At 63.4% G+C, this 50,989-nt stretch carries 65 protein-coding genes and 2 pseudogenes (1 of these 67 cut by a window edge); 33 read left to right on the forward strand and 34 right to left on the reverse strand.

Annotated features, from left to right (window positions below):
• The 3 genes from dnaA (at window position 1) to DVR09_RS00015 (ending at window position 2,794) form a co-directional block, all read left to right on the forward strand.
• Window positions 1–1,461 carry a chromosomal replication initiator protein DnaA gene (dnaA, locus tag DVR09_RS00005; RefSeq protein ID WP_115415119.1) on the forward strand — a complete coding sequence of 487 codons (1,461 nt, stop codon included), beginning with the start codon at window positions 1–3 and terminating at the stop codon, window positions 1,459–1,461.
• A 110-nt stretch (window positions 1,462–1,571) separates the two neighbouring features.
• Window positions 1,572–2,012 (forward strand): DUF983 domain-containing protein, encoded by a 441-nt coding sequence (locus tag DVR09_RS00010; protein WP_234041484.1) that lies wholly within the window; start codon window positions 1,572–1,574, stop codon window positions 2,010–2,012.
• The gene (locus DVR09_RS00015) at window positions 2,009–2,794 is read left to right on the forward strand and encodes a HesA/MoeB/ThiF family protein (protein ID WP_115415121.1); all 786 of its coding nucleotides are present in this window, start codon (window positions 2,009–2,011) and stop codon (window positions 2,792–2,794) included. The genes DVR09_RS00010 and DVR09_RS00015 overlap by 4 nt, the downstream gene beginning before the upstream one ends.
• Here the strand turns inward: DVR09_RS00015 and DVR09_RS00020 are convergent.
• Window positions 2,783–3,484 carry an NAD-dependent deacylase gene (locus DVR09_RS00020; RefSeq protein ID WP_115415122.1) on the reverse strand — a complete coding sequence of 234 codons (702 nt, stop codon included), beginning with the start codon at window positions 3,482–3,484 and terminating at the stop codon, window positions 2,783–2,785. The two genes, DVR09_RS00015 and DVR09_RS00020, sit on opposite strands and share 12 nt — an antisense overlap.
• A gap of 38 nt (window positions 3,485–3,522) precedes the next feature.
• Between DVR09_RS00020 and DVR09_RS00025 the strand changes: the two genes are divergently transcribed.
• The 5 genes and pseudogenes from DVR09_RS00025 (at window position 3,523) to nth (ending at window position 8,437) form a co-directional block, all read left to right on the forward strand.
• A complete protein-coding gene (locus tag DVR09_RS00025; protein ID WP_234041485.1) occupies window positions 3,523–5,421 on the forward strand; it encodes an acyltransferase family protein in 1,899 nt (632 codons plus the stop codon).
• Window positions 5,412–6,138 (forward strand): annotated as a pseudogene (gene dapB / locus DVR09_RS00030) (4-hydroxy-tetrahydrodipicolinate reductase). The gene DVR09_RS00025 and the pseudogene dapB overlap by 10 nt, the downstream one beginning before the upstream one ends.
• A 4-nt stretch (window positions 6,139–6,142) precedes the next feature.
• Window positions 6,143–6,940: an ion transporter gene (locus tag DVR09_RS00035; protein WP_115415123.1), complete on the forward strand. Its 798-nt coding sequence runs from the start codon at window positions 6,143–6,145 to the stop codon at window positions 6,938–6,940.
• 157 nt (window positions 6,941–7,097) lie between these two features.
• Entirely contained in the window at window positions 7,098–7,790 is a 693-nt protein-coding gene (locus tag DVR09_RS00040; RefSeq protein WP_115415124.1) for a hypothetical protein, read from the forward strand.
• Window positions 7,787–8,437, forward strand: coding sequence for an endonuclease III (gene nth, locus DVR09_RS00045; RefSeq protein WP_115415125.1), 651 nt, complete (start codon window positions 7,787–7,789; stop codon window positions 8,435–8,437). The genes DVR09_RS00040 and nth overlap by 4 nt, the downstream gene beginning before the upstream one ends.
• On the opposite strand, the gene DVR09_RS00050 is transcribed toward nth, so the two are convergent.
• The 3 genes and pseudogenes from DVR09_RS00050 to dapE form a co-directional block, all read right to left on the reverse strand.
• Window positions 8,434–8,841 (reverse strand): hypothetical protein, encoded by a 408-nt coding sequence (locus DVR09_RS00050; RefSeq protein ID WP_115415126.1) that lies wholly within the window; start codon window positions 8,839–8,841, stop codon window positions 8,434–8,436. The genes nth and DVR09_RS00050 overlap by 4 nt on opposite strands.
• Window positions 8,842–8,853: 12 nt before the next feature.
• Window positions 8,854–10,090, reverse strand: a pseudogene (locus DVR09_RS00055) (dicarboxylate/amino acid:cation symporter).
• Window positions 10,091–10,270: 180 nt separating this feature from the next.
• Window positions 10,271–11,407: a succinyl-diaminopimelate desuccinylase gene (dapE, locus tag DVR09_RS00060; RefSeq protein WP_115415127.1), complete on the reverse strand. Its 1,137-nt coding sequence runs from the start codon at window positions 11,405–11,407 to the stop codon at window positions 10,271–10,273.
• A 29-nt stretch (window positions 11,408–11,436) separates the two neighbouring features.
• On the opposite strand from dapE, the gene DVR09_RS00065 reads away from it, so the two are divergent.
• On the forward strand, window positions 11,437–11,904 hold the full coding sequence (locus tag DVR09_RS00065; protein WP_115415128.1) for a cupin domain-containing protein: 468 nt from the start codon (window positions 11,437–11,439) through the stop codon (window positions 11,902–11,904).
• A 5-nt stretch (window positions 11,905–11,909) separates the two neighbouring features.
• On the opposite strand, the gene DVR09_RS00070 is transcribed toward DVR09_RS00065, so the two are convergent.
• Both DVR09_RS00070 and DVR09_RS00075 read right to left on the reverse strand, forming a co-directional pair.
• The gene (locus tag DVR09_RS00070; protein ID WP_115415129.1) at window positions 11,910–12,836 is read right to left on the reverse strand and encodes a S1/P1 nuclease; all 927 of its coding nucleotides are present in this window, start codon (window positions 12,834–12,836) and stop codon (window positions 11,910–11,912) included.
• Entirely contained in the window at window positions 12,803–13,465 is a 663-nt protein-coding gene (locus DVR09_RS00075) for a glutathione S-transferase family protein (protein ID WP_115415130.1), read from the reverse strand. The genes DVR09_RS00070 and DVR09_RS00075 overlap by 34 nt, the downstream gene beginning before the upstream one ends.
• Before the next feature lie 386 nt (window positions 13,466–13,851).
• On the opposite strand from DVR09_RS00075, the gene DVR09_RS00080 reads away from it, so the two are divergent.
• Window positions 13,852–14,271 carry a VOC family protein gene (locus DVR09_RS00080; protein ID WP_115415131.1) on the forward strand — a complete coding sequence of 140 codons (420 nt, stop codon included), beginning with the start codon at window positions 13,852–13,854 and terminating at the stop codon, window positions 14,269–14,271.
• A gap of 154 nt (window positions 14,272–14,425) precedes the next feature.
• Here the strand turns inward: DVR09_RS00080 and yihA are convergent, their stop codons facing one another.
• The 6 genes from yihA to DVR09_RS00110 form a co-directional block, all read right to left on the reverse strand.
• Entirely contained in the window at window positions 14,426–15,079 is a 654-nt protein-coding gene (yihA, locus tag DVR09_RS00085) for a ribosome biogenesis GTP-binding protein YihA/YsxC (RefSeq protein WP_115415132.1), read from the reverse strand.
• A complete protein-coding gene (gene yidC, locus DVR09_RS00090; protein ID WP_115415133.1) occupies window positions 15,076–16,857 on the reverse strand; it encodes a membrane protein insertase YidC in 1,782 nt (593 codons plus the stop codon). The genes yihA and yidC overlap by 4 nt, the downstream gene beginning before the upstream one ends.
• Before the next feature lie 67 nt (window positions 16,858–16,924).
• Entirely contained in the window at window positions 16,925–17,134 is a 210-nt protein-coding gene (gene yidD, locus DVR09_RS00095) for a membrane protein insertion efficiency factor YidD (RefSeq protein WP_115415134.1), read from the reverse strand.
• Window positions 17,131–17,514, reverse strand: a complete 384-nt coding sequence (gene rnpA / locus DVR09_RS00100) for a ribonuclease P protein component (protein WP_115415135.1) — start codon at window positions 17,512–17,514, stop codon at window positions 17,131–17,133. Before rnpA ends, yidD begins: the two co-directional genes overlap by 4 nt.
• Window positions 17,515–17,601: 87 nt before the next feature.
• Complete coding sequence (rpmH, locus tag DVR09_RS00105) at window positions 17,602–17,736, reverse strand: 50S ribosomal protein L34 (protein ID WP_006833929.1); 135 nt, start codon at window positions 17,734–17,736, stop codon at window positions 17,602–17,604.
• Between the two features lie 140 nt (window positions 17,737–17,876).
• Window positions 17,877–18,767, reverse strand: a complete 891-nt coding sequence (locus tag DVR09_RS00110) for an alpha/beta hydrolase (protein WP_115415136.1) — start codon at window positions 18,765–18,767, stop codon at window positions 17,877–17,879.
• 159 nt (window positions 18,768–18,926) lie between these two features.
• Here DVR09_RS00110 and DVR09_RS00115 point away from each other — a divergent pair, with 159 nt between their 5' ends.
• Entirely contained in the window at window positions 18,927–20,435 is a 1,509-nt protein-coding gene (locus DVR09_RS00115) for a YifB family Mg chelatase-like AAA ATPase (protein ID WP_115417692.1), read from the forward strand.
• A 144-nt stretch (window positions 20,436–20,579) separates the two neighbouring features.
• On the opposite strand, the gene DVR09_RS00120 is transcribed toward DVR09_RS00115, so the two are convergent.
• Together DVR09_RS00120 and DVR09_RS17475 are read right to left on the reverse strand one after the other, a co-directional pair.
• Window positions 20,580–21,542, reverse strand: a complete 963-nt coding sequence (locus tag DVR09_RS00120; protein WP_115415137.1) for a restriction endonuclease — start codon at window positions 21,540–21,542, stop codon at window positions 20,580–20,582.
• Window positions 21,543–21,831: 289 nt separating this feature from the next.
• The gene (locus tag DVR09_RS17475) at window positions 21,832–22,182 is read right to left on the reverse strand and encodes a hypothetical protein (RefSeq protein WP_234041486.1); all 351 of its coding nucleotides are present in this window, start codon (window positions 22,180–22,182) and stop codon (window positions 21,832–21,834) included.
• A 223-nt stretch (window positions 22,183–22,405) separates the two neighbouring features.
• On the opposite strand from DVR09_RS17475, the gene DVR09_RS00130 reads away from it, so the two are divergent.
• On the forward strand, window positions 22,406–22,942 hold the full coding sequence (locus tag DVR09_RS00130) for a hypothetical protein (protein ID WP_162814789.1): 537 nt from the start codon (window positions 22,406–22,408) through the stop codon (window positions 22,940–22,942).
• Window positions 22,943–23,009: 67 nt separating this feature from the next.
• On the forward strand, window positions 23,010–23,219 hold the full coding sequence (locus DVR09_RS00135; RefSeq protein WP_162814790.1) for a hypothetical protein: 210 nt from the start codon (window positions 23,010–23,012) through the stop codon (window positions 23,217–23,219).
• Between the two features lie 7 nt (window positions 23,220–23,226).
• Here the strand turns inward: DVR09_RS00135 and DVR09_RS00140 are convergent, their stop codons facing one another.
• On the reverse strand, window positions 23,227–23,781 hold the full coding sequence (locus DVR09_RS00140) for a winged helix-turn-helix transcriptional regulator (RefSeq protein WP_115415140.1): 555 nt from the start codon (window positions 23,779–23,781) through the stop codon (window positions 23,227–23,229).
• Window positions 23,782–23,964: 183 nt separating this feature from the next.
• On the opposite strand from DVR09_RS00140, the gene DVR09_RS00145 reads away from it, so the two are divergent.
• Complete coding sequence (locus DVR09_RS00145; protein WP_115415141.1) at window positions 23,965–24,309, forward strand: DUF8200 family protein; 345 nt, start codon at window positions 23,965–23,967, stop codon at window positions 24,307–24,309.
• A gap of 72 nt (window positions 24,310–24,381) precedes the next feature.
• Here DVR09_RS00145 and DVR09_RS00150 read toward each other — a convergent pair whose 3' ends face one another.
• The 10 genes from DVR09_RS00150 to hisB all read right to left on the reverse strand — a co-directional run bounded on the left by DVR09_RS00150 (window position 24,382) and on the right by hisB (window position 29,420).
• Complete coding sequence (locus tag DVR09_RS00150; RefSeq protein WP_369692540.1) at window positions 24,382–24,987, reverse strand: HAD family hydrolase; 606 nt, start codon at window positions 24,985–24,987, stop codon at window positions 24,382–24,384.
• A 259-nt stretch (window positions 24,988–25,246) separates the two neighbouring features.
• Complete coding sequence (gene ykgO / locus DVR09_RS00155) at window positions 25,247–25,372, reverse strand: type B 50S ribosomal protein L36 (RefSeq protein ID WP_050599643.1); 126 nt, start codon at window positions 25,370–25,372, stop codon at window positions 25,247–25,249.
• A gap of 211 nt (window positions 25,373–25,583) precedes the next feature.
• Window positions 25,584–25,967, reverse strand: coding sequence for a histidine triad nucleotide-binding protein (locus tag DVR09_RS00160; RefSeq protein WP_115415143.1), 384 nt, complete (start codon window positions 25,965–25,967; stop codon window positions 25,584–25,586).
• Window positions 25,967–26,281: a phosphoribosyl-ATP diphosphatase gene (locus tag DVR09_RS00165; protein WP_115415144.1), complete on the reverse strand. Its 315-nt coding sequence runs from the start codon at window positions 26,279–26,281 to the stop codon at window positions 25,967–25,969. Before DVR09_RS00165 ends, DVR09_RS00160 begins: the two co-directional genes overlap by 1 nt.
• A 33-nt stretch (window positions 26,282–26,314) precedes the next feature.
• Complete coding sequence (locus DVR09_RS17040; protein WP_162814791.1) at window positions 26,315–26,476, reverse strand: hypothetical protein; 162 nt, start codon at window positions 26,474–26,476, stop codon at window positions 26,315–26,317.
• A gap of 77 nt (window positions 26,477–26,553) precedes the next feature.
• A complete protein-coding gene (gene hisF / locus DVR09_RS00170) occupies window positions 26,554–27,324 on the reverse strand; it encodes an imidazole glycerol phosphate synthase subunit HisF (protein ID WP_115415145.1) in 771 nt (256 codons plus the stop codon).
• Entirely contained in the window at window positions 27,321–28,049 is a 729-nt protein-coding gene (gene hisA / locus DVR09_RS00175; RefSeq protein WP_115415146.1) for a 1-(5-phosphoribosyl)-5-[(5-phosphoribosylamino)methylideneamino]imidazole-4-carboxamide isomerase, read from the reverse strand. Before hisA ends, hisF begins: the two co-directional genes overlap by 4 nt.
• A gap of 34 nt (window positions 28,050–28,083) precedes the next feature.
• Window positions 28,084–28,710: an imidazole glycerol phosphate synthase subunit HisH gene (gene hisH, locus DVR09_RS00180; RefSeq protein WP_115415147.1), complete on the reverse strand. Its 627-nt coding sequence runs from the start codon at window positions 28,708–28,710 to the stop codon at window positions 28,084–28,086.
• On the reverse strand, window positions 28,703–28,834 hold the full coding sequence (locus DVR09_RS17735; protein WP_255704423.1) for a hypothetical protein: 132 nt from the start codon (window positions 28,832–28,834) through the stop codon (window positions 28,703–28,705). Before DVR09_RS17735 ends, hisH begins: the two co-directional genes overlap by 8 nt.
• Entirely contained in the window at window positions 28,827–29,420 is a 594-nt protein-coding gene (gene hisB, locus DVR09_RS00185) for an imidazoleglycerol-phosphate dehydratase HisB (RefSeq protein ID WP_115415148.1), read from the reverse strand. The genes DVR09_RS17735 and hisB overlap by 8 nt, the downstream gene beginning before the upstream one ends.
• Before the next feature lie 113 nt (window positions 29,421–29,533).
• Between hisB and DVR09_RS00190 the strand changes: the two genes are divergently transcribed.
• The 4 genes from DVR09_RS00190 to DVR09_RS00205 all read left to right on the forward strand — a co-directional run bounded on the left by DVR09_RS00190 (window position 29,534) and on the right by DVR09_RS00205 (window position 32,318).
• A complete protein-coding gene (locus DVR09_RS00190; RefSeq protein ID WP_115415149.1) occupies window positions 29,534–30,037 on the forward strand; it encodes an SspB family protein in 504 nt (167 codons plus the stop codon).
• A 35-nt stretch (window positions 30,038–30,072) separates the two neighbouring features.
• The gene (locus DVR09_RS00195; protein WP_115415150.1) at window positions 30,073–30,522 is read left to right on the forward strand and encodes a hypothetical protein; all 450 of its coding nucleotides are present in this window, start codon (window positions 30,073–30,075) and stop codon (window positions 30,520–30,522) included.
• Window positions 30,523–30,577: 55 nt separating this feature from the next.
• On the forward strand, window positions 30,578–31,225 hold the full coding sequence (gene gmk, locus DVR09_RS00200) for a guanylate kinase (RefSeq protein ID WP_115415151.1): 648 nt from the start codon (window positions 30,578–30,580) through the stop codon (window positions 31,223–31,225).
• A 115-nt stretch (window positions 31,226–31,340) separates the two neighbouring features.
• Window positions 31,341–32,318: a GGDEF domain-containing protein gene (locus tag DVR09_RS00205; RefSeq protein WP_115415152.1), complete on the forward strand. Its 978-nt coding sequence runs from the start codon at window positions 31,341–31,343 to the stop codon at window positions 32,316–32,318.
• Window positions 32,319–32,339: 21 nt separating this feature from the next.
• Here the strand turns inward: DVR09_RS00205 and DVR09_RS00210 are convergent, their stop codons facing one another.
• The 3 genes from DVR09_RS00210 to DVR09_RS00220 form a co-directional block, all read right to left on the reverse strand.
• Entirely contained in the window at window positions 32,340–33,137 is a 798-nt protein-coding gene (locus DVR09_RS00210) for an SDR family NAD(P)-dependent oxidoreductase (protein WP_115415153.1), read from the reverse strand.
• A 117-nt stretch (window positions 33,138–33,254) separates the two neighbouring features.
• A complete protein-coding gene (locus DVR09_RS00215) occupies window positions 33,255–34,394 on the reverse strand; it encodes an acyl-CoA dehydrogenase family protein (RefSeq protein ID WP_115415154.1) in 1,140 nt (379 codons plus the stop codon).
• Window positions 34,395–34,397: 3 nt separating this feature from the next.
• Window positions 34,398–35,582 carry an acyl-CoA dehydrogenase family protein gene (locus DVR09_RS00220; protein WP_115415155.1) on the reverse strand — a complete coding sequence of 395 codons (1,185 nt, stop codon included), beginning with the start codon at window positions 35,580–35,582 and terminating at the stop codon, window positions 34,398–34,400.
• A 178-nt stretch (window positions 35,583–35,760) separates the two neighbouring features.
• Here DVR09_RS00220 and DVR09_RS00225 point away from each other — a divergent pair, with 178 nt between their 5' ends.
• The 10 genes from DVR09_RS00225 to DVR09_RS00270 all read left to right on the forward strand — a co-directional run bounded on the left by DVR09_RS00225 (window position 35,761) and on the right by DVR09_RS00270 (window position 43,972).
• Window positions 35,761–36,636, forward strand: coding sequence for an SDR family NAD(P)-dependent oxidoreductase (locus tag DVR09_RS00225; RefSeq protein WP_115415156.1), 876 nt, complete (start codon window positions 35,761–35,763; stop codon window positions 36,634–36,636).
• A complete protein-coding gene (locus DVR09_RS00230) occupies window positions 36,636–38,072 on the forward strand; it encodes an MFS transporter (RefSeq protein WP_115415157.1) in 1,437 nt (478 codons plus the stop codon). The genes DVR09_RS00225 and DVR09_RS00230 overlap by 1 nt, the downstream gene beginning before the upstream one ends.
• A gap of 74 nt (window positions 38,073–38,146) precedes the next feature.
• Window positions 38,147–39,481 (forward strand): acyl-CoA dehydrogenase family protein, encoded by a 1,335-nt coding sequence (locus DVR09_RS00235; protein WP_115415158.1) that lies wholly within the window; start codon window positions 38,147–38,149, stop codon window positions 39,479–39,481.
• Window positions 39,481–40,569, forward strand: a complete 1,089-nt coding sequence (locus DVR09_RS00240; RefSeq protein WP_115415159.1) for a Zn-dependent alcohol dehydrogenase — start codon at window positions 39,481–39,483, stop codon at window positions 40,567–40,569. Before DVR09_RS00235 ends, DVR09_RS00240 begins: the two co-directional genes overlap by 1 nt.
• Window positions 40,569–41,645: a phosphotransferase family protein gene (locus DVR09_RS00245; RefSeq protein ID WP_115415160.1), complete on the forward strand. Its 1,077-nt coding sequence runs from the start codon at window positions 40,569–40,571 to the stop codon at window positions 41,643–41,645. The genes DVR09_RS00240 and DVR09_RS00245 overlap by 1 nt, the downstream gene beginning before the upstream one ends.
• Window positions 41,646–41,694: 49 nt before the next feature.
• Complete coding sequence (gene dapD, locus DVR09_RS00250) at window positions 41,695–42,519, forward strand: 2,3,4,5-tetrahydropyridine-2,6-dicarboxylate N-succinyltransferase (RefSeq protein ID WP_115417693.1); 825 nt, start codon at window positions 41,695–41,697, stop codon at window positions 42,517–42,519.
• Window positions 42,520–42,599: 80 nt separating this feature from the next.
• A complete protein-coding gene (locus DVR09_RS00255; RefSeq protein WP_177822613.1) occupies window positions 42,600–42,929 on the forward strand; it encodes a hypothetical protein in 330 nt (109 codons plus the stop codon).
• A gap of 22 nt (window positions 42,930–42,951) precedes the next feature.
• Window positions 42,952–43,179, forward strand: a complete 228-nt coding sequence (locus DVR09_RS00260) for a hypervirulence associated TUDOR domain-containing protein (protein ID WP_115415161.1) — start codon at window positions 42,952–42,954, stop codon at window positions 43,177–43,179.
• A 3-nt stretch (window positions 43,180–43,182) separates the two neighbouring features.
• A complete protein-coding gene (locus DVR09_RS00265; RefSeq protein ID WP_115415162.1) occupies window positions 43,183–43,374 on the forward strand; it encodes a DUF3008 family protein in 192 nt (63 codons plus the stop codon).
• A gap of 112 nt (window positions 43,375–43,486) precedes the next feature.
• Window positions 43,487–43,972, forward strand: a complete 486-nt coding sequence (locus DVR09_RS00270; protein ID WP_115415163.1) for a potassium channel family protein — start codon at window positions 43,487–43,489, stop codon at window positions 43,970–43,972.
• 3 nt (window positions 43,973–43,975) lie between these two features.
• Here DVR09_RS00270 and DVR09_RS00275 read toward each other — a convergent pair whose 3' ends face one another.
• Window positions 43,976–45,253 carry a dipeptidase gene (locus DVR09_RS00275; protein WP_115415164.1) on the reverse strand — a complete coding sequence of 426 codons (1,278 nt, stop codon included), beginning with the start codon at window positions 45,251–45,253 and terminating at the stop codon, window positions 43,976–43,978.
• Between the two features lie 68 nt (window positions 45,254–45,321).
• Here DVR09_RS00275 and DVR09_RS00280 point away from each other — a divergent pair, with 68 nt between their 5' ends.
• The 3 genes from DVR09_RS00280 to DVR09_RS00290 are packed head-to-tail and all read left to right on the forward strand — an operon-like array spanning window position 45,322 to window position 46,441.
• Window positions 45,322–45,612, forward strand: a complete 291-nt coding sequence (locus DVR09_RS00280; protein ID WP_115415165.1) for a DUF427 domain-containing protein — start codon at window positions 45,322–45,324, stop codon at window positions 45,610–45,612.
• Window positions 45,609–46,046, forward strand: coding sequence for a cupin domain-containing protein (locus DVR09_RS00285; protein ID WP_115415166.1), 438 nt, complete (start codon window positions 45,609–45,611; stop codon window positions 46,044–46,046). Before DVR09_RS00280 ends, DVR09_RS00285 begins: the two co-directional genes overlap by 4 nt.
• Complete coding sequence (locus DVR09_RS00290; protein ID WP_115415167.1) at window positions 46,043–46,441, forward strand: DoxX family protein; 399 nt, start codon at window positions 46,043–46,045, stop codon at window positions 46,439–46,441. Before DVR09_RS00285 ends, DVR09_RS00290 begins: the two co-directional genes overlap by 4 nt.
• Before the next feature lie 7 nt (window positions 46,442–46,448).
• On the opposite strand, the gene DVR09_RS00295 is transcribed toward DVR09_RS00290, so the two are convergent.
• Both DVR09_RS00295 and DVR09_RS00300 read right to left on the reverse strand, forming a co-directional pair.
• A complete protein-coding gene (locus tag DVR09_RS00295) occupies window positions 46,449–46,700 on the reverse strand; it encodes an SWIB/MDM2 domain-containing protein (RefSeq protein WP_115415168.1) in 252 nt (83 codons plus the stop codon).
• A 25-nt stretch (window positions 46,701–46,725) separates the two neighbouring features.
• Entirely contained in the window at window positions 46,726–47,310 is a 585-nt protein-coding gene (locus DVR09_RS00300) for a YbhB/YbcL family Raf kinase inhibitor-like protein (protein ID WP_115415169.1), read from the reverse strand.
• Window positions 47,311–47,530: 220 nt separating this feature from the next.
• Between DVR09_RS00300 and DVR09_RS00305 the strand changes: the two genes are divergently transcribed.
• Together DVR09_RS00305 and DVR09_RS00310 are read left to right on the forward strand one after the other, a co-directional pair.
• Window positions 47,531–48,961, forward strand: coding sequence for a S41 family peptidase (locus DVR09_RS00305; protein ID WP_115415170.1), 1,431 nt, complete (start codon window positions 47,531–47,533; stop codon window positions 48,959–48,961).
• The gene (locus tag DVR09_RS00310) at window positions 48,958–49,296 is read left to right on the forward strand and encodes an Mpo1-like protein (RefSeq protein WP_115415171.1); all 339 of its coding nucleotides are present in this window, start codon (window positions 48,958–48,960) and stop codon (window positions 49,294–49,296) included. Before DVR09_RS00305 ends, DVR09_RS00310 begins: the two co-directional genes overlap by 4 nt.
• On the opposite strand, the gene DVR09_RS00315 is transcribed toward DVR09_RS00310, so the two are convergent.
• The 3 genes from DVR09_RS00315 to DVR09_RS00325 form a co-directional block, all read right to left on the reverse strand.
• Window positions 49,293–49,736, reverse strand: coding sequence for a DUF3429 domain-containing protein (locus DVR09_RS00315; RefSeq protein WP_115417694.1), 444 nt, complete (start codon window positions 49,734–49,736; stop codon window positions 49,293–49,295). The genes DVR09_RS00310 and DVR09_RS00315 overlap by 4 nt on opposite strands.
• A gap of 118 nt (window positions 49,737–49,854) precedes the next feature.
• Window positions 49,855–50,289 (reverse strand): COG3650 family protein, encoded by a 435-nt coding sequence (locus tag DVR09_RS00320; protein WP_115415172.1) that lies wholly within the window; start codon window positions 50,287–50,289, stop codon window positions 49,855–49,857.
• Window positions 50,286–50,989: the 3' portion of an alpha/beta hydrolase gene (locus DVR09_RS00325; protein WP_115415173.1), read on the reverse strand. The gene runs 214 nt beyond the window's last position; only the last 704 of its 918 coding nucleotides appear in the window; the start codon falls outside the window, past its right edge — the gene reads right to left on this strand; it ends in the stop codon at window positions 50,286–50,288. The genes DVR09_RS00320 and DVR09_RS00325 overlap by 4 nt, the downstream gene beginning before the upstream one ends.

Below are 50,989 nucleotides of genomic sequence, written 5' to 3' on the forward strand. Positions count from 1 at the left end.
ATGCGTAAGGCATCGAATAATGGCGCCCGGCAGTCACAGGACGATTTCATGGAAGATCAAGAAGCGGTAAACCTGGCTGCGGATTGGGCCGATATCAGCCAGGGGCTCCGCAAGGATCTTGGCCACCAATTGCACAGCCAGTGGATCAGGCCGATCCAGGTTGGCGGCATCGACAAGGACACGGGCACGCTCGACCTGTTCCTGCCCACCGAATTCAGCGCCAACTGGGTCAAGGATCGCTTTGCCGACCGGCTGAGCCTGGCATGGAAGATTGCCCGCAGCGAAGTGCGCGACGTGCGTATCCAGGTGCATCCGGGCCGCCGCCAGGTCGCCGATCTGCGGCTGCATGCCGATGGCCGCCGTCCGGCCAATGACGGGGCCGACACGTCGATGATGGCAATCGGTGCGGACACGCTGGGCGACACCGGTTTTACCAGCTCGGTCGGTCTCGACCCGAGCCTGACCTTCGCCGCCTTTATCACCGGCGAGGCCAATGTGCTCGCGTTCAACGCGGCGCAGCGCATGGGCGCAACGGAAAAGCCGCAATTCTCGCCGCTCTATCTCAAGGCCGCGACCGGCCAGGGCAAGACGCATCTGCTCCACGCGATCGGCCACAGCTTTTTGCAGGCCCATCCGCGCAGCCGCATTTTCTACTGCAGCGCCGAGCGGTTCATGGTCGAATTCGTCCAGGCGCTCAAAGCCAACCAGATGCTCGAATTCAAAGCCCGCCTGCGCAGCTTCGACCTGCTGCTGGTCGACGACATCCAGTTCATCATCGGCAAGGCTTCGGCGCAGGAAGAGCTGCTTTATACGATCGATGCGCTGCTGGCCGAAGGCAAGCGTCTGGTCTTCGCGGCAGACCGTGCACCGCAGGCACTCGATGGCGTCGAACCGCGCCTGCTGAGCCGTCTCTCGATGGGTCTGGTCGCCGATATCCAGGCGGCCGACATCGAACTCAGGAAGAAAATTCTCACCTCCAAGCTGACGCGTTTCGCGCCGCTCGAGGTGCCCGGCGACGTGCTCGATTTCCTCGCACGAACCATCACGCGCAATATCCGCGAGCTGGTGGGCGGGCTCAACAAGCTGATCGCCTATGCCCAGTTGACGGGTCAGGAAGTCTCGCTCCAACTGGCAGAGGAACAGCTGACCGACATCCTGTCGGCCAATCGCCGCCGGATTACGATCGACGAAATCCAGCGCACGGTCTGCCAGTTCTACCGGATCGACCGCTCAGAAATGAGCAGCAAACGCCGTGCACGCGCCGTGGTCCGCCCGCGCCAGGTAGCAATGTATCTCTCGAAGGTTCTCACGCCGCGCAGCTATCCCGAGATCGGGCGCAAGTTCGGCGGGCGCGACCATTCCACCGTTATCCACGCCGTGCGCCTGATCGAGGACCTGCGCCAGCGCGATGCCGATATGGATGGCGATGTGCGTAGCCTGTTGAGACAGCTCGAAAGCTGAGGGGATAAGTCGGCGGCACGCGCCTGCCGCTCCACACATCGTCCGCCGCCGATCGACAGTTTCTCAACAGAGCTGTCGACAGGCGCGGCGCGAGGCGTCAAGGAGCGCGCATGGTGCAAGACCCCCCTGTTGCGATGCGTCCCTACGTTTCGCTACCCCGTTCCTTTGGCGATGCGCTGTGGCGCGGGACACGCTGCCTGTGCCCGCGCTGCGGCGAGGCAAAGCTGTTTCGCAAATGGCTCAAGCCGCATGACAATTGCCCGGCCTGCGCGCTCGACATTTCGGGCCAGCGAGCGGACGATTTCCCGGCCTATGTTTCGATCTTCGTGACCGGGCATCTGCTCGCGCCGGTGCTGATCCTGCTGGCAGGCGATTATGCGCTGTCGACCGCCGCCGTCCTCGCGATCACTCTCCCGCTTGCCGTGATCTTCATGCTTGTGACGCTGCAACCGGCCAAGGGCGCGGTAATCGCGCTCCAGTGGTGGCACGGCATGCATGGTTTCCGTCAGGAACGCGCGTCGGAGGCTGCCGGGACGGAAGAGATGCCATGACCCTGCCCCCGCCCCTCGACAACGCCCGGCTCGACCGTTTCGCGCGCCATATCGTGCTGCCCGAGATCGGTGGCGCGGGCCAGGTCGCGCTGGCGGGCAGGCATTTGGTGCTGGTGGGACTCGGCGGGATTGGCAGCCCCGCGCTGCAATATCTGGCTGGCGCGGGAATCGGGAAATTGACGCTGGTCGATGACGACCGGGTCGATGTCAGCAACCTCCAGCGCCAGACCCTCTTCAACACCCGCGATATCGGACACGGCAAGGCTGTGGTGGCCAAGCGCTGGGTAACGGGGTTCGACCCCGAGCTGGAAGTGAGCATCAGCGATCGCCGGATCACGACCGACAATGCGCACGACCTGGTCGTCGGGGCGGACCTCGTGCTCGACGGGACCGATAATTTCGCCACCCGTCTCGCCGTCTCCGACGCCTGCGTCGCGGAACGTGTGCCGCTGCTTTCCGCCGCCGTGGGGCGTTTTCAGGGGCAGGTCGGCGCCTTTGTCGGCCATCTGGCAGGCGAGGCGTGCTATCGCTGCTTTGTCGGCGACGCCTTCGATGCGGAAGATTGCGACACCTGTGCCGAAGATGGGATGCTGGGCGCCATGGCCGGATGGGTCGCCACCTTCGCGGCGATGCAGGCGGTACGCATTCTGCTCGATGGGGTCAGCGCGCTTGGCGAAGGCGACTGGGGGCGCGTTCACCTCCTCGAAGGCCTTAAACCCGGCATGCGGAGTTTTACCATTGCGAAGGACCCAGCCTGTACGGGCTGCGGCTCAGCCGGCTAACAGCTCATCGACCCATTGCGGCACGATCCGGGTTGCCGGGCCATGGCGCGATTCGTGGAACCAGCGCGACCCCATGCTGGCTTCGAGATTGAGCTCGAGCGTCCGGACACGCATGGCGCGGGCATCCTGCACGAAGCCGGCCGCGGGATAAACCGCCCCGCTGGTGCCGATGCTCACGAACAGATCGGCCTGCCGCAAGGCGGCCTGGATGCGCCCCATTCCATAGGGCATTTCTCCGAACCAGACGACATCGGGGCGAAGGCTGCGCGCGCCGCAGGCAGGACAAGCAGGCCGATCGATCATCGGCCCGGTCCAGGGCAGGCGCCTGTCGCAGGCCGTACACCACGCCTGGAGATGCGTACCGTGCATATGCACCACCCGGCCGGCCCCGGCGCGTTCGTGCAGATCGTCGACATTCTGCGTGACGATCAGCAGTTCGCCATCCCATTCGGCATCGAGCCGTGCCAGCGCGTCATGCGCGGCGTTGGGTTGCTTGGTCTGGATCGCCTCGCGCCGCATGTCGTAAAAGCGCAGCACCAAGTCGGGATCGCGCGCAAAGCCTTCGGGCGTGGCCACATCCTCGACCTTGTGCTGTTCCCACAACCCGCCCGCATCGCGGAACGTGTCGATTCCGCTCTCTGCCGAGACACCGGCGCCGGTAAGGATGACGATATTGCGAATGTCTGTCATGGAACGCCCATCTGACGGACAGGGTGGCAAGGTCAACAGTGATACAACCTAAGGGCAAATCCGCCTACCGCGCCGACATCGACGGGTTGCGCGCGCTCGCCGTGCTCCCGGTAGTGCTCTATCACGCGGGTATTGCGGGTTTTTCGGGCGGTTTCGTCGGGGTCGACATCTTTTTCGTCATCTCCGGCTTCCTGATTGCGGGGATCATCGCGCGCGAGGTGGACGAAGGGCGGTTCTCGCTCTGGCACTTCTACGAGCGCCGGGCGCGCCGCATTCTCCCCGCGCTGTTCGCGCTCGTCCTGTTCGTGCTGGCGGCCGCCTCGGCCCTGTTCCTGCCGGGCGATTTCGAGGATGTGCCGAAATCGGCCCTCGCTGCGCTGTTCTTCCTCGGCAATCTCTGGTTCTTCAGCCAGACAGGCTATTTTCAGGGCGCGGCGGAGACCATGCCCTTGCTGCACACCTGGTCATTGGGCGTGGAAGAACAGTTCTACATCTTCTTCCCCCTGGGGCTGGTCCTGATCGCGGCGGTGGTTCCGCGGTGGCGCATTGCCATGGTGTGGTTGGCGGCGATGGCGAGTTTCGGATGGGCCTTGGTCACACAAGCCGATCCCGACGGCTTCGCCTTCTACATGCTGCCGCCGCGAGGCTGGGAGCTGCTTGCCGGTTCCCTGCTGGCACTCGGGGCCTTTCCGCCGGTCGCATCCCGGCCCTTGCGAGAGGGGCTCGCCTGGGCCGGGATCGCGCTCATCGTCTTTGCCGTCTTCACGTACGACAGCACCACTATCTTCCCTGGCCTCACCGCCGTCCCGCCGGTTCTGGGCGCTGCCCTGCTGATCCATTGCGCGCCGGGTACCAGCGCGGGGCGTGCGCTGGCCTGGAGGCCGGCAGTCTGGATCGGCCTGATGAGCTACTCGCTTTACCTGTGGCACTGGCCCCTGATCGTTTTCACCGAATATGCGCAGGGGTCGGCGCTTTCCCCCTGGCAATCGGTGCTCGTCATCGCGGTGTCGATCCTGGTGTCCTGGGCAAGCCTCAAATGGATCGAAACGCCCTGGCGCGATGGCCAGCGCCATTCGCGAAAAGGGATTTTCTCCATGAGCGCAGCCGGGTTTGCCGGTCTCGGCACCTTGTGCCTCGCCTTGATCGCCCAGGGGCCGTGGGCGTCGCGCTTTCCGGAAACGGTCGGCCGGATTGCCAGTGGAGCGAAGGATACCAGCCCTCTGCGCGACCAATGTCTCAAAAGCGAATACGCACCTCCCCAGGCCGCCTGCACATTGGGAGCCAATACCGCTCCGGATGCCGTGGTGTGGGGCGATAGTCACGGGGTGGAATTCGCGTGGGTACTGGGAGAACGCGCGGAGCGGGAAGATCGTGCGATCGAACAGCGTACGCTGGGCAGTTGCCCGCCGATCCCGGGCTTCGTCGACGGGAGAAACCGCGATTGCGGAACCTTCAACGATGCCGTCCTGGCCGAAATACTGACCCGCCCGGAAATCACGACCGTCTATTTCGCCGCCTTCTGGGCGGGGATCGAGAGCGGGAGAACGCAGGCCGTGGACCTGCTCGACGCCACGATATCCCGACTGCATGCCGCGGGAAAACAGGTGGTGCTGGTCGGTCCGGTTCCCGCGCAGCCATACGATGTGCCGCGCACCCTTGCCCGTTCGGCCGCCTATGGCACAGCCCTGCCCACCCCCCGCACGTTGGAAGACTATCGCAAGCGGACCGCATGGATCACACACCGCTATGATGAATGGCGGGCGCAAGGTGTCGCTATCGTCGATCCCGCCATCGCCTTGTTCGACGATGGAAACGGTCGTATCGCAATTGCGGACAGACCGCTCTATTTCGACAGCCACCATTTGACCCTTGCGGGCGCACGGCTAGTGCTCGACACAGAACCATTGCCGCACAAAGGGGGACCACATTGGCGCTGATCGGAATAGTCGGTAACGAGGGCGCGATGGGCCAGGCGCTCGCCGAGGTTATCGCGGAAAGCGGCCACACGGTGGCCGGCGGCATAGACAGGGGCGGGGACGTGGCCGGCCTTGCCGATCGAAGCAGCGCGCTGGTCGATTTTTCCGCACCCGCAGCGCTGGAGGCGAACCTTCACGCGGCGATTGGTGCGGGCATTCCCATTGTGATCGGCACGACCGGGCTGGAAGACAGGCATCACACAGCGATCGACGACGCTGCACGGGCGGTTCCGGTTTTGCAGACGGGCAATACGTCGCTTGGCGTGACCCTACTCGCCCATCTGGTGCGCGAGGCGGCATCGCGGCTGGGGCCTGACTGGGATATCGAGATCGTCGAAATGCACCATCGCCGCAAGGTCGACGCCCCAGCGGGACCGCCCTTTTGCTCGGCGAGGCAGCAGCCAAGGGGCGCGGGATCACCCTCGCCGACCATTCCGAGCGCGGGCGCGACGGGCATACCGGCGCGCGGCGGGAAGGCGCGATCGGCTTTGCCGCGCTGCGCGGGGAACGGTGGCGGGCGAACACAGCGTCGTTCTCGCCGGAGAAGAGGAGCGCATCACCCTGTCTCACAGTGCCGAGAACCGCAGCATTTTCGCGCGCGGGGCGGTGCGGGCTGCCGAGTGGCTGATCGGGCGCAGTGCCGGACGCTACACGATGGAAGAAGTCCTGGGCATCTGACACCATGACCCTGCGCGAGCGCCTTCACCAGCAATTGCATATCGGCTCGTGGCCGAACGGCAAGCTCACGGGGCTCAACATCGTGGTGGTCTGGACCATCCTTGCCGCAGTGGGCGTCAGTATCGCGGCGACCGAACCGCTAATCCGCGAGCCTTACAATCGCGAGGTGCTGATCGCCGAACTCATCTTCGGAACGATCTTCCTGCTCGAATATCTGGCGCGCATCTATGCCGCGCCGGAGCGCGAGGGGCCAGGGTCCGACTGGTCCAAGCGCTGGCGGTTCGTGATCTCGCCGATTGGGCTGGTCGATCTGCTGGTGGTAATCGTCAGCCTGGCCCCCTTCTTCATCGCCAATGCCGCTGTGCTGCGTGTGATTCGGCTGCTCAGGATCGTCTCGATCCTCAAATTCAGCCGCTTTTCCGCGGCCATGCGTGAGATTGCGGGCGCGCTGAAGGAACGCAGTTACGATTTGCTGGTCTGCGCGACCCTGGCCTTCGTGCTCGTTTTGCTGGGCGCGGCGGGGCTCTACTGGATCGAGGGGGCGATCCAGCCGCAGGCCTTCGGATCGATCCCCCGCGCCTTGTGGTGGGCGGTGATTACGCTGACCACGGTAGGCTATGGCGATGTCTACCCGATTACCCCCGCCGGACGCCTGATCGGCATGGTGGTGGCGGTGGGCGGCGTGCTGCTGGTAGCGCTGCCGACAGGGATCGTCGCGGCGGCGTTCAGCGACGCGATGCAGCGGCGCCGCGAGGCGATGCGCAAGGCCCTCGAAGAAATCGAAGGAAACAGCAATATCTAGCCCTCTTCCGTTCTTTCATATGCCAAATAGTGTGATAGGCTAGCTTTCATCATTTCCGGGGGGGGAAATACCAGTGAAGAGAGCGATTCTCATTCTATCGGCAATATCCGTGTCGGGCTGTTCGACACTCCAGGGGCGGCCGACGCCGGTTCTTGATATGAACAGCCTCCAATCTACGGCGCAAACCACCTATTCGCCCGACAAGGCGATTAAGAAATACGCCCTGCTGTCCAAGGATCGCAAGCGGTCGTTTCGCGACGAGGTGCTGTTCACCTATCTGGCGGCGATCGATGCGAAATATCGCAATTTCGTGATCGGGCTCACCAGCCAGAACAAGTCGGGCAATGCCCTCGCCTCGTTGTTCGGCCTGTATACCAGCGCCCTGGCTTCCGTGTCGTCGGGCAATCTGGCAACGGCATTCTCGACCAGTTCGACCTTTTTCCAGGGGGCGCAGGGCGCGTTGAACAAGGATCTCTTCTATGAGCAGACATTGCCCGCACTCATCAATCTGATGGAGGCGGAGCGCACACGGGTACGGACCGACATCCTGCGCAAGCTGACGGCCGACCGGACTGCCGACCATGCCATAACCTACGGACTTCCCGAAGCGTTCATGGATATCGGCCGGTATGAGGATGCGGCCTCGGTTGAAAAAGCCGTCGCGACCCTGGCAAAACAAGCCGCCCAGGATTTGGCGGCGGCCGAAAAAGAGGAAGAGGATGCAGAGCAACTCAGGAGCGGGCTAATCGATAAAGCCGAAAACTCCACAATCGATGACCCGGTTCCGCTGGATGGGACAGAGGTCGAGACCGATCCTACTCCCCCCGTGCCAGATCCCGAGGCGCAGTGACCAAAGACCAGATTTTCGAGTTTTTCCGGCGGCTGGCGGAGGACAATCCCTCGCCCGAGACCGAGCTGGAATATGGCAATTGCTACCAGCTCGTGGTGGCCGTGGCGCTCTCGGCGCAGGCGACCGATGTCGGCGTGAACAAGGCCACGCGCGCGCTGTTCCGCGAGGTCGAGACGCCGCAAGGAATGCTGGAATTGGGTGAAGAGGGGCTCAAGAAGCACATCAAGACGATCGGCCTGTTCAACTCCAAGGCCAAGAACGTGATCGCGCTGAGCCAGTTGCTGGTCGACGAATATGGCGGCGAAGTTCCCGACACGCGCGAGGATCTGGTCCGCCTGCCCGGCGTGGGCCGCAAGACCGCCAATGTCGTGCTCAATTGCTGGTTCGGGCAGGAGACCTTCGCGGTCGACACGCATATCCTGCGCGTGGGAAATCGCACCGGCCTCGCCAAGGGCAAGACGCCCGAGCAGGTCGAGGCCAAGCTCGAAAAGCGCGTGCCGCAGCCCTTCCGCCTCGGCGCGCATCACTGGCTGATCCTGCACGGGCGGTACGTGTGCAAAGCGCGTACGCCCGAGTGCTGGCGGTGCCCGGTGGTGGATTTGTGCAGCTACCGGAAGAAGGTGCTGGAGAAGCCGAAGGGGCGTTAGTCGAGCTTTGCGACAATGTCTGAGATAGCTGGGTTGGTGTAGAGTACGATTGGATCAGCATCACCGTCCTTGGGCCGTCGGAATTCTCCCGCGTCGAATGCCTCATATACCTCCCAGAACAGTGGAGGCCACTCCCCGTCCGCCACCTGCTGATGCCGTGTTATCAAAATCCCTTCGAGGTCATTTGCTAGTGAGTCGCCGAATTTGTAGCTCACCGCCCCGTTATCATATTTCCGGGCAAGTTCTGCGCCAACTATATCGAGGGCTTTTAGCCACGTAGTCCCTAACTCAGTGGCCCACCGGTCGAGATCGTGATCATTGGCAAACGTATATCCCTCTTCGTCACAACGCGCCGCGAGTTCTTTGAAAATGCCAGCAAGAATCTGCGTAGCTTGAGCGGTCATACGGACGACACCTTAAACATCGTCCGCCGACACCATCTCTCTGGTATCGATCTCGCCCGTCATCACCGCCACCGTCGTCGCCACGGCGGCATCGCCGCTGACATTGGTGGTTGTGCGCATCATGTCCATGATCCGGTCCACACCGGCAACAAAGGCGATCGTTTCCAGCGGCACGCCGACCGCGCCGAACACCAGCGCCATCATGATGAGGCCCGCGCCCGGAATGCCCGCCGCGCCGACCGCGCCCAGTGTGGCGAGGATCGAGATGAGGAAATAGTCGCCCATCGACAGGTCGACCCCGAAGATCTGCGCGCCGAACAGCGTGGCAAGGCCGAGATACATCGCCGTGCCGTTCATGTTGATCGTCGCCCCCAGCGCGATGACGAAGCTCGCCACCGAGTTCGACACGCCGAGATTGCGTTCCGCGCAGCGCAACGTCACCGGCAGCGTCGCATTGGAGCTGGCGGTCGAATAGCTCACCGCCATCGCATCCACGATGCCGCGGAAGAAATCGCGCACCGGCAGGCGCGCCAGGAACTTTATCATGCTGCCATAGATCAGCACGATGATCAGCAGGCAGCCGAGGTAATTGAGGCCGACCAGCTTGGCGAGGCTTACCAGCGCATCCATGCCCAGCGTCCCCGCCACCCAGGCCATCAGCGCGAAGACGCCGAAAGGCGTGAGTTCCATCACCAGCATGGTGACTTTCTGCATGATGACCGCGCCGCTATCGAACACCTTCTGAACCGGCTCGCCGTCCTTGCCCGCCATCAATATGCCGATCCCGATGAGGAGCGAGAAAACGATCAGCGGGAGCACTGCCACATCCGCCATCACCTGCACCGGGCTTTCGGGCACGATGGACAGGATCATGTCGACCGCGGTGGTCTCCTGCGGTTCGGGGGTCGCGCCCTTCTGGATCGCGCTGGTATCGACGCCCGCACCCGGCGCGACGAAAGTGCCGAGCCCCAGCCCCAACCATACCGCGATCTGCCCGGTAACGATGAACAGCAGCATCGCCCTGCCCCGACCGCGCCCAGCTTGCGCAGATCGCCGATGGCGGCAACGCCCGCGACCAGGCTGAAGAAGATCAGCGGCACCACCAGCATCTTGATCGACTTGATGAAGAAATCGCCGATCCACTTGATGCTTTCCGCTTCCGGCCCCAGGCCCAGCCGGTGAGCACACCGAGGATGAGCGCGGTCAGCACGCGCTGCCACAGCGGAATTTCGAACCAGGTCTTCAGCATGCGGTGTCCTCTCCCATCGTTGCGGACAGGGCTACGCAATGAGGCGGTTGAAGGAAAGCTCCAACTCAGCCTCCCCCACAGCCGTCACCCCGGCCCCGAGCCGGGGTCCCGCATCTTTTTGAATTCGGGTCCAAGTCGCAAGTCAGCACGACCCCGGATCAAGTCCGGGGTGACGTGGAATTATACGGCGAGGGCGGCACGGGCCACGCGCGCATAGATGCGGCTCAACACTTCGAGGTCTTCCACAGCCACCGCCTCGTCGCGCTTATGCATGGTTGCGTTGCACAGGCCGAATTCGATCACCGGGCAGACGGCGCGCAGGAAGCGCGCATCGGAGGTGCCGCCGGTGGTCGAGGGCTCGGGATCGATCCCCGTCTCGGCCTTTACGGCTGCGGCGATGATGTCGGAGAATTCGCCCGGCGGGGTGAGGAAAGGCTCACCCGAAATGATCGGCTTGGCGACGCCCCCATGCTTCTCTGCGATCGCGCCCACCTTTTCCGACAACGACGCGCCCGAATGCCGGTCGTTGAAGCGGATCGATATCCGCGCCTCGGCCTTCGCGGGGATGACGTTGTGCGCCATGTTGCCCACTTCCAGATCGGTGATCTCGAGGTTGGAAGGCTGGAACCAGTCGGTCCCCTCGTCGAGCACCAATGCGTCCAGTTCGGCCAGCATGGCGACCAGCTTGGGAATCGGATTTTCCGCCAGGTGCGGATAGGCGACATGGCCCTGCGTGCCCTCGACCTCGAGCCAGATATTGACCGAGCCGCGCCGCCCGATCTTCATCATGTCGCCGAGCCGGTTCACCGAGGTCGGTTCGCCGACCAGGCACAAATCGGGCTGGTGGCCGTGTTCGCGCATGAAATCGATCAGCGCGCGCGTGCCGTGCAGCGCGGGGCCTTCCTCGTCGCCGGTGATGATGAAGCTGATCGTCCCGGCATCGGCAGGTACCTTCGCCACCGCATCGACCATGCAGGCGATCGATCCCTTCATGTCGACCGCGCCGCGTCCGTAAAGCAGTTCGCCGCGCTGTTCCGGCTCGAAGGGCTCGCTCGCCCATCCGCTGCCCGGAGGGACGACATCGACGTGGCCGGCAAAGGCGAAATGCTTCGAACCGGGGGGACCGCGGCGGATCGCGAAGAGATTCTCGACCGCTTCTTCGGGCGAACCTTCCTCGCCCTCACCACGTTTGAACCGCGTCACCTCGAAGCCAAGCGGAGCGAGCATCGCCTCCATCGCATCGAATACCGGGCCTGTTGCCGGGGTAACGCTGGGCGCGGCGATCAGCCGCTTGGCGAGGTCGAGAACTTCGGTCATCCTTGTCCCGCTAGCAGGAGTGCACGACAATGCCCAAGCTCGATCTCGATGCCATCCCCCAAACCAATGCCACGGGGTATCCCGCGCCCTTCGACGCCGATGTCGCGGGCCGCTGGTATCGCCGTCTCGCACCCGTTGCCGGCCTGACGCGGATGGGGGCGAGCCATGTCGTGCTCAAGCCGGGCGCCTATTCCTCGCAGCGACACTGGCACCGCCTCGAAGACGAGCTGCTGGTGATGATCGCAGGCGAGGCAATACTGATCGAGAACGAGGGCGAGGCCATTGTGCGTCCCGGCGATGTGCTCGCCTGGGCGGCGGGGGTCGAGAACGGCCACCGGCTTCACAACCGGTCGGACGCGGACTGCATCTTCGTGGCGGTCAGCGCGGGCGACAAGGACCGCGATTCGGGCGAATATCCCGATATCGACATGGTCTTCGATCCCGACGGTTACGCGCGCAAGGATGGCACGCGTTACCCGACCAAGCGTATCCCCTGAGATCGCTAGTCGCCTCCGCGCGGTGGGGCGCGGAAAGGGCGAACGCCGCCCTCCGATGCCGGGGCGGAACCCAGCGCCTGGTCGAGCAAATCGGCCATGCGCAGTCCGGCCTGCTGCACGCGGCGGCGCAGCGCGGGCAGTTGCGCCACGATGTCTTCCTGCGTCAGCGCGGTCTTGCCGGGCAGGTCCCCCGCGCACGGATCGTCCGTATCGAAGGCGGTGGGGTAGACCAGCTCGCGCGCGAGCTGCCAGCTTTCACGTCCCCAGTCGGCGGGGGTGCCGCCCGCCAGCGCGGCGCGTTCGGCCCTGTCGTAGCGGCGCACCATCGCCGACTGCGCGGAGGTTATCGCGCGTTCGGCCATCGGGCCGTCCCAGATCCAGTGCAGGTTGAGCGAGGGCACGATGCCGTAATCGGTCTCGCGGTCGTTGCCGCCGCGATCGTCCTTGTCGCCCGAATGCAGCGGCATGTGGATGTCGCCGGTGAAATGGACCAGCCACGCCAGCGCCTCGAGCCGCACATTGTCGGGCAGGTTGCGCCGCGAAAGCACGGTCATCGCGCGCTCGATCTGACCGTTGACGCAGGCCCCGCCAGGGCAATTGGCGAAGGCGGAATACTCCTCGCAGATCGGCGCGGTCTTGTAGTGCCACTGCGCGGTATAGCCCCAGCGGTCGCGATCGCGGCGTACGCAATCGGCCCAGACCGAAGCGTCGGCAAGGCTGTGGAGAGCGCAATCGGGTGTGCCCAGCAGCGGGGCCGCCTCGAGCAATCGCGCGATCTCGGCGCGCGTTTCGGGGCGCACGTTCTCCAGCGCGATATCGGCGGTCACCGTATGCGCAAAAAAGCCCCAGGCCTGCGCCTGAACCGGAACCATCAGCGCGGCCAGAGCCGCGAGTGCGCTCAGGCAATGGTTTCGTATTGTTCGATGACCCATTCTTCGCTTTCCGATGCGGTGATCCAGGCTTCCATCCACTCATGCTCCCACACGGCCTGCATATAGGCGGCGGCGAAACCGGGGACCGGGATCTGGTAGCTGATGAACCGTGACACTACCGGGGCGAAATAGACATCCGCCGCACCGAACGTGCCGAACAGGAACGGCCCGCCATTGCCGAAGCGGCTGCGCGCTTCCGCCCACAGGCCGAGAATGCGCAATATGTCGGCTTTGCAGGCTTCGCTCGGCTCGAACCCGTCGAAGCGTTTGCGTACATTCATCGGGCATTCGCTGCGCAGGGCGGCATAAGAGGAGTGCATTTCCGCGACCATGGATCGTGCCATGCCGCGCGCGACATCGTCCTTGGGCCAGAAGCGATCGCGCCCCACCTTGTCGGCGAGATATTCGAGGATGGCGAGGCTGTCCCACACCACTGCTTCGTCGTCCCACAGGATCGGGACCTTGCCGCTCGAGGGCTGTGTGCCGCCATCACCCGATTTCATGGCGTCCCACATCTCGCCGAACATGGGGACGGTGATTTCCTCGAAGGACAGGCCCGACTGCTTGGCCGCCAGCCAGCCGCGCAGGCTCCAGCTCGAATAGTTCTTGTTACCGACGATCAGTTTCATGCGTGTATCCCACCTTGCGTGGCGCGGCGGTAAAGGTTCAGCTTGGCAGTGTCGAGGCTGAACAGGCAGGGTGACAGTAGGTGACACCCCTGTCCGGTAAATCCTACATGTTATACGTTTGTTTTATCTGCATATTTTGCGAGCAGGGTGACACGTTGGGCCAGTTTTGCGTCGCGCCGTGCGGTGCCGATTGGCGAGCGGGCTGGCGGATGGACTGTTCCATGCCGACCGCCGTGTAGGAAAGCGAAAACCTCTATCGACCTTCCCGCGCAGGCGGATATCCGGATAAGGTCTGCGGCAAGCGAATTGGTTTCCAATCGGCGCAGGGTATGCCAGCAAGCGTCCTTATCCAGACCCCTGCCCGCCGCAACGCCGAGGGAGTAGAAATGCCGCTTCGACCCTTCCACCTCGCCTTTCCCGTCGACGACCTTGCCGCCGCCCGCCGCTTCTACGGCGAGACGATGGGCTGCGCGGAGGGGCGCTCATCGGAGGAATGGATCGATTTCGACTTTTACGGCCACCAGATCGTCGCGCATCTGGCCAAGGGTCAGGCAGGAGACCGGGCCAGCAACCATGTCGATGGCCACGGCGTCCCGGTGCCGCATTTCGGCATCGTCCTGACGATGGCGGACTGGCAGGCGCTGGCCGATCGGCTGACGGCGGCAGGGGTGGACTTCGCGATCGCACCGACGATCCGCTTCAAGGACCAGCCCGGCGAACAGGCAACGATGTTCTTCCGCGACCCCAGCGGCAACGCGCTGGAAATGAAGGCGTTTGCCGACGACGCGATGCTGTTTGCGAGTTAGTTCGTAGTCCCATTTCCCGTCATTGCGAGGAGCCGCAGGCGACGCGGCAATCCAGGGCGAAAACTCGCCAGAGCCGCGACCCCGGTGAATTTCGCAAGGGTCCGGCCATGGATTGCTTCGCTGCGCTCGCAATGACCCGAACGGGGTTCGGGGTTCAGACGCCAGCATCCCCCAGCACCGCAGCCCGTAGCTCGCCGATGCCCATACCCTTTTCCGCGCTGGTGACGTGCACCTCGGGATAGGCGGCGACGTGTTTGCGGGCTTCGGCTTCGGTGGCCTCGATCACCTTGGCGAGTTCGCTGGCCTTTATCTTGTCGGCCTTGGTCAGCACGACGCGGTAGCCCACGGCCGCCTCGTCGAGCATCTTCATCATCTCGCGGTCGACATCCTTGGGGCCGTGGCGCCCGTCGACCAGAACCAGCGTGCGGGCGAGTACCGGGCGGCCGCGCAGATAGGTCTTCACCAGCGCCTTCCACTTCTCGACCACTTTCACCGGCGCCTTGGCGAAGCCGTAGCCGGGCATGTCGACGAGGCGGAACAGCGTCGGATCGCCGATCTCGAAGAAATTGAGTTCCTGCGTCCGGCCCGGTGTCACCGAGGCGCGCGCGATCGCCTTGCGTCCGGTGAGCGCATTCAGCAGCGAGCTCTTGCCGACATTCGACCGTCCGCAAAAAGCGATTTCGGGCACGGTCGGTTCGGGCAGGAACTTCAATTGCGGGGCCGAGAGGAGGAAATCCACCCGGCCCGAGAACAGCTTGTTCGCCCGCCGTTCGAGCGCGGCCCGTTCGGCGGCTTCCTGTTCGGTCACGATCCCGCCTTGGCCGCCTCGGCAGCCTTCTTGGCCTTTTCCTCCTCGATCGCGGCCCTCAGTTGCGGGTGCTTGGAGTAAAGGTATTTCTGCTGCGCGACCGTCAAGATGTTGGAGGTCACCCAGTACAGCAACAGCCCGGCGGCAAACGGTGCCATCACGAACATCAGGATCCACGGCATGATGTCGAAAATCTTCTGCTGCATCGGGTCCATCTGGCTGGGGTTCAGCTTGAAAGTCAGCCACATGGTGAAGCCGAGCAGCACGGCCAGCACGCCGAGGCCGAAGATAATCATCAGGAACTGCGGCACCTCGATCCCCACCAGCGACAGCGCATTGGCGAGATTTGCCGGATCCGGCGCGGAGAGGTCCTCGATCCACAGGAACTGGCGGTGGCGCATCTCGATCGCGAGATAGAGCACCTTGTAGAGCGCGAAGAACACCGGGATCTGGAGCAACATCGGCAGGCAGCCCGCGACCGGGTTCACCTTCTCCTTCTTGTAAAGCTCCATGATCTCCTGTTGCTGCTTCTGCTTGTCGTCCTTGTACTTCTCCTGAATGGCCTTCATTTTCGGCTGGATCGCCTTCATTTCGGCCATCGAGGCAAAGCCCTTCTGCGCGATCGGGAACATCAGCCCGCGCACGATGAAGGTCAGGCCGATGATGGCTATGCCGAAATTGCCCACCGCATCGTAGATCATGCGCAGCAGCCACAGCATCGGCTTTTCGAACCAGCGGAACCAGCCCCAGTCGATCGCGAGGCCGAATTTCTGCAGGCCCGCATCTTCATAGCTGTCCAGCACCACGCTTTCCTTCGCGCCCGCATAGAGGCGCGACGAGACGGTAAGGGCGCTGCCCGCCGGGACGGTGGTCGCATCATAGATCATGTCGGCGCGATAGGTCTCGTTGCCCATCGCGCGGAATGTCGTCTCGGGCGCAGTGTCGTCCTGCGGGACCAAAGCGGCGAGCCAGTAAATGTCGGTAAAGCCGACCCAGCTCGTGCGCCCCTCGGGCGATACGCGCTGGTCTTCGTCGATATCCTCGTAATCGATATCGTATTCGGCGGTGTCGCCAAACACCCCGATCGGGCCGGAATGGGCGATCCACAAATCCTCGCTGGCCGTGCGGCTGGTGCGATTGACCAGGCCGAAGGGCTGCACGACCACGGGATTTCCGCCGGTATTCGCCACCGACTGTTCGGCGGTGACCATATATTGGTCGTCGATCGAATAGCGGATGGAGAAGATCAGGCCTTCGCCATTGTCATGCGTGAGCGTGATCGGCGTCTTTGCGGTCAGCACCTTGCCATCGGTCTGCCACAGCGTCTGCGGCCCGGGCACTTTGAGGTTCGAGCCGACCCAGCCGAACTGGGCGAATTGCTGCGCGGGCGTACCATTCGGAGAGAAGACGCGAACCGGCTCGCTGTCGTTCTTGGTGGTCTCGTTGTAGCCCTTGAGCACGACGTCATCGATTACACCGCCGCGCAGGTTGATCGAGCCGGCCACGCGCGGGGCATCGATCCGCACACGATCGGGGCTGGCGAGCGCGACCTTGAGGTCGGCCACTTCCTGCGCCCGCATCGCCGGATCGACAAGCCCGCCAGTGCGCGAATGCTTGGTGGCCGCGGCCTGGCTCGCCTGCTCGGTCGGTGTATCCGCCCGGTCTTCGACCAGAGCCTGTTCGGGCTGCGGATAGAGATAGTCCATCGCCGAAGTCCATCCCAGCAGCAGCAGGAAGGAGAGCGCAATGGCGAGGATCAGGTTACGCTGGTTGTCCAAGGTCGGTCCCGTCTTTGTCCGGTCGAAATATGAATGTGGGGAGGTGTCTTAGCTTGTCAAGACAGCGCTAAGGCACCGGATCGTGGCCGTGCCCCCCCCAAGGATTGCAGCGCAATATACGCTTCAATGCCATCCATCCACCCTTGATCGCGCCGTATTTTCCCAAGGCCTCGATCGCATATTGGCTGCATGAAGGGTGATAGCGGCAGGTGGGCGGCAGGATGCGGCTGGGGCCGAGCTGCCACAGCCGGGCAATCCAGATCAGCGGATACTTCATGCGCGCCTGCTCCGCCGGCGACGAGGCGCGCGCGCGCGGTCGCCCCTGCCTTGTGCAGCGCGAGCGAGCGCGACGGCAAGCTCTTCGCCAAGGGCGGCGTAATCGCGTTCCACCCCGCCTTCGCGCCCGATCAGGATATGATCGTGATCGGGCAGCCCCTGTTCGGGCAGCGCAGCCCACAGCAGCTCGCGAAAGCGCCGCTTCATCCGGTTGCGCACAACGGCGTTGCCGATCTTCTTGGTCACGGTGATGCCGTAGCGCTTGCCCTGCCCGTCATTGGGCCGGGTGAGCAAGACGAAGCCGGGCCGCGCCACCCGCAGTCCGCGATTCGCCGCGAGAAAATCGCTGCGCTTGCGGATGACGGAAAGATTCGGATGCATGGACGTCAGATACGCGAACGGGCTCCCGGAGGGGAGCCCGCTGGCTGGTCGTGACAATCGCCGCGCTCGAAAGCGCGGCGTTTCACATCACGCGCAGAGGTTCTTGCGGCCACGAGCGCGACGCGCACGCAGGACCTTGCGGCCACCCGGGGTAGCCTTGCGCGCAAAGAAGCCGTGGCGACGGGCGCGCACGAGGTTCGAGGGCTGGAATGTCCGCTTCATCGGATCGTCCTTACAAAAGAATTTGGTTGGCTGCCGGCCCGAACGATTCGCACCAACAAAAAGGGCCGCTTGTTCAAGCGACCGCCTACAGGGCCGCGCGCCTAAGCGAAACCGGCCCCGAGGTCAAGTCCAACCCTGCGTCAGGAAAAGGTGACATTGGCATAGGCCAGCGTCGGGGCGGGCCGGGCAGGTTTGCGTTGCGCGGGGCTCTTGGCCTGTTGCACCCGTCCCGTCCAGCGGCGCATGTCGCTCGCATCCAGCCACAACGCCCGGCGGTGCGGCACCGAATTGGTGAATTCGTAAAAGGCGCGGGCCTGGTCGGAACTCATGCCCATTTCCCGGTAATAGTCGAGATATTGGCGATTCTCCGGCGCATCCATCGCGAAATCGTCCGCCTCGCGGCCGTGGACATCCATCCAGCTATGCACCGCGAATTCGGCACCGCGCGCAATATCGCGCTCGACACCGGCGAAGAACAGCTCGACCGCACCCGAACGGACCGAACCGATCGCCGGAACATGCGTGACCAGGCCTGCTTCGCGAATCATCCGGCCGACCTTGAGATTGGCACGATCATCGCGCGTGCCCGGACATTCGACCATATCGAGCTGTTCGAGCCCGGGGAAGTCGCGCATCATCGCCCGGAAAAAGCCCGGCGTGCGGGCATCGGTTTCGCCCACCAGCGCCACGCGGCGGTCGTCGATGACGCGGAACGGGCCGTATTGCGCAAGCCCGCGATTGTAATTGCGCAAGCGGCGGTCGATGAAGGCCGGCGCCTTCCACGCCGGCAACGCGGCAGGCTGGTATGTCTGAGGACGAACGGCGGCAAGGTTCTGCCGTTCCGCACGCGGCTGCACCATGGGGCGGACCTGTGCCGCCGGAGCGATTGCCTTGCCCTGATGGGTCGATTGGACCACCGGGCTCGATACATAGACGACCGGCAGGCTGACCAAGGCCAGCGATTGCGCGGATACCGGCGCTGCAAAGAGCGTGGCGAAGGCGGAAAGCAGGATTGCGGCTATTCGGAACATGGCAAATTTTTGCCGCTCGCCCGCTTTCCAGCCGCTCAAGAGGTATGGTTAACCTGCTGTTGACCATATTCCTTTGGGCCATGGTGGACGTGGTTAACCCTCGACAATCCGGGGGTTTCACGTCATCGGTTACGTACGAACACGGTGTGGGGGTTAACGCTGGTCGCTCTGGTCAAAACGGTGGCCTATCTGGGCCTGGAAGCGCGCGGCGTGGAAGTGCAGTGCTCGGTTGCGCCCGGCCTGCCCAAGTTCAACATCGTCGGTCTGGCGGACAAGGCGGTGGGCGAAAGCAAGGAGCGCGTGCGCGCCGCGCTGGCCAGCATGGGCCTCGCGCTGCCGCCCAAGCGGATCACGATCAACCTTTCGCCGGCCGATCTGCCCAAGGAAGGTTCGCATTACGACTTGCCGATCGCGCTGGCGCTGCTCGCGGCGATGGGCGTGACCGATGCCGAGCAATTGGGGGACTGGATCGCCGTGGGCGAACTGGCGCTCGATGCGCGGATCGTGCCCTCGCCCGGCGTGCTGCTCGCGGCGATCCATGCGAGCAAGGCGGAAGTCGGGCTGATCTGCCCCAGGGCACAGGGGAGCGAAGCGCGCTGGGCCAGCGAGGTGCCGGTCTGCGCCGCGCCCGATCTGGCCAGCCTGCTGAACCATCTCAAGGGCACGCAGCACCTGCCCGATCCGAAACCCGGCGCGGTCGAAAGCGAACCGGGCGGCGCCGATCTCAAACAGGTCAAAGGGCAGGAAACCGCCAAGCGCGCGCTCGAAATCGCGGCCGCGGGCGGGCACAATCTGTTGATGATCGGCCCGCCGGGCGCGGGCAAATCGCTGCTGGCGAGCTGTCTGCCCGGCATCCTCCCCCCGCTTTCGCCTGCCGAGGCGCTGGAGGTTTCGATGGTGCAATCGGTTGCCGGGACGCTGGAGGAAGGCCGGATCAGCAGCACCCGCCCGTTTCGCGCGCCGCACCATTCGGCCAGCATGGCAGCGCTGACCGGCGGGGGGCTACGGGTGAAGCCGGGCGAAGTCAGCCTGGCGCATCTGGGCGTGCTGTTTCTCGACGAATTGCCCGAATTCCAGCGCGCGGTGCTCGATTCGCTGCGCCAGCCGCTCGAAACGGGCAAGGTCGATGTCGCGCGCGCCAATGCGCACGTCACCTTTCCCGCCGATGTTCAATTGGTGGCTGCGATGAATCCGTGCCGGTGCGGCCATCTGGGCGATCCGGCGCTCGCCTGCAGCCGGGCGCCGCGCTGCGCCGCCGATTATCAGGGCAAGGTTTCGGGGCCGATGCTCGACCGGATCGATCTCCATGTCGAAGTCGATCCGGTCAGCGCCGCCGACCTTGCCCTGCCCCCGCCCGCCGAGGGCAGCGATCAGGTCGCCGCGCGCGTCATGGCTGCCCGCCAGCGCCAGACCGCCCGCACCGAGACGACCGGCGCGCGCACCAATGCCGGACTGGACGGGGATGCGCTGGAAGAATTCGCCGGGCCGGACGAGGCCGGTCGTGCGCTGCTGATGCAAGCCGCCACCGCCATGCGGCTGTCGGCGCGCAGCTATACCCGCATGCTACGTGTCGCGCGGACGATCGCAGACCTGGCGGGGGCGGAAAAGGTAGGTCGGATTCACATTGCGGAGGCCTTGAGTTATAGACGGCAACCGCCGCGCGCTTAAACCCTTAGGCTGATATGGGGTGGGAAGCGGATGGTCTGCTGTTGCCTGACCTAATAGCTGTCGCAGACGTGAGCGCGGTGACCGTTCGTGGACCGGCTTACATTCTCACGCCGGTCGTCCGCGGCGTTAGCTCCGTATCAAGCATCATTCTGGTGATCTGCCGAATGAGACAGAGCTACTCCTATGCCCCTTGTCGAGATTTTCCGCGTAAGTTTGAATCGTATTGGCGGTGACGCCTCCGAAAGCAATCATGTTCATTTGATTGATGCTGCACGCAACCTCATCACGGCTGATTTTTTGCCATCCTGGCCCAGGATGATCTGAAAACCGATCAATAAATGGAGTGGAAACAGACCCCTTAAAATCTTCGTTGGCGAAACTGTAGGAACCACTGACAAGCCAAGAGTCAAAGCTAGCTCTGAAGATTCTGAATCTGCCATCGAGGCTCACTGTAACCGAGCCATACCCACGGAAATCCTCTAAGTTGAGCGACACACTCCAGTCATCAGGCACTGCAATTCCAAGTTTGGAAACGTCCGGCCGCTCTTGATCGTATCGTTCAACCAAGTGCTCCGCGACCGTGCGCACAGCCCCATCTAAATCCAACTTAGTCGCCATAAGATCGGCCATTCTGCCAACTGATGGAATTCCCCCGCCGAAGCTACGTAAGCGGTGTTGCTCGCGACAGTACAGTGCTTGGAACTTCAAAACGGAAGGAAGGTCAGGTGCCTGTTCGAAATATAGACGGCAGCAGGAAATTCCAAGGCGTTCCGCTTTTTCCAATGCCGGTTTGGTAAAGCCAGAAAAGGAATAGAGGATGCCCATTCCAGCGTTCGATGAAAGCAACTCGCCTCTAAACGCATCGATATCTTGTTGACTGAGTTTTGCCTTCTTTCGCTTGCAGCTCACAAGAATCTTGATCGGGATATGTCCGCCAAACCGCGTCTCTATCCAGACGTCACGCTGGCGGGAATGTCCCGTATCGCCGTCGGGTTGCTTGAGATCATGTATGACGCGAGATGCCGGGTCTAGTGTCTGAAGGAACTGCGCAACGGCTATTTCGAATTCGCGCCAACCCAGACGCCGGTTATGTTGAAGTTTGCTCATCTGCGCCCCTGCGCGTCACCAGTACCGGCCAGTCCCCAACGGTCTAATACTGGTCCATATGCTGTGTCCAATCGATCGGCAGATGATGGGAGTCGAATTTGATGTCGGGAACGTCTGCAATCGCTTCGTTAGCGGACAGTCAGAGCTGGCCGAGGCGACTCGATAGGTTGGGACGGATTACTGGCAGACAGCGGCGCTGCTAGGGGAGTCTTCAGTGCGCTTCTGTGGAGGTCCGCATCAAATCCGTGACCGCTGCCCGCCGCGCAGTCCTCCAGCGATCCACCGAGGCTCAGTCCGCTTCGCTCAGGTCGAGATTGAGCTTGACGGTTTCGTGTTCGTGCTCGCCCTCGAACTTCTTCAGGAAATCCTCGATCGGAACCTGCTGGCCCTTGTCGACCAGCGGACTGGCACTGGCCATTTCGGCGGTTCTCATCTCGTCGGGTGTCATGCGCACATGGACATAGGGCACCCAGACCTCGCCATATTCGGCCTGCTGATACCACACATCCAGAATATCGTAGGAAGCCCACTGGCCGGTCGGCTCGCGAAGCCGGATGCCCTCGCCGATGCGCGGCACCGCCATCGCCTTGATACGATGCACATTCTGGTGCGTCTCGTTCTGGACTTCGATTTCTATCACAGGGGCAGGTCCGGCTCTGCTACATGGATTCGCGGCTGCTGCGCGTTCTGCCAACGACATGTTGAGATCGTTTTAACGATGACGTCACGATGGCACGGAGCCGTTCTGTCGCATCGTGGCCTCGGTGCCGCTTGTCAGGAGACCGCAAATCGCCCATGCCGCGATGCGTGGGGCAAGCATCGAAGACCGGCGGCTGCCGGTGAACGCCAAGGCACGAGCGCGAATGTATCGTCCAATCCGGGCCGTGCCCGCCAATCCGATCGCTTCGCTACGCCGACGATATGCCGATTTGCGCCCCGATCTGCGCGAGCGACTGCCTGCGATTGCGCTTACCCTAGCATTCGAATTACTGCTCGTTCTGGCACTGCTGTCGCTGGGGTCGGTAAAGCGCGAAGTGGCCGAGATGCGCGACTCGCTGGTCGCCTTCACCGCCCCGAACACCGAGGAGGATGAGGCGGAGGAACCGGCGGCAGACACCCCCCGCCCGAGCGAAGCCGTGCAGAGCCAGCCCGATTTGCAGTCCAGCCCGGAACCGGTAGCGGACCGACCGCACACGCCACCGGCCCCAGCGCCGCGCCCGATCTTGCGGAGTGATTTCTCGCTCGAAAGCCTGCCGCAGGCCACCTCGCCCGCGCAGACGCCAAGCCGCAGAGCTACGGTCCCGCCTTTACCCCTTCGCCTGGTGACACCCCGCGAGTTTCCGGGAGCGGCCCGAACGGCGAGCCGCTCTATGCCGCACGCTGGTATCGGCGCCCTATGACGACGAGCTGGCAGGCTATCTATCGACCGCGCGAGGACCTGGCTGGGGGTTGATCGATTGCCGAACCGTGGCCGATTTTCGGGTCGAGGACTGCGTGGTTGTCGGCGAATCGCCCCAAGGCTCGGGGATCGGCAAGGCGGTGCAGGCGGCCGCCTGGCAGTTCAAGGTGCGCCCGCCACAACGTGCAGGACGGCCGATGGTCGGTGAATGGGTGCGGATCAGGATTTTCTACGAGATCGAGCCGGGCGCAGCGGCACGGCTGCGATTCGGACACTGAACCGGCTTCAGGCGGCGCTCTGCGCCTTGCGCGCGATGGCTATGTCGACCACGGCGCCACGATCGAGCATGGCGCCGATTTCCGCCCTACTACCATCAGCGCGGATACCGAGTTTGGCGCGCTCGACCAGATGCAGATCTGTCGGGCCGAGAATGCGACCGTCGTGGCTCAGGATCGACGTGGGGCCGATGGGGAGCCGATCGCGCTCGTCGACAAGGACGGGATTCTCGACCACTTCCGCACCGTATTTCTGGCCCCACTGACGCAACGCGACCATGGCGGGCAGCAGATCCAGCCCCTTGTCGGTCAGCCGGTATTCGATCTTGCGCTTGTCGTCCGCGCAGGGATCGCGGCGCAGAATTCCGTGTTCGACCAGCTTCGCGAGACGATTCGAGAGGATATTGCGCGCAATCCCAAGCTCGCTGAGGAATTCCTCGAAGTGGTGGAGCCCGTTGAAGCTGGCGCGCAGGATCATGAAGGACCATCGCTCCCCCATGACTTCGAGAGCCTGCGGCAGGCCGCATTCGGTCAGTTCACGGAGCGGTTCGCGGATGTCACCCATAAAAATCAGTCCTCTTCAGACAACCTATCTAGCGCAAAAACCGGTTTTGCCAAATTTTTCGAAAAAATGGTTGCACTGCACAATAGACGATCATAAGTAGCTATTCGCAACGGGTTGCTTTTTGAAACTCAATTGCAAGAACCTCAACCCCCTTGAAAAAATTGCAACCAGGTAAGGACCCCCATGACCTCCATGTCCCCCCGGAAGGCGAAATTCGGCGCCCTTGCCGCCGCCTTCGCCTACACTTCGCTGGCTCTGGGCGCCACTATCGCCCCTACCGCCGTCCAGGCGCGTTCGAGCGCACCTTTCTACACCGCCGAACTGGCCCAGCCGGTTGCCCAGCGCACCACCACTGTCGCCGCCGGCGTCGCGTGGAATTGCCAGGGCACGACCTGCGTCGCGCAGAAAGCCAATTCGCGTCCGCTTCGCGTCTGCCGCGAACTCCAGCGCGAACATGGCGAAATCGCTGCATTCACCGTCCGGAACGAGGCGCTCGACGCCGACAAGCTGGCGAAATGTAACGGCTGAACCGTCTCCATCCCCGCCCCCTCCAGAGGGTGGCCGACTTGAGGGTCCCGGCGAGCGATCGCCGGGGCCTTTTTATATCAGTCCACGCGCCGCCAGATCGCGTTCGAGCCTCGGCGCATCGACGAAATGATGGACCTGCCAGCCGCACGCCGAGGCGGCTTCGACATTGGCGCGGTTGTCGTCGATGAACAGCATCTCCGTGCCCGGCAGACCGAAGCGTTCCTCCGCCAGTGCGAAGATCGCCGGGTCGGGCTTGGCAAGCTTCTCCTCGCCCGACACCACGATATCGCGAAACCGGTCGAAGATCGGCGCGGTCGGACGGAAACCGGCCCAGAATTCCGCCCCGAAATTGGTAATCGCGAACAACGGCACACCACGCTTGTCGAGCTGTTCGACCAGCGCAAGGCTACCCGGCACCGGCCCCGGAATGGATTCGTTGAACCGCGCGGCATAGGCCCGGATTTCCGCTTCGTAATCCGGATAGAGGGCGATCCGCTCGGGCACCATTTGGGCAAGCGGCGTGCCGCGATCGTGTTCGAAATGCCATTCCTCGGTCACGACCTCGTCCAGCACGGTGGCAAGCCGCGCCGGGTCGGCGACGATCTTTTCGAACAAATGCCCGAGACGCCATTGGTAGAGGACGCGCCCGACATCGAACACGACAGCTTGAACCTGCATGGGGAGGGTGTCCTGAGTTATTGAGTCTTTGCCGTGTGCGGCCGGGACATCCGTCCCGATCTTTGCTGTGCCATCCCACTCCCCCTCCCGGCCACCCACGGCACTATACTGTTTGGGTGGCCGGGAAGGGGAGTGGAATGGCACGGCCGCAAGCCTTCGGCAGATATCGAAGGCGCACAAAACAGAAAAGCCCGCACCCCTCGTCGGGGCCGGGCCTTGTCTGCAAGACGTTTGCCACCCTCGCCGGGCGGCGCGCCGTTTAGCCCTGGCGGGCCTTGAAGCGGCGATTGGTCTTGTTGATGACATAGGTGCGCCCGCGGCGGCGGATGACGCGGCAATCGCGGTGGCGGCCCTTGAGCGACTTGAGGCTGTTACGGATCTTCATGATGTCTCTCGTCAAATAAATACGCGCCGGAAATGGTGTTCCGACGCGCCCAAATCAAGCGCGCCGTTAAAGGCTGGCTGGGATTCGGTCAAGGAGAGAGTTGGCCCGCGATACAAATGCCGCTTGTGAAAACTCCTGCGCGCATTGCGTGCCAAGCCAGTCCGCGACGCTGCTGTGCGGCCCTTTTTCAAGGATCGCAGCGCCAGTCCTGTCAGCCTCGCCGTGCGATCATCGGCCCAAGCGGCTGCCCGCCAAATATATGCACGTGCAGATGCGGCACTTCCTGCCCGCCATGGGCGCCGATATTGGCCATCATCCGATAGCCGGGCTCGACCAGCTCCTTATCGCGGGCCACCTTGCCCACCGCACGCACGAAACCCGCAATTTCCGCATCGCTCGCCTTTTCGGCGAAATCGTCCCAGCTGACATAGCGCCCCTTGGGCACCACCAGCGTATGAATTTCAGCCTGCGGATTGATATCCTCGAAGGCGTAGGCCCACTCGTCCTCGTATACCTTGGTCGAGGGGATCTCGCCGCGCAGGATCTTGGCAAAGATGTTCTCGTCGTCATAGGGCTGAGTTGGATCGACCGGCATCACTGGCTCCTGCTGGCTTTCTCGGCAATTCCCGAAACCCCGTCGCGCCGGTCCAGTTCGGCCAGCACCGCGGCAAAGGGAATGTCGCGCGCATTCAGAGTGACAAGGAGGTGGAACAGGATGTCGGCCGCCTCGCCGACCAGTTCCTCGCTGCTGCCCGACAGAGCCGCGACCGCAGCCTCTACCCCTTCCTCGCCCAGCTTGCGGGCGATCTGGGGCAGGCCCTTGGCATGAAGGCTCGCCACATAGCTTTGCGAAGGGTCGGCCTGGCGCCGCTGCGCTATGGTCTGTTCGAGGCGGGTAAGCGTATCCATGGCCTGCGCTATGCACGGCCCATGCGCTCAGCGTCAATCGGAGTTGCGGCCCATCAGGAAACGGCCGACCAGCACGCCCGCCAGCCCGACGGCAACGAGCGTCAGCGCGCTCGGTTCGACCAGCCGCGCGGCAATGCCGGCGGGGCCACCGAGATCCGCGAATTGCGCGGCCAGCGATATGAACTGGCTGGTCATGGCGTATTTATACCATTTGCTAAAAATTGCGCAGCGGCGCGCCGAGCCCGTGTCCCGCCTCGGGACAGGCCAGGCGGTCAGCCCCGGGCGGGCAGGCCTGCCGCCCGCAAAGCCGCATGGGCCTCGGCAATCGTGCGCTCGCCGAAGTGGAAGATCGACGCGGCGAGCACCGCGCTGGCGTGGCCGCGCGTTACCCCCTCGACGAGATGGTCGAGCGTGCCCACACCCCCGCTGGCGATGACCGGAACAGAGACCGCATCGGCGATGGCCCGCGTGAGTTCGACATCGTAACCTTGTCTCGTTCCGTCGCCGTCCATCGAAGTGACCAGCAGTTCTCCCGCGCCCAGCTCGGCCAGCCGGATCGCATGTTCGACCGCATCGATCCCCGTCGGCTTGCGCCCGCCATGCGTGTAGATTTCCCAGCCACGCACATCGCCGCTGGTCGAGGCGCGCGCATCGATGCTGGCAACGACGCACTGGCTGCCGAATTTCTCGGCAATCTCGCGGACCAGTTGGGGGGTGCTGACGGCGGCGGAATTGATGGCGACCTTGTCCGCACCGGCCAGCAGCAGGGCGCGCGCATCCTCGACACTGCGCACACCGCCGCCCACGGTCAGCGGCATGAAACACACCTTGGCGGTGCGTTCGACCATGTCGAGCAAGGTGCCGCGTCCCTCGTGGCTGGCCGAAATGTCGAGGAAGCACAGTTCGTCCGCGCCCGCCGCGTCATAGGCCTGCGCCTGCTCGACCGGATCGCCGGCGTCCTTGAGGTCGACGAAATTGACCCCCTTGACCACGCGCCCGTCGGCCACGTCGAGACAGGGTATGACGCGGATGCGGACAGTCATGCGTGCTCTGCCACACGCAGCGCCGCCGCCAGGTCGAGCCGCCCGTCATAAAGCGCCCGGCCGGTAATCACACCTTCGATCCCCTCGCCCGCGAATTGCATCAGCGTGTCGATATCGGCGAGATTCTTGACCCCGCCGCTGGCGATTACCGGAATCTCCACCTGCCGCGCCAGGCTCACGGTCGCGTCGATATTGACGCCCTTGAGCAGTCCGTCGCGACCGATATCGGTAAACAGCAGGCTGGCAACGCCCGCATCCTCGAACCGGCGCGCCATGTCGACGATCGAGACATCGGAAACCTCGGCCCAGCCGTCGGTGGCGACCATGCCATCGCGCGCATCGACCGCAACCACGATCCGCCCGGCGTGATCGCGCGCCATGGCCCTCACGAATTGCGGGTCCTTGAGCGCCGCGGTGCCGATCACGATGCGTTCGACCCCCGCTGCGAGCCAGCCCTCGACATCGGCCGGGGTGCGGATCCCGCCGCCAAGCTGGACCTTGCCCGGAAAGGCGGCGACGATGCCCTCGACGGCTTCGCGGTTTTGCGCGCTGCCGGCAAAGGACCCGTCGAGATCGACCACATGGAGATGGTTCGCACCGGCCCGGGCGAACACCTTGGCCTGCGCCGCCGGGTCGTCGCCATAAACGGTTGCGCGGTCCATATCGCCTTCCGCGAGACGCACGACTTCGCCGTTTTTGAGATCGATGGCGGGAAAGACGATCATAGTTTTCGGTCCGGTCTGGGGAGCGGGCGCATGGTCACGGGGTCCACTCGAGGAAGCGTGAGAGCAGATCGAGCCCATAGGCCTGGCTCTTTTCGGGGTGAAACTGCACGCCAAGGAAATTGTCGCGCCCAACGGCGGCGACGAGGCCGCCGCCATGATCGGTCATGGCCAGCACATCCTCATGGTGGCGGACCTTGAAATGGTAGGAATGCAGGAAATAGGCCTCGCCCTCGGCCACCACTTCATGCCCCTGCGCATGCGGCAAGGGCGCAACATCGTTCCAGCCCATATGCGGTACCTTGACGCTGGTGTCGGTCGGCTCGATCAGGCGCACAGCGCCGTCGATCCACCCCAGGCCCGGCGTCTCGCCATGTTCGAGCCCGCGCGTCGCGAGCAATTGCATCCCCACGCAGATGCCGAGAAAGGGCGCCCCGCCGACAAAGACGCGTTCGTGCATCGCTTCGACCGCGCCCTTTTCGGCGTGCAGCCCCTCGGCGCAGGCCTTGAACGACCCGACACCGGGCAGCACGATCCGGTCCGCCGCGCGGATCACATCGGGATCGGCGGTGACAGTGACATGCGCCCCGACTTTGCGCAGGGCGTTTTCCACCGAATGAAGATTGCCGGCCCCGTAATCGACCAGCGCGATGACCTCAGCCATTCCTGCGTTCCGCACGCCCCTCCGGGCGCGCGACCTCCTCGCTCATGCGATCGAAGATCGCGTCGCTACGGCCGGCCGGTCGGCCTTGCGACTGCTGCGCAGCCCATTCGGCACGATCAGCCACCGAGTTGACCTTTCGTACTCGGGATCGCCCCGCCCTTGCGCGGATCGATCTCGACCGCCGCGCGCATCGCGCGGGCGAACCCCTTGTAGATCGCTTCGCAGATATGGTGGTTGTTGACGCCGTAGAGCAGTTCGACATGCAGCGTCAGGCCGCAGGTCTGGGCAACCGAATGAAACCAGTGCTCGATCAGCTCGGTATCCCATTCACCCAGCTTTTCCTGGCTGAAGCCCGCGCGCCAGACGAGATAGGGCCGCCCCGAAATATCCAGCGCAACCCGCGCCAGCGTTTCATCCATCGGCGAATAGGCGCTGCCGTAGCGCGCGATCCCGCCCTTATCGCCCAGCGCCTGCCCAAGCGCCTGCCCCAGCGCCAGCGCGCTGTCTTCAGTGGTGTGATGCTGGTCGACATGCAGATCGCCCGTCACCTTCAGCGTTACGTCGATCAGCGAATGCTTGGCGAACTGTTCGACCATATGATCGAGAAAACCGATGCCCGTCGCGACATCGTATGTGCCCGTTCCGTCGAGATCGACCTCGACGAGAATTCTGGTTTCCGCGGTATTTCGTTCGATCCGGCCTGTACGCATGCCAGCCGCGCTAGAGGGGCGGGCGGCGCCGTGCAAGAAAATGCGCCTATCCACAGGGTAAAGACGCGCTTAAACCGCTTGACCCGGACCGCCTGCCGCTCCACCTACGCCGCATGAGCGACGACACGCCCGACAGCCTGATCCCCTATGATTCCATCGTCCAGGAAGCCCTGCGTGCCGTGGTCGGCCGGGTGCTCGGCGAGATCGAGCAGGGTGGCGGCGAATTGCCCGGCGCGCATCATTTCTACATAACTTTCAAGACCCACGCCCCGGGCGTCTCGATCCCGACCAGCCTGCGCGAACGGTTCCCCGACGAGATGACCATCGTGCTGCAGAACAAGTTCTGGAACCTGAACGTGCGCGAAGACGGCTTCGCGGTCGGCCTGTCGTTCAACCAGATCCCCGCCGAACTCGACATTCCCTATGCCGCGATCACGCAGTTCGTCGATCCGGCGGTCGATTTCGGGCTGCAGTTCCAGGCCACGGTGGCGGATATGGGTCCCGCGCCCACCGAACATCCCGAAAACGATGGCACGGAACAGGGCGATGACGCAGCCGTTGAAGGAGCGGAAGACGGCTCGAATGTCGTCACGGTCGATTTCGGCCGCAAGAAATAGGCGCCGGGCCTTCCCGGCATGGAACGGGGCAGGACATGGCTAAACTCGGCCTTACCGACGAAGACAAACCCAATCACCTGACCGATGTGGTTGGTGAAAAGCTCGAACGGGCGACCGGCGGACTTCCGGACCGGGACGAGCCCGTCCCCGGCCCGAGCCCCAACCCGGCGACCAATCTCATCATCCACGACATCCTGTTGCGCAGCGCGGGTCGCCTGTCGCGCATGGCGGTCGAGAAAGCAGTGCTGGGTCGGCAATACGGCCAGCAGTTCGCCAAGGACGCGGTCGAGAACCGCAGCCTGGTGCACACACTTGCCGCCTATGGCGTGACCAAGGTAGCGACCAAATCGGTCCCCGGCGCGCTGATCGTCGGTACGGGGCTGGCGCTCAAGGTCCTGTTCGATCGCAGCCAGTCACGGCGCAAATCGCGCCGCCAGGGCAACCGCACGCTGCGCCGTCAGGCCGATCCCGACGGCAAGATTTGACGGGATACACGGCGCGGGGGTTGATTAGTCCCCGCTCCATGCGCCAACAGCGCGCATGGCCGATTCCACTGTTTCGCACGACAAGCTCGCCCGCAGGGGCCTCATGTTCATCCTCTCCTCGCCCAGCGGAGCGGGAAAGACGACAATCTCGCGCATGTTGCTGGATGCCGATGACGAGATCAAGCTGTCGGTCAGCGTCACCACGCGTCCACCGCGAGATGGCGAAATCGACGGTGTGCATTACTATTTTGTGGACGATGCCGAATTCGACAGAATGGTCGCAGAAGACGACTTCTACGAATGGGCGCATGTTTTCGGTCACCGTTACGGCACACCCAAGGGCAAGATCCGCAATGCGCTAAAGGAAGGGCAGGATTTCCTGTTCGACATCGACTGGCAGGGCACGCAGCAACTTTATCAGAAGGACCAGCAGGACGTAGTCCGCGTGTTCATTCTCCCGCCGAGTATTGCCGAGCTTGAACGCCGATTGCGCGGCCGCGGCACCGACAGCGGCGAAGTGATCTCCGCGCGGATGGAGCGCGCGCGCGCCGAGATCAGCCACTGGGACGCCTATGATTATGTAGTGATCAACGAGGACGTCGATGCCTGCTTTGCGCAGGTAAGCGAAATCCTCGATGCTGAGCGTATGAAGCGCCAGCGCCAGACCGGCCTGATCCCTTTCGTGCGCGAGCTGATGGCCTGAGCAGCGCGATGATCGGTCTTGCGACGCCTTGGGCGGGATGCGAATTGTCAATCATTGCATGGCATCAATCCATGCGTGATTCGTCGCGTTGTCAGATCGGTTTTGCAGGGTAGCCATGGCTGCAGTTGATTTCGAAAAAGGCGACAAGACCATGGCTTTCCTGAAAAGCCATCGCCTGCCGCCGAGCCCGCAGAATTATACGCTCGCCTATATCGCCCTGTTCGACAGCGGCTCGCCGATCGGGCGTGCCATCCAGGAAATCGTCGACGAAGGCTATCGCATCAAGCAGGAGGAAGTGGACACGATCTTCGACCGCCACGGCGGCGCGGCGATCTATGGCCTGACGGACAAGGCGCAGGGCCAGCGCGCCGCGCACCTGCGTCACCAGACGATCAAGCTGGGCGAGCTGGCATCTTCCGCCGCAGATGCCACGGGCGCCTTTGCCCGCGAACTGACCCAAGAGGCCGATCACATGGCCAGCGACAGCGCCAATACGCTGTCGATTGTCGGGCGCATGATCGAACAATCGCAGCAGGCGCAAGGTCGCCTGACCGAGGCCATGCGGGAGGTGAAGGAGCTGCGCGAAGAGCTCGAGGCGGCGCGCAACGATGCCCATCGCGACGAACTGACGGGACTCGCCAACCGCCGCGCGATCGAAGTCCATCTTGCCGAACTGGCCGAAGCGGGCGAGCCGCGCGTTATCGCACTATGCGATATCGACAAGTTCAAGTCGGTCAACGACCGCTACGGTCACAGCGTGGGCGACCGCGTGCTCAAGCTTGTGGCGAAGACACTGGAAGACATCTGCCGCCCCCATTTCATCGGACGCTGGGGCGGCGAGGAGTTCATTGTCGTCATGCAGTCGGACAATGTCGAAGCAGGCGTCAACCTGCTCGACCTTGCCCGACACGAGCTTGCCAGAAAGGAATTCAAGCTGCGCGAGACGGATGAACCGATGGGCCTTATCTCCTTTTCAGGAGGCGTGGCGCTGGCAGCCGGCGGCGCGGATGCAAATGCCGCGACGCTGAAACAGGCTGACCAGGCGCTCTACCGCGCCAAATCCGAAGGTCGCAATCGCATCCTCCCGGCCTGACGGCCGCCCTTCGCCGATTCCTCATCCGGCCTGGGCGAAGTGGTTCGGGAGCAAAGCGTTGACGATGCCGCCATCGATGGTGACGGTTTCCCCGATGGTGTAATCGCCAGCCCGGCTGGCAAGATAGACCGCGGTTCCACCCATATCGAGCTTGTCGCCCACGCGCTTGCTCGGAATGCCCGCGGCGGACTGCTCTTCGAAATCGCGTGCGGCGCGATTCATGTTCGAGGGGAAGGCCCCCGGCGCAAGGCTGGTGACATAGATATGGTCGTTGACCAGCCGCGCGGCCATCCGGCGCGTGAGGTGGATCAGCGCCGCTTTCGAAGCCTGATAGCTGTAGGTCTCCCACGGGTTGATGCGCTGGCCGTCGACCGAGGTGATGTTGATCACCTTGCCCGGTCGTTCCGCGCTGGCAGCCGCGGTCAACAGCGTGTGTAGCTTCTGCGTGAGGAAGAACGGCGTCTTGACGTTGAGGTCCATGACCTTGTCCCAGCCGGCTTCGGGAAATTCGAGATAGTCCACGCCCCAGGCGGCGCCTGCATTGTTGACCAGGATGTCAAGCTTGCTTTCGCGGCTGGAAAGCTCTTCCACCAGCGCGTCGATCCCTTCCAGGGTCGACAGATCGCCCTGGATGCCGATCACACGCTCGCCCAGTTCGGCGCAGGTTTCCTCTATCTCGTCGATCTTGCGCGCGCTGATATAGACACGCTCGATCCCGGCGGCGAGGAAGCCTTCGACGATCATTTTGCCGATGCCACGGCTGCCGCCGGTGACGAGGGCAACACGGCCCTTGAGGCTGAACAGGTCTTCAAGTGTCATTGCAATTCTCCCAAATCAGTCATTGCGAGGAGCCGCAGGCGACGCGGCAATCCATTTTGCCGCTCCCCGGATTGCTTCGCTTCGCTCGCAATGACTGGGAGTGGTGATCGTCTGGCGTCAATAGCCGCTCATCTCGGCAACGCGGCCGGCATGATAATACTGGTCGCCCAGGAATTCCTGCAGTGCACGGTCGCGCTTCATATAGAGGCCGATATCGTATTCGTCGGTCATGCCGATCCCGCCGTGCATCTGCACGCCTTCGCGCACGGCGAGCCCCGCCACTTTGGCGACCTTGGCCTTGGCGACCGAAGCCATGAGGTCGGCCTTTTCGCTGCCGCCATCGAGCAACTGAGCTGCCTTGATGGTGACCGCACGCGCGATTTCGACCTCGGAATACAGATGGGCCGCGCGGTGCTGCAATGCCTGGAATTCGCCGATCACCCGGCCGAATTGCTTGCGCTGCTTGAGATAGTCGACGGTCATGTCCATCGCGCCGCGAGCCACGCCCACCCCTTCCGAAGCGGCGCCGACGCGGCCCGCCACCAGCATGGCATCGAGCACCTCGCGTCCGCCATCGACCTCGCCGATCACGGCATCGCCATCGAGCTCGACACCATCGAATGTGACATGGCTGGCCATCGAGCTGTCGACCAGGCGCACGCTGTCATGGCTCATGCCGGCGGCATCCTGCGGGACGGCGAACAGCGTCACGCCATCCACGTCGCTATCGCTGCCCGAAGTCCGCGCGGCCACCACGATCATCTCGGCGCTGGCCCCATAGACCACGAAGTCCTTCTTGCCCGAAAGCTTGAAGCCATTGCCCGATTTTTGGGCCTTGCAGGCGATCGTCTCGGGGCGGTGCTTGCGCCCTTCGTCGATGGCCACGCCATAAACCTTCTCGCCCGAGATGAGATCGGGCAGCCAGCGGCCCTTCACGTCGTTGCTGCCGTGCTTGAGCGCGGTTGCCGCCAGCACGGAGGAGGAGAGGAAGGGCGAAGGCGTGAGATTGCGCCCGATTTCCTCCAGCACGATGTTCGCTTCGACCTGGCCCATGCCGAGCCCACCGTCGTCTTCATCCACCAGCATGCCGGTAAAGCCCATTTCGGCAAACTGCTGCCACAAGGCATGGCCGAAGCCGTCCTTGCACTGGCGGTCGCGCCAGTGGCGGAGCTGGTTCTTGATCGAACCTTCCTCGGCCATGAACTGGCCTGCGGTGTCGGCCAGCATCGTCTGGTCGTCGTCGTAATACAGAGGCATCGATCAGGCTCCCGGCAGGTCGAGGATACGTTTGGAAATGACGTTCAGCATGACTTCGGAGGTCCCCCCTTCGATGCTGTTCGCCTTGGTGCGCAGCCAGTTACGCGAGGGCTTGCCGCCGCTCGTCTCCTCGCTCTCCCATTCGAGGGCGTGGCTGCCGCCCGCCGCCATCATCAGCTCGTGGCGGCGCTTGTTCAGCTCGGTCCCGGCATATTTCATCATGTTCGGCTGGGCGGGGTGCGCCTTGCCGACCTTGATCTCGTCGAGGAACTTCTCGCCCATCGCGCCATAGGCCAGCGCGTCGACATCGAACTGCGCGAGCTCGGCGCGCAGCACCGGATCGACCTCGCCATTGGCGCGGGTCAGCGCTGCGCCGATCGTGCCGGTATTGCCGCCATCGGCGCCCGAGATCATCTCGCGCTCGTGGCCGAGCAGGTATTTCGCCACATCCCAGCCGCGATTGATTTCGCCGACATAGGCGGGAACATCCTCGCCATAGCTCTTGGGCACGCTGACATCGTCGAAGAAGGTTTCGCAGAACGGGCTGTTGCCGCTGATCAGCAGGATCGGCTTGGTCGACACACCTTCGCTCGCCATGTCGTAAAGCATGAAGGTGATGCCGCGATACTTGTCCTCCTTATCCGTGCGGACGAGACAGAAGATCCAGTCGGCCTTGTCGGCATAGGAGGTCCAGATCTTCTGGCCGTTGACCACCCAGTGATCGCCCTTGTCCTCTCCGAAGGTTTGCAAGGATACGAGATCCGACCCCGAACCCGGTTCCGAATAGCCTTGGCACCAGCGGATTTCACCGCGCGCGATTTCGTTGAGAAAGCGCTGTTTCTGACCTTCGGTGCCGAAATGCAGCAGCGCCGGGCCGAGCATCCAGATACCGAAGCTGGAAAGCGGCGGGCGCGCGCCGATGGCGGCCATTTCCTCGCGTAGCACCTTGGCCTGCGCGGGCGAGAGACCGGCGCCGCCATATTCCTTGGGCCATGCGGGGACAGTGTAGCCTTTGTCGCGCGCGGCTTCGAACCAGGCCTTCTGCGCCTCGCTCTTGAAGGTTGCATTGCGGCCGCCCCAATAGACGTCTTCCTCGTCGCGCACCGGCTGGCGCATCTCGGGCGGGCAATTGGCTTCGAGCCAGGCGCGCGTTTCCGCGCGGAAGGCTTCCAGGTCGCTGTTGGACATTGTCCAATCCTCTCTTTTTCAAACCATCGGTATGTTGACGCTTACGTTAGGGTGATTCGGCCCATCGGCGCAAGGCCACTCGCGATGGCCCGCATTGCCGTAACGTCAGCCGGAATGCGTTGACGCATTGGCACGCTCGCCTAAGCTGCGCGCAAAGAAATTCGGGGAGAGAGTAGGGATGCGATTCTCAGGCAAGACGGTGATCGTCACTGGCGCGGCATCGGGTATCGGGGCCGACGCGACCGCGCTGTTCGCCAGCGAAGGCGCGGTGGTTTACGCCAGCGACGTCGATGTCGCTGGAGGCGAGAAACTGGCTGCGGAAACCGAAGGCGAGGTGCGTTTCGTGCGCTGCGACGTCTGCGACCCCGCCCAGATCAAGGCGCTGATGGACCGCGCGGCCCAGGAAACCGGCGGTATCGACACGGTGTTCAACAATGCCGGGGCCGGCGGTGCGCGGGCCGACATATCGGAAATCGAACCCGATGAATGGGACCGCACGATGGACCTGCTGCTGCGCTCGGTCGCCTTCGGCATACGCTATGCCGTCCCGCACATGAAAGACCGGCCCAGCACCAAGACCGGCGGGGCGAGCTTCGTCAATGTATCGAGCGTGGCCGCCGTCGGACCGGGCTATTCGCCGACCACTTACGCGGTCGCCAAGGCGGGGGTGCTGCATCTGACCAAATGCGCCGCGGCCGACCTGGCCCAGCACGGGATCCGCGTGAATGCGGTGCAGCCCGGCTTCATCAACACCAACATCTTCACAGCCAGCCTCGAAATTCCCGAAGAGCTGAAAACCCAGGCGAAAGCGATGATCGCGCAGATGTCCTCCAATGCGCAGCCGGTGGCGCGCGGCGGCAAACCGCGAGATATTGCCGAGGCCGCCGCCTATCTCGCGAGCGAAGCGGCAGGCTTCGTCACCGGGACATCGCTGATCGTCGATGGGGGGATCACGATCGGGCCGCGCCATAGCTGGGACCCGGAAGAAGGCGGCGCTTTCGAAGCGCTGATGGCGCTCGAGGAGCAAGTGAAGAAGGCGCAGCAGTCCGCCTGATGCCTTTCGTCACCGGCCCCCTGCCCCAGCGCCTCAAACTGATCCACGGTTTCGGCGCGGTTGCCTTCGGCGTGAAGGACTCCGGCTTTTCGTTTTTCCTGCTGATCTTCTACAATCAGGCCCTGGGCATGGATGCAGGCACGGTCAGTCTCGCGCTGGCGCTGGCTCTGTTGATCGACGCCTTTGTCGATCCGTTGCTGGGCAATCTGTCCGACCGCACCTGGTCGCGCTGGGGCAGGCGCCTGCCGTGGCTCTACGCGGCCCCCATCCCGCTGGCTTTCGCCTGGGTCTTCCTCTGGCATCCACCGGGCGGCGGCACACCAAGCTTCTGGGAATTGCTGGCCATCGCCGTATCGGTCCGCGTTCTGCTGTCCGCCTGCGAGGTCCCTTCCGTCAGCCTGTTGCCCGAAATCACCGCCGATTACGACGAGCGGACCACGCTGTTCCGATATCGATTCCTGTTCGGGTGGTGCGGCGGATTGCTGATGATGGTGCTCGCCTATTTCGTGCTGATGCCCAGCGCCGAAGCGCTGCTCGAGCCCGAAGGCTATCTGTGGTTCGGGATGATCGGCGCGACGCTGATGGTGATTTCGGTGCTCGGCTCGGCTCTGGGGCAGCACAAGCTCGTCGCCGGTTATCCCGAAACGCGCGCGCCGCCCTTCACCTGGCGCGGTGCCTTCAGCGAGATCATCGATGCCTTCAGCGAGCGCGCCTTCCTCATCTTCGCGGCCGGCGCGCTTGCGGCCTATATCAGCCAGGGCCTCACCTTTTCGCTGACCAATTACATCAATGTGTTTGTCTGGCGTTTCGATACGGTTGAGCTGCAGTTTTACCCGATCGTCCTGTTCCTGTCCGTTATCGTGATGTTTTTCATCGTAGGCCCCATGCACCGCCGGTTCGGCAAGCCGCGAAGCGCGGTGATCGGCGCGATCGGGTCGCTGGTTGTCATCCTCATTCCCTTCAGCCTCTATTTGGCAGGCCTGTGGCCGGAAACGGGTACGCGCCGCAGCGCGATCCAGTTCTATGCCTTTCTGCTGGTTGCGAATACGCTGGGCGTGGTGGTGATGATATCCGCCACCTCCATGATCGCAGAGATCGTCGAGGCGTATCAGGAACGTACAGGAAGGCGTGCCGAGGGCAGCTTCTATTCAGGCAACTGGTTCGTCCAGAAATGCGCGACCGGCGGGGGAATCCTGATAGGCGGGCAGGTGATCGCACTATCGGGACTCGCCCCCAATACCTCGCCGGCCGAGGTGCCGCTGGAGGTCATCCACAACATCGTCTGGCTCTACGGTGCAGCGATCGTCTTGCTCGGCCTTGTCGCAGCGTACTGGCTTGGACGCTTCCCGATCGGACGCGAGGAACACGAAGCGCGACTGAAGGCACTCGACATCGCTGCGCGCGGAGACATCGACGGAGGCACGATCGTGCCCTGATTACCACTTGGCGGGCGCGGCGCGCTCTGCCATTTTCGAACAAACGGAATTGAGAGAGAAGAGGATAGCAGACGATGGATTTCGAACCGACAGAACGGCAAGCATACTGGCGCGACCGGGTGAAGAACTTCATCGAAGAGCATGTCCGCCCCGCCGTCCCGACCTACAAGGCGCAGGATGCCGAAGGAGATCGCTGGAAGGTCATCCAGGTGGTCGAGGACCTCAAGGCCAAGGCCAAGAAGGAAGGCATCTGGAACCTGTTCATGCCGCCGCGCAATGACGGGCATCACCATGTCGAAGAGAGTTTCGAATTCGAAGGCCCGGGCCTGACCAATCTCGAATATGCGCTGTGCGCCGAGGAAATGGGGCGCATCGGCTTCGCTTCGGAAGTGTTCAATTGCTCCGCGCCGGACACCGGCAATATGGAAGTGTTCCACCGCTATGGCACACGCGCGCAGAAGGACGAATGGCTCGCCCCGCTGATGAATGGCGAGATCCGTTCCGCCTTCCTCATGACCGAACCTTTCACCGCCTCCTCGGACGCGACCAATATCGAGACGCGGATCGAACGCGACGGTGACGAATACGTCATCAACGGCCGCAAATGGTGGTCCTCGGGCGTGGGCGATCCGCGCTGCAAGGTCGCCATCGTCATGGGCAAGACCGATTTCTCGGCAGGGCGCCATGCGCAGCAATCCATGATCCTGATGCCGATGGCCGCGCCCGGTGTGACCATCCTGCGCCACCTGCCCGTATTCGGCTATGACGATGCGCCGCACGGCCATATGGAAGTCGAACTCAAGGACGTGCGCGTCCCGGTGGACAATATGCTGCTGGGCGAAGGCCGCGGCTTCGAGATCGCGCAGGGCCGCCTCGGCCCGGGCCGCATCCATCACTGCATGCGCACGATCGGCGTCGCCGAGGAAGCGCTGCACAAGATGTGCAAGCGACTGCAGGAGCGCGAAGCCTTCGGCAAGCCGATCTACAAGCACTCGGTCTGGGAAGAACGCGTCGCCCGCGCCCGCATCGATATCGACATGACTCGCCTGCTGTGCCTGAAAGCCGCCGACATGATGGACAAGGTCGGCAACAAGGCGGCCAAGCAGGAAATCGCCATGATCAAGGTTCAGGCGCCCAACATGGCGTTGCGGATCATCGACGATGCCATCCAGGCGCATGGCGGCGGCGGCGTGTCCGACGATTACGGCCTCGCCAACGCCTATGCGCACCAGCGCACGCTGCGGCTGGCCGATGGTCCGGACGAGGTCCACGCCCGCTCGATCGCACGCATGGAATTCACCAAGCACCTGCCCGAGAAGGGGCCGACCGCCAATGCCCTGCGCGAGGGCGCGGCACCGACTTCGGGTGACGATCATCTCAGCTCGGGCGATATGGGAGTGGCGCGCTAATGGCCAAGGCAGCAATCCTGGAATCGGTCGGCGAGCTCACCATCGGCGAGGTCGAACTTGCCGACCCCGCCCCGCACGAGGTCCTCATCGACACCAAGGCCTGCGGGCTGTGCCATTCGGACCTGCACTTCATCGAAGGGGCCTATCCGCATCCGCTTCCGGCCATTCCCGGCCACGAAGCGGCGGGCGTGGTCCGCGCGGTCGGCAGCGAGGTGAAGACGGTGAAGCCGGGCGACCACGTGGTCTCCTGCCTTTCCGCCTTTTGCGGTCACTGCGAATTCTGCGTCACGGGGCGCATGGCATTGTGCATGGGGGCGGACACTCGCCGTGCGCAGGATGCCGCGCCGCGCATCATGCGCGCCGACGGCAGCGGACCGGTGGGGCAGATGCTCAACCTGTCGGCCTTTGCCGAACAGATGCTGATCCACGAACATGCCTGCGTCGCCATCGACAAGGACATGCCGCTGGACCGCGCCGCAGTCATCGGCTGCGCGGTGACGACCGGTGCGGGTGCCATCTTCAACGCCTGTTCGGTTGTGCCGGGCGAAGCCGTGGCCGTGGTCGGTTGCGGCGGTGTCGGCCTGGCCACGATCAACGCCGCCAAGATCGTCGGGGCGGGCAAGGTCATCGCGATCGACCCCCTGCCCGAGAAACGTCAGCTCGCCGAAGTGCTCGGCGCGACCCACACGGTCGACGCCATGGCCGATGACGCGGTGGAGCAGGTAATGACGATTTCCGGCGGCGGCGTGCACCACGCGATCGAGGCGGTCGGACGGCAGGCCAGCGCGGATCTGGCGGTGAAGCTGCTGCGTCGCGGCGGTACGGCCACGATCCTCGGCATGATGCCGCTCGACTGCAAGGTCGGCCTCGGCGCGATGGATCTGCTGTCGGGCAAGAAACTTCAGGGCGCCATTATGGGGATGAACCATTTCCCGGTGGACCTTCCGCGCCTGGTCGACTTCTATATGCGCGGCCTGCTCGACCTCGACACGATCATCGCCGAGCGTATTCCGCTTGAGAAGATCAACGAAGGCTTCGAGAAGATGAAGGGCGGCCATTCGGCGCGCAGCGTGGTGGTGTTCGACTGATGAGCGAGAAGGCGATCGATTTCGACAAGGAGATGGTCGGCACCGTCGCGGTGACCGAACGCGACGCGATGGACCTCGACGCGCTGACCGCGTGGTTCGCGGCCAATGTCGAGGGGTTCGAAGGGTCGATCTCCTATTCGAAGTTCAAGGGCGGGCAGTCGAACCCGACCTATCGCATCGACACGCCGGGGCGGTCCTACGTGCTCAGGCGCCAGCCCTTCGGCAAGCTGCTGCCGAGCGCGCATGCCGTTGACCGGGAATACAAGGCCATGCACGCGCTGGGGCCGACCGGCTTTCCCGTGCCCAAGACCTATGGCCTGTGCGAAGACCCGGAGGTGATCGGAGCCAAATTCTTCGTCATGGGTCTCGCCGACGGGCGCAGCTTGTGGAACGGCGCGCTGCCCGATTATGCGCCCGAAGAGCGGCGCGAAATCTATAACGCCATGATCGACACCATGGCCGAACTGCACCTGCGCAAGCCCGACCAGATCGGCCTCGGCGATTACGGCAAGCCGACCGACTATTGCGCGCGCCAGATCAGCCGCTGGTCGAAACAGTACAAGCTCTCCGAAACCGAGCATATGCCGAAGATGGAGCGGCTGATCGAATGGCTGCCGCAGACCATCCCGCCGCAGCACGAAAGCAGCGTCGTGCATGGCGACTACCGGCTCGACAACATGATCTTCGAGAAGGACGCCAACCGCGTCCTGGCCGTGCTCGACTGGGAGCTGTCGACACTGGGCGATCCGATCGCCGATTTCAGCTATCTCATGCTCAACTGGCACAACCCGCATGACGGGCGCGCCGGGCTGCTGGGGCTGGATCTCGAGGCACTGGGAATTCCGTCGCAGCAAGAGGCGGTTGATCGCTACGTCGCGAAAACCGGATATCCGGTCCCGCCGATGGATTGGTATTTCGCCTACAATCTCTTCCGCCTGGCCGGGATCATGCAGGGGATCAAGAAGCGCGTGATCGACGGCACCGCGTCTTCCGCGCATGCGAAATCCATGTCCGAACGCGTCGCGCCGCTGATCGACCGCGCCTATGAGTTCGCGCAAGCGGCGGGGATGGACTAGCGACGCGGGCCTGCTAACGACCGCTTCCGAACGTGAACCGGAGACCAGCATGAGCACCGACCTCGAAAACCGCATCACCGCCGCGTGGGATGACCGCGCCAATATCACGCCGCAAAGCGCCGATGTGCGCGAGGCGGTCGAGGCGGCGCTGGCCCTGCTCGACAGCGGAGAGGGCCGCGTGGCCGAGCCCGATGGCAAGGGTGGCTGGACGGTCAATCAGTGGCTCAAAAAGGCCGTTCTGCTGTCCTTCCGGCTCAATGACAACCGCGTGATGGATGGCGGCAGCGCGGGCCACCCGGCCTTCGACAAGGTGCCGAGCAAGTTCGCCGGATGGGACGATGCCCGCTTCCGCCAGGCAGGCTTTCGCGTCGTTCCCGGCGCAATCGCCCGCGAAGGCGCCTATATCGCGCCCGGCTGCGTGCTCATGCCCAGCTTCGTCAATATCGGCGCCTATGTCGGCAAGGGCACGATGGTCGATACCTGGGCCAGCATCGGCAGCTGCGCGCAGATCGGCGAGAATTGCCATATATCGGCAGGGGCCGGGATCGGCGGCGTGCTCGAACCGATGCAGGCCAACCCGACCATCATCGGCGACAACTGCTTCATCGGCGCGCGCAGCGAGATCGTCGAAGGGGTGATTGTCGGTGAAGGCAGCGTTGTGGCCATGGGTGTTTTTATCACCCAGTCGACCAAGATCGTCTACCGCGACACCGGCGAAGTCATTCGCGGCCACATCCCGCCCTATTCGGTGGTGGTGCCCGGCACCATGCCCGGCAAGGATGGCGGCCCCGGCCTTGCCTGCGCGGTGATCGTCAAAACGGTGGATGCGCAAACGCGCGAAAAGACCGGGATCAACGACCTCCTGCGCGACTGAACTTCCGGAACATTCACGCCGCGCGAGCGTAAAGCTCCCAGAAACTGCGGGATCGCAAGATATTCAGGGAGTAGAATCACGTGCACAAAGAAGGCGAAGAAGTCCACGTTACCGGCACCGAGGCGAGCGGCGGCTCGAAGGAGGGCGTGGTGCGCTGGGTGCTGGCAGGCGGGCTGCTGCTCGCGCTTGTCCTGATGTCGATCGTCTGGATCATCCCCGCACTGTCGACCGGCGATGTCGAGGAAGAAGGCACGGTCAGCGGGCAGATATCCTCCATGGAAGATGATGGGGACAGCACCGACAGCATCGTGGGGATCGAAGGCGAGACCGATCTGGGGGACGATCGGGTCGCGGCGCCCGACGGGGATCAGACCAGGATTGAGGACGGGCTCGAAGTTATCGAGAATTGACCGTTTCAAGGAGTGAGGTCGCATGAGCAATCCCAACAGCTTCCAGGCCAACCAATACGTCAAATGGAACTGGGGCGACGGCACCGGTTGCGGCCAGATCAAGGAGCGTTTCGAGCGCGAAGTTACCCGCACCCTGCAAGGTACCGAGGTCACCAAAAGCGGAGACGAAGACAATCCCGCCTATCTCATCCGGCAGGATGATGGCGACGAGGTGCTCAAGCGCGGTAGCGAACTCGAAGCACAGGAGTGAACCATGCCCGACGCCAAGAGCAAGGCCCAACAGCGAGCCGCCGGTGCGGCGCTGTCGGCCAAGCGCGGGCAAACCGATATCGGCGACCTCCAGGGTGCGTCCCGGCAGATGCATGACAGCATGAGCGAAGAAGAGCTGGAGGAAATGGCATCCACCGACCGCTCCGACCTGCCGGAAAACGCGGACGGGGATTGATGGCCCGCCGCATGCGCGACGAATTCTGCAGCAATGACGACGCGCAACCATTCGCCGATGCGCTGGATCGGTTCGACGATCGCGAGCGGGACCCGCTGACGCTCGAAAAGCGATGACCAACAGCCTGCCCGACAACGCGCAGGTCATCAGCGCGACCTTCAATCAGCAATTGCTGATAGGTGCGGCAATGATCGCAGTATGCGTCGTCATTCACGGCATGGGCCTGTTCACGATCCAGCGCATTCTTTCCGGAGAACGGATGACCGAGCGGTTCGAGAAACTGCGCCCCCTATCCGTCACCGGAGCTGGCTTCACGCTGATCGCCGTGTTTGCGATCATCTTCCTTCACTTCGTCGAAATCTGGCTATTCGCGTTCCTCTACGATTACCTCGGCGCACTGCACTCCTTTAGCGAAGCCCTGTATTTCTCCACCATCAGCTACGCCACGATCGGCTATTCCGACGCGTCCATCCATAATGAATGGCGCATGGTCGCGGCCTTGGAAGGCGTGGTCGGCATTATATTGCTGGGCTGGTCGACCGCCTTCTTCGTCCGCATACTCGGCCGCCTTGAAGGCGAGGACGGCAAGCTCCGCTGACGCCTATTCGCCAGCGTCGCGCGGCTCGCCCGCGGCATATTCGAACGGAACCATGTCGCCGACGCTCGCCGCATAGTGTTCGGCATCGCGCATCACCCGCATCATGTTGCGCGAGGCGATCTTCTCCAGATCCTCCTGCGAATATCCGCGCCTGGCGAGCTCGACGAACAGCGCCGGATAGCCGGTGACGTCCTCCATGCCGATCGGGCCGGTGGGCATGCCGTCGTAATCGCCGCCGATCCCGATATGATCGATCCCCGCGACGTCGCGAATATGGTCGATGTGGTTGGCCAAGTCGGAAATGGTCGAAACCGGCGGTCGGTTTTCAGCATCCCATTTCGCCAGTTGCGCCTCCACCGTGTCGGGCAAGCCGGGAAAGAGCGCTTCGAGCCGCGCCTTCTCCGCCGCGCGGTCGGCGGCATGGTTGCGCAGGTCTTCGGTGATGAACCACGGCAGCGCGACCACCATCACGAGCCCGCCATTTTCAGGCAGACGGGCGAGAACGCCATAGGGCACGTTGCGCAGATGGCCGTTGATCGCCCGCGCACCCGAATGGCTGAAAATGACCGGAGCCTTCGCCACGTCTAGCGCATCGTGCATTGCTGCTTCGCTGACATGGCTGAGATCGACCAGCATGCCGATGCGGTTCATCTCGCGCACCACGTCCTTGCCGAAGGCGTTGAGGCCGTCATGCCTGGGTGCGTCGGTCGCGCTATCCGCCCAGCTCAAGGTTTTGCCATGCGTCAACGTCATGTAGCGCGCGCCCATATCGTACATCTGGCGCAGCACGGCGAGGCTCGAGCCAATCGAATGGCCGCCCTCCATGCCCAAAAGCGAGGCGATCCGGCCCGCTTCCATCGCCTGCTCGACATCATCGGCGGTCAGCGCCAGTTGCAGATCGTCGGGATAGCGCGCGATCAGCCGCTTGGTCACGTCGATCTGCTCGACGGTCGCCTGCACCGCTTCGGGCTCGGGCAGGCTGGCGCTGACATAGACCGACCACCACTGCGCCCCGACCTTGCCCTGGCGCAGCCGCAACAGGTCGGAATGCATGGCGCTGCGCCCGTCACGCGCGGTATCCAGCGTGTCGCGGAAATCGAAATCGTTGATCCGGTTGCCCAGACGCGAGCGCAATTGGATCGGCACGTCGTTATGGCCGTCCCACACCGGCGCCGCTTCGAGCGCCGCGGCGGCTGTTTTCTCCGCACCGCTCTGGGCTGACACCGGACCTGCGATGGCAAGAGCGGTTGCAGCAGCGGCGGCGAACAGAAATTGGCGCATATTCAGGAACCCCTTGTCATCTTGCGGGCTGTCCTAGCAAAGAGCAGCGGCAAGGAAAGGCCCCATTCATGACTATCATCGCCCGCTGGAACGGCGAGACGCTGGCGCGCAGCGACGACACGGTCGTCGTCGAAGGCAATCACTATTTCCCGGCGGGCGATGTCGCGCGCGGCATACTGGTGCCCAGCGAGACAACCAGCCACTGTCCATGGAAAGGGACGGCGAACTATTACTCGATCAATGCCGGGGGCGAAATAAACACCGACGCCGCCTGGTATTACCCCGAGCCGAAAGAAGCGGCGGTCGAGATCAAGGACCGCATCGCGTTCTGGAAAGGCGTCGAAGTGGTGGAGGCATGACGTCGGCGGGGGCTATCATCGAGGAACTCGGTCTGGCACCACACCCCGAGGGCGGATGGTACCGCGAGACTTGGCGTGCCCCCGCCGCAGACGGCGAAAGAGCCAGCGCGACGGCGATCCACTTCCTCCTCGAACATGGCCAAAGCTCGCACTGGCACCGGGTCGATGCGGCCGAAATCTGGCTGTGGCACGCGGGAGACCCACTCGAACTGACGCTTACGAAGGACGATGACGGCCCCATCGAAACCGTTCTGCTCGGGTCAGACGTTCTCGGCGGGCAGGCGGTTCAGCATGTCATTCCGCCGCGCTGGTGGCAGGCAGCACGACCGGCGCAAGGCAAGGCAGGCTACGCGCTCATGTCCTGTATCGTATCGCCGGGGTTCGAATTTTCCGGCTTCGAACTGGCCGCCGCAGACTGGCACCCCGGCACATGATCCAAGCCGGGCTACGCTGGCTGCTCGGTGCTTTCTATGCCTTTGCGGGGTATATGCATCTCGCCAATCCGGCACCGTTCCTGGCGATCATGCCGGGCTGGGTGCCCGCCCCACAAACGGTGGTTTTCTGGACCGGCATTGCCGAACTGCTCGGCGCGGCGGCGCTGGTGCAATGGGCCAATTCGTCCTTGCGCCGCGCGGCTGCCGTGGGCCTCGCGCTCTACGCGATCTGCGTGTTTCCGGCGAACATCCATCATTTCGCGCTCGACATGGCGCGCCCCGATGGTGGGCTTGGGCTCGCTTATCACATACCGAGGATGATCGCGCAGCCGGTTCTCGTCTGGCTCGCGCTGTGGACCGGCGGCGTAACGGACTGGCCGCTGCGCCGCCGGTAACCGCGGATCAGCTCATGTGCTTCGAGACGGCGCCCGTCATCTTGAACATGGAGATCTGTTCCTTGCCGATCACGCCGCCGAGCGTGTCGTCGGGATTGATCATGCGCTTGTCGTTGGAATCCTGCAGGCCCTTGGCCTTTATGTAATCCCACACCTTCGAAGTGACCTGGGCGCGGGTCATCGGACCCTTGCCGACCACGTTTTCGAGCTGCGGCGACAGGTTCACCGGCTTCTGCAGTGCGTTGTTCTTGCCAGCCATGACTAATCCTTTCCTTGGCTATGCTTCATTCTACGTCGCCCAGATCATCGACATCCAGTTCCTCGACCTCATGGCCTTCGAACCTGGCTGTCAGAACCGCGGCGGCGGTCACGTGTCCGTCCAGATTGCGGACGAGTTCCTCATGCGTCGCCCCGGGCATCAGTGTGAGCGGGAGATCGATCGCGAAAAGCTGAAATACGTAGCGGTGTTCTTCGCCCAGTGGCGGGTCGGGCAGCAGCCATTCGGAATTGCCCTGGGCGTTCTTGCCAGTACGCGGCGGGACCTCGCCCTCCATTAGCTTGCCCTTCTGCGGCGCAAGGCCCCAGACGGTCCAATTGACATGCCCCTTGTCCGCATCCTCGGCGATCAGCACCAGTTCCTGGGTGCCAGGCGGCGGCGCCGTCCACTCAAGCGGCGGAGCAACCGAATCCTCTTCGATCGCGGTGAAGGAGGGATCGAGTTCACCCCCATGGGCAAATGCAGCACTTGTCAGGGTGAAGCCGCCGCGTCCCATCACGCGCTCATCCGCTACCTTTTCAAGCGTCAATTCATGCCCGACCGGACTTCCGCCAACCGCCTTTTGAACCCAGGGCGCAACGCCGCTAGCCATGAAAACTCCTCTTTTTCGCCTTTTCAGGCACCTTTCAGCCAACCTTTAAGGCATAGCTCGGCCCGACAAACCATCCCGACGCGGGAAATTTGCACCGTTTTCACCGGCACAAGCCCGCAAGACCCACGTCAGACATGTTGCCCGGAACCGATAATACCGCCATGAAGAAGGCGGGCCGGTGCCCACTTGGGGCCGGATGTCTCGGAGGGGAAATAGCCGCATGGGTATGGGTCGCACCGCAATCAGCGCAATTCTGGCATTCTCGCTCGCTGCATGTGGCGGCGGGGGCGGAAGCTCAACGGGAGGCGGGACCACCGCCGGGGGAAGCAGCGGCGGCGGGGGCGGCGGCACCAATGTCTGCTCGCTCGGCAGTCGACAGGACTGGGTGCGTGGCCAGATCGACGAATGGTATTTGTTCCCCGACCTGATCGACCAGACGGTAACCAAAACCAATTTCGGCTCGGTGCAGGGCTATATCGACGCTCTGGTCGCACCCGCGCGTGCGCAGAACAGAGACCGTTTCTTCACCTACATTACGTCGATTCGGGAAGAGAACGCGCTGATAAACAGCGGGTCGAACGCCGGCTTCGGTATTCGTCTGATTTATAACGAAAGCGCCCAGACGGTGTTCGTGGCCGAGGCTTTCGAAAATGCCCCCGCATTCGCGGAGGGTATCGACCGGGGCACACAAATCCTGGAAATCGGGGGGCAGAGCGTCAGCGCGCTGATGTCGAGCGGCGGGTCGCAAGCTGTCGTCAATGCGTTAGGCCCGAACGATGCGGGCGTTACACGCTCGCTGCGCATCCGCCAGCCGAACGGTAGCGAAAGCACCGTCACCATCACCAAAGCCGAATTCTCGCTCGATCCCGTTTCCGACCGCTACGGCGCGAAGATACTGGACAATGGCGGCACGAAGGTCGGTTATATAAACCTGCGCACCTTCATCATTGACAATGCCGCACAGCAATTGCGCGACGCTTTCGGCGTGTTCCGTGCCGAAGGCGTGACGCAAATTATCCTCGATTTCCGGTACAATGGCGGCGGGCTCATTTCGGTCGCGGAAGTGCTTGGCGATCTGCTGGCCGACAACAGGACCGGTCAGGTTTTCAGCCGCACATTATACCGCAGTTCGAAAAGCGCGTTCAACGAAACGCGGCCCTTCGGCGCGGAACCACAGGCAATCGCAGCGACCAAGATTGCAGTCATCGGCACGCGGGGGACGGCATCGGCAAGCGAGTTGGTGGCCAACGCCTTCATCCCCTATCTGGGCGACAATATCGCGTTGGTCGGTTCGAATACGTTCGGCAAGCCGGTTGGCCAGATCGCCCGCGACCGTTCGGCCTGCGACGATCGCCTGCGGGTTGTTGCCTTCCGTTCGGTCAATGCGAACGATCAGGGCGGCTATTACAGCGGCCTTGCCGGCGTGATGCCACGAACCTGTGCTGCCGCGGACGACATCCTCACGCCGCTGGGCGATCCGGGTGAAGCCTCGATTGCCGCAGCGCTCGATTTCCTTGCCGGGCGCAGTTGTTCGGCCATAGGTGCCGCGCCGGGCACGACAGCATCGAGCAGCGAGGAACCGGACAGGCAGCAACTGATGATGCCGGATACGCCCAGCCCCGCTCAGCTTGAGGTGCCGGGGCTGCTATGACCCAGCATCGCTATTCGACCTTTGCCGAATTCTGGCCGTTCTATCTGCGTGAACATTCGCGCCCGGGCACGCGTGCCCTGCATTATGTCGGCACCACGCTGGTCGTCGCGCTCGCCGTGGCGGCGGTGCTGACGGGTCGATGGCTGTTGCTGGCCGCCATGCCGGTGGCGGGGTATTTCTTCGCTTGGATCGCGCATTTCGGGCACGAGAAGAACCGCCCGGCCACCTTCACCTATCCACTGTGGAGCCTGCGCGCCGATTTTCGCATGTGGTGGCTGTGGCTGACGGGCAGGCTGGGACCCGAGCTGAAAGCAGCGGGCGTTTCCCGCACCTAGGCGAGCGCGGCGGCCAGTGTCGCCAGCCCCAATCCGGCCGACAAGGGCACGCGTAGCGCCATCCACCAACGCGGCGCAAGGAGGCCGAGCTTGGCATCGACGCCGAGGCTGACCAGCAAAGCGCCGCCCAACATGGCCAGCGAAGGCTCGGGCCATGGCCACTCGAAAACCCAGGGTAGGAAAGCCGCCAGGGCAAGCACGCTGGGCAGGACGGCCGCGACCCACAGCCAGCCGAGCGTCCGGCGGCGCTCCGCAGCGGGCGCGGCGGCGGCAATCCCCCACCACATCCCGCCAAGGAACGACAGGATAAGCGCTGCATAGGCGAAAGCGACGCCCAGAGCCGCGCCGCGCCATTCGCCGGGTCCGAGATAGAGAATCGCCACACAGGCCAGTTGCGGCAGCAGCCCGGCCAGGCCGAGCCAACGCGGCCAGACAGGCACGCTATTCACCGCTCCGCCACCCGATCGGCATCGCGGATAGCCCCGAAGCCGACAATCGGAGTGCGGATATCGGCAAGCCAGAAAAAGATGCGCCCGGGAGCCGAAACCCAGTCTCCCATCAGGGTATTTCCAGCTCGGTGAAGGGTTGGCTGTCGGTCCAAGCACATCCCTGCCGCTGCTCGTTGCCGATCAGCAGGGTCGCGGTGAAGGGATAGCTGCGGTCGCTCATAGCATCGGAGCACTCTCCCGGCGTAATGGTGAGGTCGAACCCTACACCGTCCATCGTGCCGCTGATGCCCAGCCCGTTATTGCCCGCAAAGCGTTCGACAGGAAACTCCGCGCCATCGGGGTTTTCGGGCGTCGTATAGGTCGCCATGCGGCCCCCGGCCGCGCCACCCCAGAACGGTTCCGTGCCGGTGTAATGGACCACTTCGGTATCGGCGATACCGTCGAAGGTCGAGCTCTGCAGCGAACCGGGCCCCGGATCGTCGTTGCCGCTGCACCCCGCCAGGGCCAGCGCTGCGCAGAGTGGGATACTCGTAATCTTGATCAAGCCGCTCTCCTGTGTTCGCGGATGAAATCGACCGTCTGGCTGCGCGCCTGCTTGGCTTCGGGCACCGGCAGCAACATCCAGACATGGAACATGTCCTTATACTCGCGATAGACATGTTCGGGCATCCCCGGTTCATCCAGTCGTTTCGCCAGCCGACGTCCGTCGACGATCAGAATGTCCGAAGTGCCCGAGAATATGGCTATAGGCGGCAGGCCTTCGAGGTCGCCGAACAGCGGGCTGACACGGGGATCGTCGCGCGCCAGATCGCCGCTATACATCGCGCCGCAGGCTTCCAGCCCGCTCACTGCCAGCATCCGGTCGCGTCGTTCGATCGCACGCTGACCTTCGGCTGTGGCGGTCGCATCAAGCCAGGGCGAATAGAGCACCAGGCTGCCGGGCATCGGGCCGCCATCCGCCTTGAGCATTTGCGCCAGCGCCAGGCTCATCCCGCCACCCGCACTGTCGCCCATCACGGTGATGTTCTGCGCGCCATGGCGAGCTGCCAATTCGAGATAAAGCGAATGCATCGCTGCGAGTACCTCGGGCGCCTTGTTCTCCGGTGCGAGCGGATAGACCGGCACCGTTGCCGAGGCCCCCAGCCGCTCGCACAGATCCGCCACAGTGTCCCAGTGCACGGCGGCGATATCCATCACATAGCCGCCACCATGGAGGTAGAACAGGTGCGGCGCACCGGGCCTGG

Source organism: Erythrobacter aureus (genome assembly GCF_003355455.1).
Classification (GTDB): Bacteria; Pseudomonadota; Alphaproteobacteria; order Sphingomonadales; family Sphingomonadaceae; genus Qipengyuania; species Qipengyuania aurea.

What these genes read in the sequence shown, in the direction of transcription:
- DVR09_RS00285 (WP_115415166.1), top strand. Translation starts at nt 45,609, where the DNA reads ATGACGTCGGCGGGGGCTATCATCGAGGAACTCGGTCTGGCACCACAC.
- DVR09_RS00050 (WP_115415126.1), bottom strand. Translation starts at nt 8,841, where the DNA reads ATGACCGCTCAAGCTACGCAGATTCTTGCTGGCATTTTCAAAGAACTC.
- rpmH (WP_006833929.1), bottom strand. Translation starts at nt 17,736, where the DNA reads ATGAAGCGGACATTCCAGCCCTCGAACCTCGTGCGCGCCCGTCGCCAC.
- DVR09_RS00240 (WP_115415159.1), top strand. Translation starts at nt 39,481, where the DNA reads ATGGCCAAGGCAGCAATCCTGGAATCGGTCGGCGAGCTCACCATCGGC.
- DVR09_RS00195 (WP_115415150.1), top strand. Translation starts at nt 30,073, where the DNA reads ATGGCTAAACTCGGCCTTACCGACGAAGACAAACCCAATCACCTGACC.
- hisF (WP_115415145.1), bottom strand. Translation starts at nt 27,324, where the DNA reads ATGACTGTCCGCATCCGCGTCATACCCTGTCTCGACGTGGCCGACGGG.
- DVR09_RS00275 (WP_115415164.1), bottom strand. Translation starts at nt 45,253, where the DNA reads ATGCGCCAATTTCTGTTCGCCGCCGCTGCTGCAACCGCTCTTGCCATC.
- DVR09_RS00165 (WP_115415144.1), bottom strand. Translation starts at nt 26,281, where the DNA reads ATGGATACGCTTACCCGCCTCGAACAGACCATAGCGCAGCGGCGCCAG.
- DVR09_RS00110 (WP_115415136.1), bottom strand. Translation starts at nt 18,767, where the DNA reads ATGTTCCGAATAGCCGCAATCCTGCTTTCCGCCTTCGCCACGCTCTTT.
- DVR09_RS00260 (WP_115415161.1), top strand. Translation starts at nt 42,952, where the DNA reads ATGAGCAATCCCAACAGCTTCCAGGCCAACCAATACGTCAAATGGAAC.
- DVR09_RS00230 (WP_115415157.1), top strand. Translation starts at nt 36,636, where the DNA reads ATGCCTTTCGTCACCGGCCCCCTGCCCCAGCGCCTCAAACTGATCCAC.
- dnaA (WP_115415119.1), top strand. Translation starts at nt 1, where the DNA reads ATGCGTAAGGCATCGAATAATGGCGCCCGGCAGTCACAGGACGATTTC.
- DVR09_RS00280 (WP_115415165.1), top strand. Translation starts at nt 45,322, where the DNA reads ATGACTATCATCGCCCGCTGGAACGGCGAGACGCTGGCGCGCAGCGAC.
- DVR09_RS00070 (WP_115415129.1), bottom strand. Translation starts at nt 12,836, where the DNA reads ATGGGTCATCGAACAATACGAAACCATTGCCTGAGCGCACTCGCGGCT.
- hisH (WP_115415147.1), bottom strand. Translation starts at nt 28,710, where the DNA reads ATGGCTGAGGTCATCGCGCTGGTCGATTACGGGGCCGGCAATCTTCAT.
- dapD (WP_115417693.1), top strand. Translation starts at nt 41,695, where the DNA reads ATGAGCACCGACCTCGAAAACCGCATCACCGCCGCGTGGGATGACCGC.
- DVR09_RS00040 (WP_115415124.1), top strand. Translation starts at nt 7,098, where the DNA reads ATGAACAGCCTCCAATCTACGGCGCAAACCACCTATTCGCCCGACAAG.
- DVR09_RS00235 (WP_115415158.1), top strand. Translation starts at nt 38,147, where the DNA reads ATGGATTTCGAACCGACAGAACGGCAAGCATACTGGCGCGACCGGGTG.
- DVR09_RS00190 (WP_115415149.1), top strand. Translation starts at nt 29,534, where the DNA reads ATGAGCGACGACACGCCCGACAGCCTGATCCCCTATGATTCCATCGTC.
- DVR09_RS00300 (WP_115415169.1), bottom strand. Translation starts at nt 47,310, where the DNA reads ATGGCTAGCGGCGTTGCGCCCTGGGTTCAAAAGGCGGTTGGCGGAAGT.
- DVR09_RS00205 (WP_115415152.1), top strand. Translation starts at nt 31,341, where the DNA reads ATGGCTGCAGTTGATTTCGAAAAAGGCGACAAGACCATGGCTTTCCTG.
- DVR09_RS00020 (WP_115415122.1), bottom strand. Translation starts at nt 3,484, where the DNA reads ATGACAGACATTCGCAATATCGTCATCCTTACCGGCGCCGGTGTCTCG.
- dapE (WP_115415127.1), bottom strand. Translation starts at nt 11,407, where the DNA reads ATGACCGAAGTTCTCGACCTCGCCAAGCGGCTGATCGCCGCGCCCAGC.
- DVR09_RS00150 (WP_369692540.1), bottom strand. Translation starts at nt 24,987, where the DNA reads ATGCAGGTTCAAGCTGTCGTGTTCGATGTCGGGCGCGTCCTCTACCAA.
- DVR09_RS00010 (WP_234041484.1), top strand. Translation starts at nt 1,572, where the DNA reads ATGGTGCAAGACCCCCCTGTTGCGATGCGTCCCTACGTTTCGCTACCC.
- DVR09_RS00065 (WP_115415128.1), top strand. Translation starts at nt 11,437, where the DNA reads ATGCCCAAGCTCGATCTCGATGCCATCCCCCAAACCAATGCCACGGGG.
- DVR09_RS17040 (WP_162814791.1), bottom strand. Translation starts at nt 26,476, where the DNA reads ATGACCAGCCAGTTCATATCGCTGGCCGCGCAATTCGCGGATCTCGGT.
- DVR09_RS00290 (WP_115415167.1), top strand. Translation starts at nt 46,043, where the DNA reads ATGATCCAAGCCGGGCTACGCTGGCTGCTCGGTGCTTTCTATGCCTTT.
- DVR09_RS00305 (WP_115415170.1), top strand. Translation starts at nt 47,531, where the DNA reads ATGGGTATGGGTCGCACCGCAATCAGCGCAATTCTGGCATTCTCGCTC.
- DVR09_RS00130 (WP_162814789.1), top strand. Translation starts at nt 22,406, where the DNA reads ATGTATCGTCCAATCCGGGCCGTGCCCGCCAATCCGATCGCTTCGCTA.
- DVR09_RS00140 (WP_115415140.1), bottom strand. Translation starts at nt 23,781, where the DNA reads ATGGGTGACATCCGCGAACCGCTCCGTGAACTGACCGAATGCGGCCTG.
- DVR09_RS00080 (WP_115415131.1), top strand. Translation starts at nt 13,852, where the DNA reads ATGCCGCTTCGACCCTTCCACCTCGCCTTTCCCGTCGACGACCTTGCC.
- gmk (WP_115415151.1), top strand. Translation starts at nt 30,578, where the DNA reads ATGGCCGATTCCACTGTTTCGCACGACAAGCTCGCCCGCAGGGGCCTC.
- DVR09_RS00270 (WP_115415163.1), top strand. Translation starts at nt 43,487, where the DNA reads ATGACCAACAGCCTGCCCGACAACGCGCAGGTCATCAGCGCGACCTTC.
- DVR09_RS00310 (WP_115415171.1), top strand. Translation starts at nt 48,958, where the DNA reads ATGACCCAGCATCGCTATTCGACCTTTGCCGAATTCTGGCCGTTCTAT.
- DVR09_RS00160 (WP_115415143.1), bottom strand. Translation starts at nt 25,967, where the DNA reads ATGCCGGTCGATCCAACTCAGCCCTATGACGACGAGAACATCTTTGCC.
- yidD (WP_115415134.1), bottom strand. Translation starts at nt 17,134, where the DNA reads ATGAAGTATCCGCTGATCTGGATTGCCCGGCTGTGGCAGCTCGGCCCC.
- rnpA (WP_115415135.1), bottom strand. Translation starts at nt 17,514, where the DNA reads ATGCATCCGAATCTTTCCGTCATCCGCAAGCGCAGCGATTTTCTCGCG.
- hisB (WP_115415148.1), bottom strand. Translation starts at nt 29,420, where the DNA reads ATGCGTACAGGCCGGATCGAACGAAATACCGCGGAAACCAGAATTCTC.
- DVR09_RS00215 (WP_115415154.1), bottom strand. Translation starts at nt 34,394, where the DNA reads ATGCCTCTGTATTACGACGACGACCAGACGATGCTGGCCGACACCGCA.
- DVR09_RS00210 (WP_115415153.1), bottom strand. Translation starts at nt 33,137, where the DNA reads ATGACACTTGAAGACCTGTTCAGCCTCAAGGGCCGTGTTGCCCTCGTC.
- DVR09_RS00265 (WP_115415162.1), top strand. Translation starts at nt 43,183, where the DNA reads ATGCCCGACGCCAAGAGCAAGGCCCAACAGCGAGCCGCCGGTGCGGCG.
- DVR09_RS00245 (WP_115415160.1), top strand. Translation starts at nt 40,569, where the DNA reads ATGAGCGAGAAGGCGATCGATTTCGACAAGGAGATGGTCGGCACCGTC.
- DVR09_RS00145 (WP_115415141.1), top strand. Translation starts at nt 23,965, where the DNA reads ATGACCTCCATGTCCCCCCGGAAGGCGAAATTCGGCGCCCTTGCCGCC.
- DVR09_RS00225 (WP_115415156.1), top strand. Translation starts at nt 35,761, where the DNA reads ATGCGATTCTCAGGCAAGACGGTGATCGTCACTGGCGCGGCATCGGGT.
- DVR09_RS00295 (WP_115415168.1), bottom strand. Translation starts at nt 46,700, where the DNA reads ATGGCTGGCAAGAACAACGCACTGCAGAAGCCGGTGAACCTGTCGCCG.
- DVR09_RS00120 (WP_115415137.1), bottom strand. Translation starts at nt 21,542, where the DNA reads ATGAGCAAACTTCAACATAACCGGCGTCTGGGTTGGCGCGAATTCGAA.
- DVR09_RS00075 (WP_115415130.1), bottom strand. Translation starts at nt 13,465, where the DNA reads ATGAAACTGATCGTCGGTAACAAGAACTATTCGAGCTGGAGCCTGCGC.
- DVR09_RS00015 (WP_115415121.1), top strand. Translation starts at nt 2,009, where the DNA reads ATGACCCTGCCCCCGCCCCTCGACAACGCCCGGCTCGACCGTTTCGCG.
- DVR09_RS00035 (WP_115415123.1), top strand. Translation starts at nt 6,143, where the DNA reads ATGACCCTGCGCGAGCGCCTTCACCAGCAATTGCATATCGGCTCGTGG.
- DVR09_RS00220 (WP_115415155.1), bottom strand. Translation starts at nt 35,582, where the DNA reads ATGTCCAACAGCGACCTGGAAGCCTTCCGCGCGGAAACGCGCGCCTGG.
- ykgO (WP_050599643.1), bottom strand. Translation starts at nt 25,372, where the DNA reads ATGAAGATCCGTAACAGCCTCAAGTCGCTCAAGGGCCGCCACCGCGAT.
- hisA (WP_115415146.1), bottom strand. Translation starts at nt 28,049, where the DNA reads ATGATCGTCTTTCCCGCCATCGATCTCAAAAACGGCGAAGTCGTGCGT.